We start from the raw sequence: 57,671 nt of genomic DNA, 5'->3' as shown, positions 1-57,671 counted from the left end.
GCAAAAAGGTAATCAACCTAGAGGATATGAGTACGTTATCGACTAATTTCAGTAATATTTATTCATTTAGCGATGTACCAAATGCACAACGATTAGACCCCTACCTATCTTTTAATGAAAAAATAATTGCAGAAGATGCAAATTCAAAAGCTTGGGGTATTTATAATTTAATTTCTAAAAATTGGGAAGTACCGGCCATTTATCAAAAATTAATGCCTGTTAATACATTTAGACAAGTTGGTGACAAAATGCGACACATTCTATTCACTGATGCTTTTATAGCCGTTAAAGACAACCAATGGGGACTTGTAGATAACATCAACAACACTATTATACCATTTGAATATGAAAAGGTAGAATACAATTACAAATATTTTAAAGTTTTCAATAAAGATGGCAAATTGAATTATTTTGATACAGCATCAAAATCTTTGCTGTTTAATTCATTCTATGATGACATTCATTACAACAATGATGAGCCTAGCTTGGCTGTATTAACTTTAAACAAACAAGTCGGTCTTTATGATTTTGATAATAAAGAATTTTTCGTAGATCCATCTGAAGGATTTACAGGTTACGAATATGTGAACAAGTCTCGACTTGTATTATTGAAACGTAAAAATGCAGAAGGTAGAAGTGATAGAGCACTTTTTTCAATTGACCACAAAAAAATTATATGTAAAGATTTTAATGATTTTTACTATGCTGACGGAAATGGTAAATTTTCTAAAATCCAACATTTTGACGGTACTAGTTCAATTATAGATAATAGTGGTAAGGTTATAGTACCGCCCGGAAACTATTATGGTAGACCACAATATCAACAAGGTGTATTTTTCTCTTATGATAGTTCAAGTAAACGCGCAAAAGCAGTGCATTGCTATAAAAATAATGGTGAACCTATTGATGCTTCTACTTGTGCAGAAAGGTTTAGTAAAAAGAAAAAGAAATAATCAAAATCTTAAAAGATACAAGAGCAACTATTTTTAATAGTTGCTCTTTTTTATTCCGATAATTTTGAATTAAAATAAAAACAATAATGCCTCATTATTTATAATAAAATTTTATAACCCGTATAAATTATGAGCGATTAAATTTAGAAGTGAGTATAGAAGACAGTTGGCAACAATAAATTTTAAAACCCAACATGTACTCAGCTATTGTTTTGAGACTTTAAAGGAATTGTAAAAAAGAAACTTGTTCCTTCATTTAATTTACTTTCAACCCAAATCTCACCGCCATTACTCTCTACCATTTCTTTACTTAGAGATAAACCTAAGCCGGTACCTTTTTCATTATTAGTACCATAAGTGCTTTTCGTATTATTTTTATCGAAGAGCGTTGCTTGAGTATCTACGCTCATACCAACCCCGTTGTCTTTTATTTCAACCTGATATTGATCGGTCAATTTCTTAATATTAATATTCACTTGACCTTTTGTATTCGTGAACTTTATAGCATTACCAATTAAATTTCTAAGTATAATATCTAAATGATCATGATCACTATAACTTATTATATTATCTGGAATATTATTTATGATAGTAATTGATTTGTTCTGAGCTAACGGATTCATTAATTGAACATTCTCATTTACCAACATCGATAAATCTAAATTACTTGGTTTAATTTTAGTTCCGCTCATTTGAGTTTTCGCCCATACTAAAAGATTATTGAGCATATCTGAAATACCATTGATATCGCGAAGTGCTTTTGGTAAAATCTGATCCATTTCATCTTTTGACAAAGTATTTTCTACATATAGCTTTATCAAAGAATGAAACGAATTTATAGGTCCTCTTAAATCATGTGCAATAACCGAAAAAAGCTTGTCTTTGGTATCGTTTGCCTCTTGCAATTCAGATTCTCGTTGAACTAAAGCTACTTGCTTCTCTTGTAATTGAGTATTAAATTTTTTCTGTAGTTTTTGATTTCTATAAAACAATATTAAAAAAAGTCCTAAAACTAAAGAGGCCGCAAAGCCTGCAAAAATATAACGCTTTTGCTTTGCAATGGCTGCTTCATTTTCACCTATCAGTTGCTTTTTCTGTTCCTCAAATTCAATCTTACTTTTAAGTACCCCGAGTCCTTGTTGATATTCTTCTGAAGCCGACTTTTCAAAAAGCTTTAAATATTCTGATTGATATTTGTATGCTTTCAATAAATCTCCTTTTTCATAATATATTTTGGATAAAACAGCATTCGAGCTTTTTACGTTTTCAAAAAAAATTACCTCTTCAGAAACTTTTAGCGCTTTTAGACCATAGAATTCTGCCATTTCTAAATTCGACAAGCCTAAATAAGCTTCTGCCATTCCGCCATACGTTTCGGTATAGCCTATGGTTAAATCAATTTCGTCACAAATCTTCTCCGCTTTTTTAAACCACTCTAGACCTTCTTTGTACTTAAACTGATTTAAAGCAATACTTCCTTTATTATTATAAGAATAAGAAAGCCAATCAATGATATTTTCATTTTTAAAAATGATGATGCATTCATCGACCGATTTATTGGCTAAAGCATATTTTTTTTGCTTCCTGTAAATCACAGACATATTCAATAATGTCTCCGCCGCAGAAACGTCTAAATTATTTGCTATACTAATTTTCCGCGATTTTTCATTAAAAGACAATGCTGTTTCATAATCTTTATAATCGTCATATAATAGCGCTATGTTGTCATTAAGTATACCCATCATTAATACATCGTTCATTTCATTAGCGATAGATAATGCCGCTAGAAAGTTAGTCAGTGCCAATCCGTTTTTACCTTCTTGCCATTTTGCTAGACCTATAAAATTTATAGCATCGATTTTTTCTCGTTGTAAACTATACTCGTTTGCGATTAACAGAGATTCTTGAAGTAACTCATAAGCTTTTTCAAGGTTTCCACTAATTGTATAATAATTCCCTAGACTATTTAATGTTTTAGACCGTCCTAATTTATAGTTAGATTTCCTACTTAATTCATATGCTTCATCAAGCATTATAAATGTACTATCGGGCTTGTAGGTATAATATTCATTTGCTAATATTACTAGTAAGTCTATATAAGGTTCACTTTCAGGATTAAAATTTTCGGAAGCTTTTAATTCCTTGAGTTTATTCAAATCTTCATCTCGAGTTTGACCTAATACTATAGAAGAAGTCGATGCAAAAAATGCAAGAATGATCAGTATTACGTTACAAAGTTTTTTGTGAAAAGAAATAGTTATTAGCATATGGTAATGGCAGTATTGAGCTATTATAAAATTTTGAAAAATTATCCCTGTGATATCATAACCCGTATAATTCAACTAATGTTATTGAAAAATAGTTAAAATTTAAACCGAATAATAACATAACCTCTTAATTTGTAAGAACTTTCTATAATTGAAGTAAAGAATGAATGATTAAATTTAAGAACTCCGATACAGGTAGTTCCCGCGACACTTTTAATTGCATTAAAATTTCAATTAAAGACAAATCAACTATTAGCTTTTAAAAATGTACAAAATTCTTTCTTTAGATGGCGGCGGAAGCTGGGCTATTATTCAACTACTTACCCTAAAAGATAGATATGGTAATATTGAAGGTCGAGAGATATTAAAAAAGTTTGACCTCGTTATAGCCAATTCGGGCGGAAGTATTGTGTTAGCGGCTCTTGCCGAAAACTATACTTTAGATAAGGCTATATCCTTATTTAAGGAACAGAAGAATAGAGAACTCATTTTTCATAAAAACACGTTTAAGGATCGTTATTTCCCGGTGGATTATTTAGGACTTTTCAATGCCGGATTCGGACCAAAGTATAGTGCTACCAAAAAGAAGGAAGCTTTTGAAAATCTATTCCCTGAGATTGATAAAATTCAGATGAATGAGCTACCAACTCTTATCGGTAAAGAATCACTGAAAATAGTGGTTGCTACTTATGATGCCTTAAATAACCGAGCTAAATTCTTTAAATCGTTCGCAACAAATCCCGATTCGTATGATTCTGTTAGATTAACTCAGGCTATCAACGGATCATCTAATGCGCCTGTGCAATATTTCGATTTTCCGGCACGGTTTAAAGCGAAACAAAGTGAAATATATTATGAGTTATGGGATGGCGCCCTGGGCGGATTCAACAACCCCATTTTAGCAGGAATCATTGAAGCTTATAAGCTCGGTGTAGATTTAAAAACGATTCAGATTATATCTCTTGGCACTAGTAATTCTTTAATGTCGTCTGATGCGAAACAAAACTTTTGGGATTGGAAACAGATTGCCTTAATCTTTAGAAGAAAGAAATTTGCTTTCTCTAAATGGAAACCGCAATTCAATTTCTTTAAAGAAACCGTACTTCACCAAGCTAAAACTATTTTATACCAACCACCCGATACTGCCAACTATATTGCTATGATGTTTTTACAGGTGGCTACCGGTAAATTACTTTACGAGCAAATTATACGCTTATCGCCATTAATTCATTACGACGAAGAAACCGACGCATCAATAACTCCCTTAGTTCAAGAGTTGTACAAGTTAGATATGGACTTAACTAAAGATGAAGAAATTGATACATTGATTAAATGTTTTAATGCTTGGAAAGGCGGACAATTGTACAATCAGCCTATAGAGTTTAAAGTGGAGCGTAATAATGATTTATCGCTTATTAAAGGGGATAAATGGTACCAAGATGGTATGGACAGGTGGAGGAGTTGGGATGCTACTGAATAAACTTACAACTTAAAATTCCCCAGTTCGAACCGTGATTCTTTATAAAATATTCAGCTTTACTATTGTACTAAAGTTTATCAATGCTTTTGCCTATTTTTGAGAAACTAGATAACTCAGCATCATGACACTAAAACAGCAACTTTACATTATAACTTTTTTATTTGCATTACCACTTATAGCTCAAGAAACTAGCCCTTCTGAAGTATTTTGGAACACCTTACAATCTCATTGTGGCAAGGCTTACGAAGGCACTTTGGCATTACCCGAAGAAGATGAAAGTTTTGGTGGTAAAAAACTAGTAATGCATGTTAGAGCCTGTAGCGATAACGAAATTAAGATTCCGTTTTATCTGGGTGACGATAAATCTAGAACATGGGTAATAACTAAAGATAATAACATTCTTACTTTAAAGCATGACCATAGACATGAAGATGGTACGGAAGATGATGTGAATTTTTATGGTGGTACTGCTAGTAATGCAGGTAAAGAAGATATTCAGTTTTTTCCAGCAGATGTCGCAACTCAAAAAATGATACCTGGTGCTGCTACCAATGTTTGGTGGATTACCATTGACGATACCACTTTTACATATAACCTAAGAAGACTAGGCAGTGACCGAGTTTTTAAAGTAGTTATGGATATTACTAAGCCAATTAAAGAACCAGATGCTCCGTGGGGTTGGATTGATTAAATATTTGATTTAAAACCTAATCTTTCAAAAGGGTAAATGCATCAAAATTAATGTGTTCTCTACTTCAGATAATTTATATCACTAATAGATAGATTGATGTTACTGCTAACTCTATTGCTATCATGTTTTTGATGGTAGCTACTAGGAAATTACTTAACGAGCAAATTATGTGCTTATCTCCATTAATTCATTACGACGAACAAACTGCTACATCAATAATTTCATTAGTTCAAGATTTACACAAGTTAGATATGTACCTCACTAAAGATGAAGAAATTGATATACTGATTAAATGTTTTGAAGCCTAGAAGGGAGGACAAATATATATTTAGCCTATAGAGTTAAAGTAGAGCGCCATAATAATCCATCTCTCCAATTAAAGGTGAGATATAGCACCTAGATGGAAAGAATAGGTAGAGGAGTAGTGAGAAAGAACAAAATCAATTTATATATTATTCTACACATTGTTATTGTGCTTTTTTTATGTTAAATTTAACAAAATAACTATGTTATCTTTAAACTACAACATAAATAATTAACTAGTTAACAATAAACACTATACTTATATGAAAAACACGATTAAAAAAACAGGTAAATTTTTAGCGTTAGGTTGCACATTTGGTGCACTACTTTTTACATCATGTACAGATGACAATGTAGTATCTGATGTAGAAGAAAATCAAGAAGTTAAAACATTAGAAATTGCATTAAAAGCACCGACCGGTACACCAATTATAATTGATGATCTTGGAGTTACCACATTGCAAACTGAAAAATCTAGTAATGCAACAAAAGGGCGGTATAACATTACATTAAAATATTTATTACCGCCAACACCAAGACAAGCTGAAGTTTTTGAAGCTGCTGCTGCACGATGGGAGCGTATTATTATTAAAGATGTTCCAGATGTGGGAGGTCCTATACCATCGGCTTTTGAAGGTTTCCCAGATATTGATTCAGTAGATGATTTAGTGATTGAGGTTGCTTTAGCACCAATAGATGGTCCAGGTGGTATTTTAGGTCAGGCAGGGCCTCAATTTGTTAGAACCGAAGATTTCTTATCATTAACAGGTGTGATGTTCTTTGATGTTGAAGATTTAGATTTTCTTGAAGAAATTGATTTGTTCGAAGAGGTAATCGTTCATGAAATGGGGCACGTTTTGGGTATAGGTACACTTTGGAACACGGCACCTTTCGGTTTTGATAGAACCCTAAGAGCTGGACCTGATAGCAACCCATACTTTACAGGTAAAAAAGCGAATGTATTTTGGAATGCTGAAGGTGGAACTAATGAATTACCTATTGAGAATATGGGTGGTCCTGGTACGGCTTTAGGTCATTGGAGAGAAGCTACTTTAAATAATGAACTAATGACAGGATTCTTAAATCTTGGAGAAAACCCATTAAGTAGAATAACTGCTGGATCTATGAGAGATCTTGGATACGGTTCTGCTTCTGTTGGTGAGTCTTATGATTTACCACGTGGTACAGAAGGTGTAGATATTAATGATCTTGGTGATTTTGGAACTGCTGAAAATCAAGGTTTAAATATTGCTAAAATGGAGGTTCTTCTTGGAGTGAGAGGTTTTGTTAATGCCAAAAAATAATACTTCAGTATTTTACAATAAGATACTTAAATCAATTACTACTGTAAAGCTTGCATCAATTATGTTTGATGCAAGCTTTTTTTTATTTAATCCTGATGAAAACTTATCACTCCATAATTTTCCAAATCACATTAATTGCAACCTTTAGTCTTTAATACCGTCGCCTAGTAAAACTGTCGCTATCTTTGCAAAAAATATTTTTATGTCAAGGCAGTTTTCAGATTTAGGTGTTAGTAAAGAAATTCAACAGAGTTTAGAGGAGTTACAAATTACTGTTCCTACAGATATACAGAAAAAATGCATTCCTGTTGTCCTAAAGAAAAAAGATGACCTTGTTGCCTTAGCAAAAACCGGAACGGGTAAAACCGCTGCCTTTGGTTTACCATTATTACAATTAATAAAAACAGAGAATACTGCCGTGCAAGCGGTTATTTTAGCGCCAACAAGAGAATTGGCACAACAAATACATGCCAACCTAATTTCGTATGCAAAACATAGTCCTGCTATATCAATCGCTGCAGTATGTGGTGGAATACCTATAAAACCTCAAATAGAACGTTTAAAAGAAGCTACACATATTGTAGTGGCTACACCTGGTCGATTGGTTGATTTGGTAAAACGCGAGGCTATAGACATTAAAAACTTGAAGTACCTGGTTTTAGATGAAGCCGATGAAATGGTAACTGCTTTGAAAGAAGATTTAGATACCATTATCGAAGGCATTCCAAAATCGCGCCGTACATTATTATTTACTGCTACCATGTCTGGAGCTATAAAACAACTGGTACAAAATTACATGTCTAAACATGTAGTTCATGTTGAGGCAGATATGTCAACATTTGGTCACCAAGGTATCGATCACCAATATGTAGTTGTAGAGCCTATTGAAAAGTTAGATGTTCTTATGCACTTCTTAAATACAAAAGAAGGGCAGCGTGGCATCATATTCTGTAAAACCAAAGCGGCAGTCAATAAGCTGGCGAAAAATTTAGCTATAAATAAATTTTCATCGGGAGCCTTGCACGGCAGTTTATCTCAAGGTATTCGTGATCGTATAATGGGTCAGTTTAGAGAGGGTCATATCGATATATTGGTGGCTACGGATTTAGCTGCACGTGGTATCGATGTAAAAGAATTGGGTTACGTAGTTAATTATCATTTACCTGATACTTACGATGCTTATGTTCATCGAAGTGGAAGAACTGCTAGGGCAGGGGAGAAGGGACTTTCATTAACCATTCTACAAAAAGAAGAAGTTGCCGAAGTATTTGATTTTGAAAAAGAATTAGGTATTTCTTTCTCTAAATATCAAAAAGCAGATGCACAGAGTATCGAAGAGAACAACACATTGCTTTGGGCTAAAAAAATCTTTAAAACCAAGCCTAATCGTGAAGTATCAGAAGAATTCAAAACTAAAGTAAGAACGATATTTCATCACTTAACCAAAGAAGAATTAGTGGAGAAAATATTAGCGAACCATATAGCACAAACTGCTAGTTTACATATGAAGCCAGAGGAACCGAAAAAGAAGAAATAATTGTAACGATAACTAGTAATCGTCATTATTTACAATACCTTATTGCATAAAAAAGCCGACTACATAAGTCGGCTTTTTTAATATATAAAGATTTGTGATCTATAAATATGCTTTCAACATTTCGTTTTGAGACTTGTTACGCAATTTACGTACAGCCTTTTCTCTTAATTGTCTCACACGCTCTCTTGTTAGGTCAAAAAGCTCTCCGATTTCACTTAAACTTTTAGGGTGACTCTCACCAATACCATAATAAAGCTTAATTATTTCGCTTTCTCTACTTGGCAGTGTATTTAATGCTTGATTAAGATCAGTTTTAAGTGAATCCATCATCATACCTGCATCTGGTCTGTTTGCATCTTTAGAGCTTACTACATCATATAAATTTGATGTTTCTCCTTCTTGAAAAGGTGCATCCATTGATAAATGTTTGCCCGAATTTTTTAAAGCAAGCTTTACTTGCGTGCTACTCATGTCAAGTTCTCTCGCAATTTCTATGGTACTTGGTGGTCTTTGTAATGATTGTTCTAAAGTAGAATACACCTTTTTTATTTTACTGATTTCACCAATTTTATTCAGTGGAATACGTACCATACGAGATTGTTCAGAAATCGATGATAATATAGATTGTCTTATCCACCAAACAGCATACGATATAAATTTGAAACCTCTGGTTTCGTCAAAACGTTTTGCCGCTTTTACCAAACCAATATTTCCTTCGTTAATTAAATCTGAAAGTCGTAATCCGCTACCTTGATATTGTTTTGCTGTAGAAACTACAAAACGTAGGTTGGCGTTTACTAATGTATTTAGGGCATTTTGATCTCCTTCACGTATTTTTCTAGTCAGCTCCACTTCTTCATCTGCGGTAATCAAATCAATTTTTGATATTTCTTGAAAGTACTTTTCTAATGATTTAGTGTCTCTGTTTGTAATTTGCTTAGTGATCTTCAGTTGCCTCATATATTGTCTTTGTTTTTATCGTTATTATAATGTAAGCATTTTTTTGATGAAATCCTAATGAATTTGAATATTTGTTGCTATTATTTTAATGAATTCTAAATATTCATAAATAAAAGTTAATATTATTTCAAAAAAAGAGATTATTTTATTAAATCATCAACTTATAGACTAGGGCTCTCTATCCTGCTAGTCTTTGTAAATTAATACTATAATACTTAATGTAGCTACCTGTAGATAAAGTAATCTGTTAAATAAGTCTACTAAGTGGTCTTTTTATACCTCCAAACTGCCAACCCGTTCATAACAAAGGCATAGAGCAGTGTTTTTAAAAGGTGAGGAAGAATATCCATAAAACCCGAGCCCTTTAGCATTACCATACGCATAACTTCTACAAAATACCTAATGGGGTTGAATTCCGTTACGATTTGAGCCCATTTGGGCATGCTTTCAATGGGTGTAAATAAACCGCTCATTAAGATAAAAATCACGGTAAAAAACCATGCAATAAACATAGCTTGTTGCTGCGTATCCGTAAAGTTGGATATGAACAATCCTATACCTAAAATCACTAAAATATAAATGGACGTATACAAATACAAAAGTGCCAGACTACCCACCATTGGAACTTGAAATATCACCTTAGCGAGCAGTAGCCCAATAGTTAACAATGCCATCCCAATGACCCAAAAAGGAAATAGTTTTCCAATAATAAACTGACTCTTTTTTATGGGTGTCACGTTTATTTGCTCTAAAGTACCTATCTCTTTTTCGCGAACAATATTCATTCCAGAAAGGAATAATGTAATCATGGTTACGAGCAAGACCAATATCCCAGGCACCATAAATGTTTTGTAATTCAAGGTTTCATTGTACCAGAATAGGGGTATCGTATTAATATTTACGGGTTGTATCTGTTGGTCTGAAACTTGTTGTAAATCAACTTTTAAGTTTTGATTAAAACGTTGTATTACTTGCGTAACATATACATTTTCAACACCCGCTGCTGCGCCATCTATAGCATTAATAGTAACCCCTAGGTTCATATATTTTTCCTTCTGCAAATCGCGTTCAAAATATTGCGGAATGTCTAGAACCACATCTACATTACCAAGTAACATTTCTGCACTAGCCTTTGATTCGGACGGAAAATCTGTCAATACATTAAAATATTCAGAAGCATTAAATTTCTCTACCAATGCTCTAGAAGTAGAAGTATGGTCATTATCAATATACCCAAATTTGATGTTTTGCACTTCAAAAGTAGCCGCATTGGATAAAATTATGAGCTGCAGAACCGGTAACACAAAAATGATGGGTAGCATACCTTTATTTCTAAAGATCTGCTTAAACTCCTTTTGTATGATGTATAGAATTGTTTTCATAAAACTTCCTGCAATAACAGGAATCTCTTTTTAGTGCTACTCTTTTCTTTTTTTTGATTGAATACTGCAACTGCATACTCACTTCATTCCAATCTTATTTTATATTTCTTCACACTCAAGGCGATGAAAAATACGGTCATCCCAATTAATATCAGGGTTTCTTTCCATATATATTGTAAGCCTACACCTTTAAGCATAATGCCTTTAATGATAATAATAAACCATTTGGCAGGAATGATATTACTAATTACCTGAAGCGGTACCGGCATACTTGAAATAGGAAAAATAAAACCCGACAATAGAATAACCGGTAGCATGAGCCCCATTAATGAAATCATCATAGCCGTTTGCTGTGTTTTTGAAATGGTAGAAATTAAAATACCCAATGCCAAAGCGCTTACTATGAACAATACACTTTCAAAACCTAACAGGAATAAGCTGCCTTGCACTGGCATATGAAATATAAAAATACTCAGTAGCACTATGACAATGGCGTTAATAACAGATAGAAAAATATAAGGAACTACTTTTCCTATAATCACCTGAAAGGGGTTAATTGGTGATACCAAAAGTATCTCCATAGTACCCATTTCTTTTTCTTTTGTGATGGAAATAGAAGTCATCATTGCCGATACCAGCATAAGAATAATGGTCATTACTCCTGGAACAAACATATAGACACTTTTCAACTCTGGATTGTACACCATACGCGTTTGAGAAACAATCTGATAAGGTGTAGTGATACCTTTGTTCAATTCTAATTGATATTGCTGCAGAATCGCGTTTATGTAATTACTTATGGTATTTGCTGTATTTGGATCTGTGGCATCTGTAACAATTTGTAAGGTTGCCTTGTGGTCGTTAATTAAGTTCTTACTAAAGTCATTTTCAAAATTTAAAACTGCTTTAACCTGTCCTTTTTCAAAAACGGAAGTAATGTCCGCTTCATGCGTAATCATTTGTTTTATGCTGAAATATTTTGAAGCGGCTATTTTATTGATGATTTCTTTTGTTGTAGCATCTTTTGAATGGTCTAGCACAGCAATATCTACATTATTAATCTCGTTGGTAATCGCAAAACCAAAGAGCAAAATTTGGGCAATGGGCATCCCAAAAAGGATAAACAAGGAGCGCCTATCTCTAAAGATGTGGTAGAATTCTTTTTTTACGAAGCCTATAAACCGTTTCATCCTCTAGCTAGTTTTAGAAATACGTCATTCATAGTAGTAACGTTGAACTGTTCTTTGAGTTTCTTTGGGGTATCTAAAGCTTCTATTTTGCCATTCACCATTATAGATACGCGATCACAATATTCCGCTTCATCCATATAGTGCGTGGTTACAAAAACAGTGGTTCCATCATTTGCCGCTTTATAAATCATTTCCCAAAACTGGCGCCTGGTAATAGGGTCAACACCACCAGTAGGTTCATCTAAAAACACAATTTTTGGGTCGTGTATCAAAGCCACAGAAAAAGACAACTTTTGTTTCCACCCTAAAGGCAAAGAACCTACGAGTTGGTTGGCTACTTTTTCAAGTTCTAGTTCAGAAATTAATACATCCGATTTTTCTTGTATTGCTTTTCGTGACAAACCATAAATACCACCAAAAAAAGTGATGTTCTCTTTGACCGTTAAATCATCGTACAATGCAAACTTTTGGCTCATGTAACCAATGTTATTCTTAATGCTTTCTGGTTGGGTAAACACATCAAAGCCTGCTACATTGGCTGCACCAGATGTAGGAATAGATATTCCAATTAGCATTTTCATTGCGGTGGTTTTCCCTGCGCCATTAGCACCTAAAAAACCGAATATCTCTCCTTTTTTCACATCAAAAGTAATGGCATCTACAGCCGTAAAATCTTCGAACATTTTAGTTAAACCCTCTACATGTATGACGTTGTCGTTGCTCATTATTTTGCCAGTTCCATAAAGGTGTCCTCAATAGTAGCCTTGGTTTTTTCAATTACAATATCAGATAGTTTTTTAGATGCTAAATAACGTTGTAATTCAATGGGATTGAAATCTGCTCTTTGATCCGTGTAATGAATAAATTCACCGAAAGGATAAACACTGTGGTTGTATTCATATGCTTTTAAAGCGTTTATGAGCTGATATGTTTTATTTGCCCTAACATTGTAAATCTGTTTTGGATAATGTTTTACAATTGCCTGTGGCGTATCAATTTGAAGAATTTTGCCGTCTTGTATTAATGCTATTCTGTCACACAAAGCAGCCTCGTCCATATAAGGGGTAGAAACCAAAATAGTAATACCTTTTTGCTGCAATCGTTTTAGCATTTCCCAAAATTCTTTTCTAGATACAGGATCTACACCTGTTGTTGGCTCATCTAAGAACAAAACTTTTGGTTTGTGAATAAGCGCGCAGCATAAAGCCAACTTCTGTTTCATTCCGCCAGAAAGTTTGCCTGCTCTACGGTTTTTAAACGGTTCTATCTGAACGTATATCTCTTGTATTAAATCGTAATTTTTCTGAAGAGTGGTTCCAAAAATAGTGGCGAAGAAAATGAGGTTTTCCTCTACGGTCAAATCTTGATAGAGCGAAAATTTTCCGGGCATGTAACCTACGTTTCTCCTAATCTGCTTATAATCTGATACCACATCAAAACCAGCAACCGTTGCCGTGCCTTCATTTGCCAACAATAATGTAGTTAACACTCTAAATAGGCTTGTTTTACCAGCACCATCAGGACCAATTAGACCAAAGAGTTCACCTTCATTCACCTCAAATGAGATGTCTTGTAAAGCCTTTACAGTTTTATATGATTTGCTAATATGGCTAATAGATATACTCACTCCGTTTTAATTTTGAACAATAATTTTAGTTTCCATAGTAATTTTTGAAGTGATTGAATTTGAGATTAAACATGCTTTTTCTGATTTTTCTAAAATACGTTCTGCTCGTTCTCTTTTAGACTCATCTGTAATCACAACTTCTGGGAATAATAGTATTTCACTTATAACAAATTTGCCATCTACTTTTTCTAAAATTCCTTTAGATTCACATTTAAAACTCACGAATTCTAACTTTGAATACTCAGAAATTGCCAAAAAAGTGGTCATTAAACAACTACTTACAGCAGCTGTAAACAAATGTTCTGGAGACCAAATATTAGGCATCCCTCCGGGGAATTCTGGTGGTGTTGCAACTTCTATACAATTAGTTTCGTTAGTTGCACTGTTGTTTAATTCTGGTGAACACATAGTTCCTTTTCTATCTTGTGTCCAGTTTACATTAACGTTATAGCTGTGCTTATCCATTATTATATCTTTTTTATATTTTGTTCTTCAGTAATATTTTATTCTTCATTATCCTTTGTTCTATCAATCCAAAGTTCTGCCGGCATACCAATTTTAAGACTCCCATCATTTACTACGTCTATTTTTAAGGCATAGACCAACGCAACACGCTCTTCTTTTGTTTGAATTATTTTAGGTGTGAATTCGGCTTCAGAGGCTATCCAGCTGATGGTTCCTTTATAAGATTTCATAGTAGTGTCATCATCAATTTTAACGGTGACTTCCTGTCCTATTTTTAGGTTTGCCAATTGCGTTTCACTTATATAAACACGTAACTGCATGGTTTTTAAATCTGCAATTTTATAGAGCGGTTTACCAAAAGTTGTAATCTCATTAGGTTCTGCATATTTGGTAAGCACCGTTCCCGCTATTGGATTAACAATTTTACTTTTTTGGATTTGATCATCAATTTGTCTAAGCTGAACATCAATAGATTTAAGTTCGTTTACCACAGGTGCATTCTGTATTTCTACACTTCTAATTTGGCTTTTGAACACCTCTATTTCTCCTTCGATATCATCTAATTGTTTTTGTGTACCGGCATTATCCTTGATTAGATTCTCAATTCTATTCTTGTTTATATTGCCATTTTTTAATTTGGCATTCAACACATTAATTTGAGACAGCACACCTTTAGATTTTGAACTCACTACGGCTTTAGAAACTTCTAACTGTTCCCGTTTTAAGGCTAGCGGAATGGTATCTATATATCCTATAAATTGCTCGTTATTAAGCACATCACCTTCATTAACATCAAACTGTAGTAGCTTTCCATTATTTTCAGCTGAAATAGTGATTTCAGTAGCTTCAAAATTGCCATAACCATCTGCTTTTCCATTAGAATCACCACAGGAAAATAGGGTAGTGGCTATGCCTATAAATCCGAGTATATAGTTGTATTTTTTCATCTTTAAGTCTGTATTACCCTTTAATAACATTGTAATTTGCTTTTGCAAGTTGTAACTGAATTTCATGTTGTATTAAAGTATTTTCATCTTCATACAAATTGGTAAGTTCTGTGATATATGCCGAAGAGGTAATTACCCCGTTTTTAAGTTGAGAATCTGCCATTTGCAACACTTCTTTTCTAAGGTTGATTATAGCCTGGTCAGAAGTTATGATAGCTTCTATTTTCTCTATTTCTCGTTGCTGTTGGTTGAGTTCTATAGCCGTATTGAGTTTGAAAACTTCTGTCTCATTATCCACAATATCTTTATTAATAGTTAAAGACTCCCGTTGTTTTTTATTCGCATTCCAATCAAAAACATTCCAATGTACTTTTACGCCTGCCGTGTAAAAAGGTTGAAATGAGTTATCTAGCATATTCAAACCTGGGTTACCATAACCACCAGTGGCAAAGCCCATTAATGTGGGAGCGTTTTGTTTGGAAATCAAATGTTCTGAATGTGCTATTTCATCTTTTTTCAATTGAAACAATTCTAATTCAGGTCTAATTAATTCATTCTCCGGATGCGTTTCTATAAGCGGGTTCTTAAATTCCGTAGCAATATTTAAAGGCTGCTTTATTAATCTAGATAGCGTTTCTATCAAGGTTATTTTATTGCTTTCTAATTCTTGAAATTGTTGATTAATTTTTAATAATTCAGCCTCCAACACCTTGTCGGAAGAGGGTAGAAGCATGCCATTTTTTACACCAGAACGAACCTCTTTTAACTTAGCCTGTAATTGTATTTTTTTAGATTCTAGTAATAGATTGCTTTCTTGTGCCAACAGAATAGAAAAGTAGAGTTGATTAATTTGCTGTCTTAATTGATACAAACTGACTTCCACCTGTTTTTGTTTCGATTTTAACTCTGCAGATTTCACAGCCAACGATGCAACCGTTGTTCCGCCATTATAAATAAGTTGATTTACTGAAAACGTAGCGCGGTATTGGTCCTTATTTAAAGGTTCAATATTGGCGTTGGCAATAGGTATTTCAATTACATCAGATTGATAAGTGGCTTGCGCATCTAAACTTAATTGTGGCAATTTAGTAGTTGATATAACATCAGCTTCTAAACTATTTTGAGTTTCTAACAGTTGAGACTGTTTTGCCAAAGGATAGTTTTTAGTCACAGAATTATAACATTCTTCTAACGTAATGCTTTGCTGAGCAACAGCCGGAAACATGTTTAGTAGTATAATAATGAATAGTATACGTTTCATACTAAGTGTTCTTTATAGAATTGATAATGAAATTAGCAACTTCAGTTTTACGCTCTTCCATAAGTTGTTCATATGCGGTATTATCTACATTTGAAAACGCCATTATCAAAGGTTTGGCTACAAACGGAAATACATTTAAAGCGAAAATATTAATGAACAACTGCTCGGCACTTATAGGCTTTATAATACCTTTTTCCACTTCTTTTTCTACTTGCTTTTTAAATTTAACGAGGTTAGGAAATCCTGGATTATCCTTCATTTTAAGAATAAACTCCGGATTCCTATTCAATTCTTGAATAATAAAATTTGGTAGATAAGGATGCTCGCTTATAAAAGAGATGTAGTTAAAAGTGAAGTTTTTAATTATATCTTCAATACTAGAATCACCATTCAAAATAGCATTTAACTGAGGCGCCAGTAAGGAAAACATATTTTTAAAAACAGCCTCAAAAAGTAATTGCTTACTTCTAAAATAATAATGAAGCATAGCTTTATTTATACCTGCTTTATCTGCTATTTCTTGCATTCTAGCTCCATCCATTCCTTTAGCTTGAAACACACTCTTTGCAGCCTCTAAAATTTGTTCTTCGGTATTTTCGTCTTTACCCTTTTTCATTACTAACTATATGGTTTAACCATTTGGTTAACAAAATTACAAAAAAATTCTTATCTACCTAATTTCAGCTTTTAAAATATATCATAAAGTACTAATATTCAGAAATTAAGATTATGCACCTACAAACTTTTAAATCTGAATAATTAACTTCTTTTAGTACAACCCAAGCCATATACTATTCTCAAATTTTAAAATCATTGATTATTAATAAAGAAAATTCTTTTAAGTTTTAAAAAAGCTCGAAATTCGGACTAACCGTAACAAACCAACATGAAAACAATCATTACATTCTTTATCCTGCTTTTCTCAGCTACCTTTCTTTTTGCCCAAACTCCCGTGCAATCTTATTTTGAATGGACAAACTTGCCATTCACAAAAGAAGAGTTAAGTGAACGGCGAGATAACCTAATGAACATTTTAGCAGAACAAGGCAAATCAGGAGTAATAGTTATACCTGCTAATGACGGATTTTCATTCGGAGAAACATTTAGACAGGCAGATGATTTTTATTATTTCACCGGTTTAGAATTACCAAATGCCATTTTAGTAATGAATGTTGACAACCAATCGGTAACTATATACTCTCCTGAACGAGACTTACGTTTTGAAAATGGCTCTAGGGTAAATGATTTTCCTGGGAGACCTTTATTGGACGATAAGAAAATTACTGAAAAAACCGGAGTAACTATTGCATCTATTGATGACTTTAAATCTTTAATGGATACTGAAAGTAAAAAGGAAAACACCGTTTTAATTAATAGTGGGCGACAAGGCGACATTATCTATGCATCTGACGCCTATATTGCTACCTATTCTCCTGTTCAGGTTTTGTTACAAGCCCTTAGCAATAAACAGCCTAGTTTAAAACATGAAAATATATACGAAGCAGTTGCCAATGTACGTATGATCAAATCTGAAACTGAAATTGAAATCATTCGAAAGGCTGCTACCATAACGGTAAATGGCATAAAACAATCTGCCAAAAAGATTAAACCTGGTGTAGATGAGCGTTATTTAGAAGGTATTCTTGAAGGTGATTTTAAAATAAACGGATCTCAACGCTTAGCTTTTGGTTCCATCATAAAATCGGGACCTAATTCGCACTGGCCATGGCGTATATTAGCAACCCACTATAACCGTAGAAATAGAGTTATGGAAAATGGCGACTTGGTTATTTTTGATGTCGGTTGTGAATATGAGCAGTATGTTAGTGATATTGGCAGAACCTTTCCCGTATCCGGTAAGTTTACCGAAAGGCAGAAAGAGATTCTTGTTATGGAAACTAAAATAGCCGATGAAATAATTAAGTTTCTAAAACCCGGTATTACATTTAAAGAGGTACAAACACTTACTAATAGCATTATTCCTGCTGATGCAAAAAAATATATGCAAGTAGGCTTGTTTTTTGGGCATCATTTAGGTCTCTCTACCGGTGATCCAAATATATCTACCGCAGCATTAAAACCAGGTATGGTGTTTACAGTTGAGCCATGGTATTATAATCATGATGAAAATATATCAGTTTTTACTGAAGACATGATTCTTATCACTGAAGATGGTTGTGAGGTATTAAGTGACGATTTACCTAGAACTCCAGAAGATTTAGAGGAATTAATGAAGGGCTAGATTTCTTTTTATTAACGTTTAGTATGTTATTAACGGATGTAATAACTAGCTATACAAGGTATTCTCATGCGAGATAACATGCTCTTTTACCTTATTCTGAAACTCTTGCGGAGTTTGTTCTGCGTGCTGTTTAAAGAAACGACTAAAATAAGAATGATCTTTAAAATCTAGGTTATAGGCAATTTCCTTTATCGTACTCTCACTATGTATAATCTGTCTTTTAGCCTCTAGAATTAATCGGTCATGAATTAATTGTACTCCGGTTTTATCTAGCTTTTCTTTTAAAATCTGATTCAATCGTTTTGCACTAATACCCAATTGCTCTGCATAGAACTTGGCATTACGTTCTTCCTTATAGTTATTTTCAAGTAAAAGCATGAACTCATAAACGCGCTTTTCATTAATATCTTGAAGTGTAAAATGTTGTTCTTTTAAATGAATCAACTTTAATAGAAAGACTTTCAAAAGTGCTTTGACCATAATTAAGTTTACAGTCTCTTTATTGTAATCATCCTTCAATAATTGTAAAACGGTCGCCAGTCCTTTACTAGTTTCTTCATTTACTTGTAAACAAGAAAACTCGCCTTGTATATTGAACATTCTAAAAACATCTAACAAAAACTCCTTTAAATCGCCTTCAAGCAATTCTTGTTTAAAGGAAATAAGTACTCCGTTTTTACCTGCTTTATTCAATTGATGAACTCTGTGTGGCGGAATCAAATAGATCCAATCTCCTTTTAAGGTTTGAAAATCATGCTGTGGCTCATGAAGTGCATCCTCATTAACCAACCATACAATTTCATAGAAATCTCTTCTAGCAGGGTCATTTAAATAGGATGGGGGACAGTTACCCAAATCTTTAATGTATAAAACCTTATCACTCAGCATAATTCTATTTTTTTAGCACTTTAATAGTTGATTCTAGAAAGCTCAAATTACAAGCTACAATTGCATCATTTCCAAAATGTACCACAAAAATAGAAAATAATACCAATGATATTTGTGTTATGGGCAGATTGTACCACACATCTATCAAATTGTATAAGTATTAGGGTAAGTCCAGCTATAACTTTGTACTCGAATTAATGAAGCAGTAAAAAACTACACAGTAATTATGGAAAATTTACTTAAAAATAAAGATACCCAATTGGTTGAAAGTGCAATGAATATCATTATAAATGAGCATATAAAACTAATACACACCATAAATTATGATGAAGTAGCTGCATTGATTCCTATTATAACCAATGCCAAGCATATTTTTATAATGGGGGCGGGTAGAACAGGATTAATGATGAAAGCTGCTGCCATGCGTTTAATGCATTTAGGTTACAGCGTTCATGTAGTAGGAGAAACGACTTCACCGGCAATTGCAGAAGGAGACTTATTAATTGCAGGTTCTGGATCTGGTACAACTGGCGGAATTGTAAATGCTGCTAATACTGCAAAAAAAGTTGGTGCAGATGTCGTCTGTATTACAACCAATAGTAGTTCTCCATTGGCTGATTTATCAATACAAACAGTGCTGATACCTGCTGCACAAAAACAAGAACGTGACGAAAATGTATCTAAACAATATGCTGGTAGTCTTTTTGAACAATCGCTGCTTTTGGTTTTCGATGCTTTAATACAGACGCTTTGGGATATTGACGGTAGTTCTGCTTCTGAATTATGGAAACGTCACGCGAATATGGAATAATTACGAATAGAAAAATAGATACAAATTAATAACATTTTAAATAGAATATTATGGCAAAATTACAAGTAGCAATAGATTTATTAAACATTGATGACGCTATTGCATTAGCAACAAAAGTTGCTCCGTATATAGATATAATTGAGTTAGGTACACCGCTTATTAAAAGTGAAGGTTTAGCAGGTATTAGAAAGATGAAAGATGCTTTTCCTGATAAATTGGTACTGGCTGATTTTAAAACTGCAGATGCAGGTGAACTAGAAGCTAACATGGCTTTCGGTGCTGGTGCAGATTATATTACGGTTTTAGGTGCAACGGGCGATTCAACAATTGCAGGTGCAGTAAAAGCAGCAAAAGCACATGGTAAAGGTGTAGTTGTAGATACTATTGGAGTAAAAGATAGAGTAAAACGTGCAAAAGAAGCTATTGCTTTAGGTGCTGAGTTTGTTGAATTGCATGCTGGTTTAGATGAGCAAGCTGAAGACGGATACTCTATTCAAGTATTAATTGATGAAGCAACAAGAGCAGGGGTGGCAGTTTCGATTGCCGGTGGTGTTAATTTAAGCAGTATTACCGCGGTTAAAAACTCTGGCGTAACAGTTGCAGTAGCTGGTGCAGCTATCTATGGTGCAGAAGATCCGGCTAAAGCAGCCAAAGAATTACAAGAATTGGCAATGGCTTAAGCAAGTAGAAGGCGATAGCTACACTTTTACAGCAACACAAATCCTCATTGGTTTAATGGGGATTTGTTGTTTTATACAACTAATTATATTTCGACATCCTAATAGATTCATCTCAAAATAAATCTAAATTATAGATAATCAAATATTTACACCTTTAATTAACGTAACTTCTTAGAAATTACGTAATTTCAAAACATTCCCCTTAAATAGAATTGGTACATACAAAATAGCAAGAACGACATATATCATTCTTGTTAGTTGAACTATGTAGTATTACACTAAAACAAAGAGGATGCCTTTATTTCTAGATTTACACGACCTACCTGACGGAGTTACCGCTGCACATGTTGCCGAAATGCATAAAGCAGATTTAGATATTGAACATGAATATGGTTGCCGCGGACTTACCTATTGGTGCGATGAGATAAGAAAAACTGCTTTTTGTTTAATTGAAGCTCCAAGTAAAGAAGCGCTTATCAAACTACATGAAAATGCGCATGGTGCCGTACCCACCCGAATTATTGAGGTTAACGATACTATTGTAGAATCGTTTCTTGGTCGAATTGAAGATCCTGAAAAATCTAAAGACGATAGTCTTAACATCGTAAACGACCCTGCTTTTAGAACTTTAATGATTCTTAAAATAAAAAACAAAAGCTTACGAACTAAAGATATTACCACACTTCAAGCAGCAATTAGAGGATATACTACTGCGATAAAAACATTAATAACTAAATACAATGGTGGCTTGGTTCGCCATGAATCTAATTCGTTTCTAGTGTCTTTTGCCTCAGTTAGTGACGGTATTCATTGCGCCACCGAAATTATTCAAAGCTACAATGCTATTGTAACCCCTGATCTTGAGTTTAAAATTGGTATGAGCGCTGGCATACCGGTAACCAATAAAGACGAAATCTTCGAAGACACTATTAAGACCTCAGATTATTTGAGTGATATCTCTAAAGGTAATTTCTCGATAACCACAGCTGTAAATGACCTCTATGAAAGTGAAAATCAAAATAAACCCATACAAAGCGATTCCATAATTGTTGTAAAAACTAAGGATGAGGAATTTCTAATGTCCCTCATGAATATTACAGAGAAAGTTTGGTCTCATTCTGCTACTACGGTAAATGATTTTGAAGAAAATTTAGGTTACAGTAAATCAAAACTATATAGAACGATGATGGATTTAGTCGGAAAATCTCCCAACACTTATTTACGAGATTATCGATTAGATAGAGCTTTAGCTTTATTACGAAAACAAGATGCCAACATTTCTGAAATTGCCTATTCTACAGGATTTAATAGTCCCGCTTATTTTTCTAAATGTTTCTTTAAGAAATACGGAATTCAGCCATCTAGTTTTATTTTGTAATTACAAAATACTGTAATACAGATTATTACACATAATTACTTAATGGTCTAAAAGTGCTTTTATTTGGTCTAAATATAGAATTTGAAGATATTCTTCTGCGCTAGTTTTGTTGAGAACCAAATAAACATTTTTAATTATGAAGACAAAATTAACATTAGTAGTATTGATGATTTCAGGAATTTTATTAACAGGATTTTCGGCGGAAACAGAATCGCACGATGTAAAAATTGATTTAATCAATGAAGAATTCCCTGAGGCAAAGCAAGAAGTTTTAGAAACTTTTGGAGCTATTGCTCAAAGTATAAAAGATGGCGATATGGATAAGTTGATATCCTTTCATGCTTATGGTAAAAAGTTTACAGAATTCAAGAACGGTGAACCACGAAATGGAGGTGTCGCAAACGAAACTCATGAACGTACAGTTTTCGGTTCTGTAACCGAAGTGGTAAAATTCGATGCTAAAGATTTACAGATAGCGGTGTATGGTGATGTTGCTAACCTAACATTCCATTCAGACTTTGAGTTGAAGTTTGGTGAAGATTTAGTAGTAGTAAATGACCAAATAACTTTATTGTTTGTAAGAACAACAGATGGTTGGAAAATGGTTCATGAACATCATTCTCCATTAAACTAACAACAATAGGTAAGATATCAATCTATATGCTAATTTCTTAAAATCAATAATTTAAATATACTTAATTAAAGTTTACATTTAAATATCTATAAAATGAAAAATACAGTTGCTGAAATACCATCAAATCACATCAATGAATTTAAAAAGCTTTTAAAAGGAAGCATTGTATTGCCTTCAAGCGCTAATTATGATGATACCCGAAAAGTGTATAATGCAATGATTGATAAACACCCCGGACTATTCGCTCTCTGCAAAAATGCTGATGATGTAGTCGCTGCCGTTAACTTTGGGCGAGATAACAATTTGTTAGTTGCTGTAAGAGGTGGTGGTCATAATGGAGCTGGGTTGGGTCTTTGTAATGACGGTTTAGTAATTGACCTTTCGGGTATTAAGTTTGTTGATGTTAATGCTTCTAATAATACAGTAAAAGTGGGTGGTGGTAACCTATGGAGCGAAGTTGATAGTGCTACACATGAATTTGGTCTGGCAATACCTTCAGGTATGGTTTCAAGCACCGGTGTTGGCGGATTAACGCTTGGTGGTGGCGTAGGGTACTTATCTCGAAAATACGGACTTACCATAGACAACCTAATCGAAGCTGAAATGGTTTTAGCAGATGGATCTTTCGTAACTGTAAATGCTTCTAAGCATACAAATTTGTTTTGGGCCATACGTGGCGGTGGCGGTAATTTTGGTGTGGTTACTTCTTTTACCTTTCAAGCGCATCCTGTAAAAATGATTACTGGAGGGCCCACTTTATGGCCTATAGAAAGAGTAGAAGAAATCATGGAGTGGTACGACACTTTCATACATGAGGGGTCTGAAGACCTCAACGGCTTCATAGCAACTATGATCATACCCGAATCTCCTTTTCCTGCGGAATTACACAATAAGAAATTCTGTGCTATAGTTTGGTGTTATACAGGTGATCCAGATAAGTTTGCTGATATCTTTAAACCGGTATTAGATTTGAATCCTGTTTTTGCCCATGTTGGCGAAATGCCTTACCCAAGCTTACAAGGCATGTTTGACGGATTATTACCCCCAGGGTTACAGTGGTATTGGCGTGCAGATTTTTTCAATGACTTAACTCCTGAAATTCGTGCTGAACATTTAAAATACGGTTCTAAAATTCCGACACCTTTATCACAAATGCATTTGTACCCAATTACAGGGGCAGCGAGTAGAGTAGGTGCTGAAGATACGCCGTGGGCATATAGAGATGCGAAATATGCCGGGGTTTTCATTGGTGTATCTCCTGACCCAAATAAAGCTACAGAAATAACAGAATGGTGCAAAGCATACCAAGAAGCCTTACATCCTTTTTCTGCCGGTGGTGCATATTCTAATTTTATGATGGATGAAGGTCAAGATCGAATTAAAGCCAGTTACAAACACAATTATAAGAGGCTGGTTAAAATCAAAAATAGTTATGACCCGCAGAATTTATTCCAAGTGAATCAGAATATAAAACCGTCTACCTAATTCAACAATCTACTTATTAATGGTGCACAAAAAAATCCTATCTAAACTATTATTAGATAGTATTTAAAATATCTTTACTTAAAGTATTACTCATAGAACTTAGAAACCTCATCTAATGGTTTTCTTTCAATGTCTGGTACATACGTTGGTGTCTTTGGGTAGCCAACTGGTAACAATAAAAATGCGCGTTCATTACTCGGTCGACCTAATAGCTTTGCGAGAAAGTTCATCGGACTCGGAGTATGTGTTAATGTAACCAAACCTGCATTGTGTATCGCTGTAATTAACATGCCAGCAGCAATACCTACAGATTCATTTACATAGTAATTTTTCACTTTTTCACCATCAGTATCTAAATCATGTACTTTTTTGAAAATGATTATAAGCCAAGGTGCATCTTCTAAAAAAGGCTTGTACATATTTGTACCCATCGGTTCTAAATCTTTCAACCAACGGTCGCTCATTCGACTTTCATAGCTTTCTTTCTCTTCTGCTTCGGCGGCTTCTCTAATCTTTGTTTTTAGTACAGGGTTAGATACCGCGCAAAAGGTCCAAGGTTGTTTATGTGCACCTGATGGTGCTGTAGATGCCGTTTTAATTAAAGTTTCAATCACTTCTTTTGGCACAGGGGTATCTGCATACTCTCTTACCGATCTTCGTTCATCTAAAAGCTTATAAAATGCCTCGCTCTGTTTTATAAGTTCTTCTTGAGACAAGGCATTTTCTTTATATAGTACATGCGTATGTCCGTTTACAGATATATGAGATTCGGTCGCCATTTTTTAAGTGTTGTTTAAATTTAAATTTCTATTCTCAAAGATATTGCTTTTTTAAAGTATCAATTAGCACAGTTGTTTGAATCATTGAAACAGTAGTTATAGGCTAGTTTAAGTGATTATCTAATTCATCTTACCGCCAAATATGATATGTTCACTGAGAGCTACCCTAGAGCCACTTAAACTTCGCTACTTGCTTTTGCATTAGTGTTAAGTTTGAAATTATAATAAACAATAGCAATTAAGTATGAGGTTATATTTTCAAGTAATAATAGTTTTATTGGCAACAACGATTCAAGCCCAAAACTCACAAGACAACATCAATTATAATAGTTTTATTAAGGACGGAAATATTCACGTACAGCTAAGCACTGTTGACCAAGCCACAATGCTTACCATGTTACATAAAGGCTTTTATGTTTATTTTGATGTTAAGGGTAAAAGAAAAAAGAATGTGTCTGTACAATACCCTATAAACATCGTACCTCATGAAAGACCGAATAGAAACGATAGAAATAAGGGGAACAGAGAAGAACAAAAAGAGGAGCAAAGCGGTCCGGATATTGCCACACTGTTAGCCGAGATGCCAAAAATTGGGGAATATACCAATCTAGATTATGAACAAGAATTCCACTTAGATTTAAACCAATTAGGGGTTTCAATTACCTACGTTTATAATGAAGAAAATAAAGAGTTACAGTATGAACTAGTTATTCCTAAACATAAAATCGCCGATGCTAACTTATCTAAATTATCCATTGGTATCGTTACACCTAAAAGGGAAAAGGAATCTCAAGATAAAAACTCAAATATCAGCTTTGGCGGTGGTGGTCAAGGTGGTGGATCTGGAGGTGGAAGAGGAGGTCAAGGCAGACCTGGTGGAGGTCAAGGTGACGGAGGTCGCGGTGGATCAAAAGGTGGACCGCCACAACAAGAAGACAGACCAGAAGAAACGACTATAGATATTTGGTTTAAAGTAAACCAGAGCTAGTGAGTTATACATGAATATTTAAAATTCTAATAAATATTTCATCTATCTAAATAGCGAGTATGTAGCTACAAAAGTACTATTCGTATATCATCTTTATCAAAACTTATAGTTTAAGAGTACTTTTGCACTTAATTATAAAACACATAACCATGAAAAAAGTAATTGCAACATTCATTTTAGTAGCTACATTAACCAGCTGTAATAGCGTTAAAAATATGGACACCTCTAAGGTTTCAGATGCTGCTCAACTATTAGGTTCTTTAAGCTCTAACTCTACAGTACAACAAGTAACAAGTCTATTTAGTCTTTTGGACACAAATAACGACGCAGCTATTAGCTCTACAGAAGCTATTGGCTCTGTAGCTGAAAATTTTGATGTATTAGATACAGATAACAGCTCAAACTTAAACGTTACTGAATTACAAGGTATACTTGCTTTATTGAAGTAAACATAAATTATAATAGAAAAGGCATATTCTGATGAATATGCCTTTTTAAAATTATAACGATATCTTAAGTTGAATAAAATTTTACATTATACGAGTTTGTATTGAAACGGATGCATTTCCTGAGCCATCTTTACTATGTACCTCAACAGTGTATTCACTACCTATTACTGTATCTATAGGTCCATATGTGGTTTCTAAAGTATTTGTAATGTTTACCAATTCAACTTCGCCTTCCTTAATGATTAAATCATAACTAAGATTATCACCGTCTTGATCATTACCTTGCCAATTCACCGTAAGATTATTTGAATTATAGTCAAAAGTCATTGTAATCTCTGCTGCATAAGGCACATAGTTACTGGTGACATCACCTGGTGTGGTAAACGAAAATGTATCACTTGTACTTTCTATATTTGCATTAGTTGCTTCAATTTGCCAAGTATAACTTTTTCCTTTACCAATAGCTACTTCTGTTTCTGTTGACGTTATAGTCGTCGTGTAAACTTCGGTTGTTGACTCAAAAATTGTCAAAACATATGCAGTTGCGCTTGGAACTGCTGACCACTTGAAAATTACTTTAATATTTTCCTGATCATTAATAATTTCAGAAAAATCAGTGCAAACATCTCCATTTTCAGGTAATAGGGCAGATGATTTGGTTAATGTAGGTGTATTATCAGTTTGATTTCCATTTGGACTATCATCACCTCCCTTACCACATGAGATAAGCATACCAAGAACGATGAAACATAGAAATTTATAAATTAGGTTCATTTAATTAAGTTTATTGTTTTATAATTTTATAAGTAGTTGTCTTGCCATTCGTAAACAAATGCAGTACATAAGTTCCCGAATTCAAATGCTCAATTGAAATTTGTCGTTGATTTATTAAATTTTCTTCGAATACTTTTTTACCTGTTAGGCTATACAGTGTTATTCTGCTCTCATTTTCTAGATTTTCAAAGTTTATTACACCATTGGTAACGGTTGGATACATGATTAAGTCTTCTGCAAAGAAAAAATGATCTTCTAATTGTCCTTGGCAATCGCTTTCGCCTTTTATCATAACATTGCTTTCAACGTCTGATATTTCAAGTTGAATTTGATTTGTATTAGTGTCATTAAACTGAAATGTTCTTATTATATCGTTTATTTGAACAGTATATGACTTACTTCCACTTACGTCATAGGTTACCGTTTTACCACTAGTATCAATATTCCTTTTTCCAGAACTAACATTTTCTGGGGTATTTATTTTTGAAATATAGGTGTTATTAAAATCTGTATTAAGAACTCTAGCATTTACATAATAAGTACCAACAGATAAATACTGAATTGTTAAAGGACTAGTTTCACTTGTTAGAGAATAGTTTCTCTGATCATTATTCTCATCTGTAACTGATACATAGAAATAAACATCAGTAAAATTGGTTGAGATTTCTATAATTCCATTTTGCTCATCAGGACATGTGGTTGTTTGCGTACGAACCGAAATGCTGTTTACAGGAATCATTTCACAACCTACTTCATTTATAACACTTCCTGGTGTTGTGTTATATGGACATTGATCAAGGTCATTAGATACACCGTCTTCATCTGAATCTAATTCTGCATCTGCACAGCCATTACTATTTACTTCAAGACCAGCAGGTGTATTTTCACAAGAATCCCTATTATTGAATACTCCATCACCATCGTCATCTAATTCGGCAGAAGAACATCCAAAACTATCTACATTATTCCCTTCAGGTGTATCTAAACAATTGTCATCACTATCAGCTACACCATCATTATCTCCATCTGCAGGCACTTGAATTGGCTCATGCTTCCAAAAACCATAACCTAAGGTACTTACATATAATTCTCCATTAACCTTGAGAAGATTATTAATATAAATACCTTCCATATTTTCTGAAATATCATAAAAACGATTTCCTTCATAACTAGCTATAGAAATTCCAGTATCACCATACATATAAATAGCATTGTCATCACATAACAAATTATAATGACGGCTTTTGGTATATCCAAAGAGTCGCCAGGTTATACCAAAATCTGAAGACTCATATAGCCTTTGATTACCAAACGCATATAATTTGCTATTATGAAAATTCATACGATATACATAGCTTTCTTCGAGCGGAAAATCTCTTTCACTCCAATTCAACCCTAAATCATTTGACACTAGTAACTTATCATCTGTATTTTTAAGTGCTATATTCTGACCGTCAAAGGCGAGTAATGCAAAAGGGGCTATTTCATAAGGTGCAACATCTATAGTTGTCCAAGAAACACCTTCATCATCAGAAATGATTAACTGGTTGTTTTTAGATTCAATTAAAATTACACCATCATGAAATACAGCATCTATAGCTTGTACATAGTTATCAAATTGGTAATTCAACGTATAATTTTGACCATTATTTACAGACTTCCATATTTGATAACCGGTAAACACTAGAATTACATTACCAAACGATTTCACTTCAATACGACTCTTAATTACATCCTCAGGAAGGTCTCCATTTAAAAGTTGCCATGTAATACCTTGATCAGATGTTTTCACAACTCCTCTTTTACTAAAACCAGAAGCAATATTTTCACCATCATAATTAAGACCGGTTAAGGTACTTGCCAAGAATCCCATATTATTATGAGACCAAGTAGATCCTGCATCTTCAGATTCAAAAATACCCTCAAAACCAATGGTTAATATTTTATCATTGTTTACATATATGTCTGATAAGTAATTTTTTGCAAGTGGGTTATTAACGGCAGTATAAGTTGCTCCATTATCGTTAGAATATTGATAGGTATCTCCGTTATGGGTAATTGCATAAATTACATCATCGTATATTCTAACATTACCAATAGAAGAGGACGGATTAAATATCTGAGTAAAGGTCTCAAAAGAAGCATCGGTATATCTTAATTTATTGCTGTTTAATATATAAACTATACCATTGTGTTTAAACATTTTATTAATGCCGTTGGGTCCAATATTTGGAAAATCTACATCTTCCCATGTTTCACCATAATCTTCGGATACCTGAATAGTATTATCTCCTTTATATAATTTTCCTTCAATAAATAATAAGGAATAAATAGAATTTCCATTTGTTTCAATTGGCTTAAAGGTCCAATTAAACCCATTATCCAAGGAAATATAGATCCCACCTCTAATAGAAGCAAAAATTGTATCTCCATCATGATCCATATCACTTATTATACTAGTTAAAGCAATGGAACTCATTGTAAACGTTTCACCATTATCATCTGATCTGTAAAGAGCGTTTGCTGAACTACCTATTTGCACATAGAGTACGTCATTTATCAATTTTAGGCGATAAGAACTAGCTCCCGTTGGTAAACCATTAGAAACCAAATACCAACTATCAGCATTATTATCTGATCGGTAAAGTCCTCCTTCAGAAGATGATACAAACAAACTTGAACCAACTTCTACTATATCTTTTGCAAAGCCCCCTTCAGGTTGTGGCAATTGCTGCCATTGACCATAAGAGAGAGAAGTTAAAAAAAATAGAATTAATAATTTGTAGTACTTTTTTAAATATGACATTAAATTTTGGTTGTGTTTAGTTGTAATGTATTAAAAATTAAATTCAATTGTAATACAATTCTGATACTAAACTGACTTTAATTTTAATTCTAACGATTATTTTAGTCTGTAAATTGCTGTATAGAAGTTTAATATCAAAAATGATACATTAATTGAAGTCACAATTCTCATTGTCCTGAACTTATAAAATAATTGAAATATCATACATATGCCCATGAAATTATCCAACAGAAAAATTAATTAAAACCTAAAACGAAGGCAACTCTACCACATAAGACTCTACAGAAGTACCATCTTCACTACCGCTCCAATCAGAACCAAAAAGTACTCTTGTCCCTGTAGGACTTATAACGGCGTGCGGCTCTCCCCAATAGTCAAATTCATCTTCATCTGCTCTATGATGTCCAATTCTGTATACTTCTACATTACCAGGTTCAACACGAGCTAGAATCAACTCTTGGTCTAATAATGCTTGTCCATCTTCCTCAAACCCTATCATGGAGGCTGCAATCCATCCCGGATTCTTATGTGCTACTGCAGATATATGTGTGCCTGATTTCGGATAGGCATATCCTAAATCTTCTGATATGACAGGTAAACAATCACCTGTATTTAAATCATAAGCAATGATATTACCTTGGCATCCGCCGTTTGGTCCGGCATCAAAACTTACAGAGAAACTTGTATCAGTACCATCTGTCATCTTTCCTAAGCAAGAATGTTCTGCTTTACTCATATTTAATCTAGCCTTAAAGTTACCATTAGCATCATAAGAAGATACGTTATGATAGAATAAATTTCCGCTTGGTGCTGGCATTGCTGCTGTATAATTGACATCATCTAAATTAAAGGTCACTAATTCTTGTGTAGATATTCTATAAGAATACCCCTGACTGTTATCGCATCTAAATCCTATAACATCAGAATCCCAAGACATCATTTGCACATCATTACCCATACTAATGCTTCCTGAGCAGTTAGCTATTTCTTTAAGATTCACAAGTATATCTTTTGTACTTGATGATACGGTATACTTTACAAACTCATCGGTAACGGCATCTAAATAATACAAAACATCAGGATTATTAAAATCCCAAAAGAGCTGTTCTAAATCGTCTGGTCGAACATCATCAAGATTCCGTATAAACTCATACGTCATACCATTCAGTAATTGATGCACTCCGTTAGTTTGATCATACAAAATCATTCTAGTTTCATCTGCATTCCATGCCTGTATGGTACTATACATGGGTTTTATTACTCCGCCAGTACCAGCATTCGAAATTCTACGAATAATTGTCCCGAAAGACGGATCTACAATTGTTTCCAAATATCCTGGTTTTGCAACATCTTGCATGGGGTGTGGCTCAAGGTCGTTTGCAATGAGTGTTGTTGCTACATCTACCGATGTTACATTTTCATCAATTGCTGGCTCCGTTTCTTCCGCCTCTTCAACTGTTTCTTCTGCTGTTTCAGTTTCAGCGTCACTACTGTCATTTACTGGTAAAATAGCTTCTTCATTAGTACAACCAATTAAGGCACAACTAAGACTAAATAACCATAGGTAAGTCTTCAATTTTCGCATAGCGTTTTAATTTTGGGGTTATGTTATGTACGTTTAGAAATATCGATATAGTTGTTAAAACAATGATTTTACGTAATTTGACTACAGATTCCCAAATCTGCCGAATATTAAAAATTGATTTATGAACAAGCTTATTTTAAGATTAGTGGCGGTATCTATCCTATTTATTTGCCAAGGGTGCAGTAGTGATAAAAATGAGGCTGTCATTGAAGAAATTGATTCTTCTGAGGTTGATACTACTGAACCTTCTATCATACTAGAAGAAATCTCAAATGATACTATCGTAAACCAAACAAAGTTGTTTTGGTTATACCTACATCACGAAGAAATACCTGATGCCTTAATACAAAGCGAAGCACCAAGACGAGATTTAATTGTAATGAATGCTTGGTTTCATGATTATGTGCAGAAGTTTAAATCTGTTAATCCTGATATTAAAACATTGGTATACAAAGATCTTTCTTCTACCAGAAGCTATGCCGTTGAAAATGGGGCGGACAATGAATATTTGCCAACAGGAGTAGGTTTTCAATATGCCGATAGCAATTACCCTGAATGGTTTTTATTAGATGGGTATGATAATCGATTGGAGTATACCGGCTATACGGATCATTGGCAGATGGATATTGGCAATACAGAATACCAACAGCTGTGGGCAGACAAAGTGGTTGACGAGCTGGTTGCTAATAATTGGGACGGAGTATTAATGGACAATGCTATTTACACGCTAGATACTTATCATGAAAATATCTTCCCCAAGAACTATGAATCTGATGAGGCTTTTCTATTGGCATACAAGTCAATGTTGACGACCATAAATACCAGACTTAAGGCTGATGATAAAATTGGAATTGCCAATATCACCAATACTAGATTACACCCTGGCGTTTGGGAAAGTTATATGCAGCATTTAGATGGTGCTTTAGATGAATGGTGGCTTGTTTTCGGCAACGGAAATTACCTTTCTGATTATACTGAAGGATTTTTACCTCAAATCAACGAAGTGGTCGTAAATGAGTTAGAAGACAAAATAACCTTGATACAACCACATACCTCTACAAATGATAACCAAGGGTTTTATTATGCCTTTGCCAGTTATTGGTTGGTTAACGATGGTAACACCTATTTTTCTGAACAAGAGGTTACCGATGCCTATAACGACCCTTCTCCTTGGCGAGATGAATACATATGGAATTTTGGGGAAGCCACTGGCAACTATACACAACTAGAAAACGGACTCTACCAAAGAGAATTTTCTCGTGCCTTAGTATTGGTAAACGCTAGTGAAACCAGTAGTGTACAATTAAATTTGGACACGCCTTATTTAAATGAAGTAGGGGAAGAGGTAAGTTCTATTGTACTGAGTGCATTAAGCGGAACTGTGTTAAGAAAGATAAGTGAGCAATAGTGTTTATTTGTATAATAGATTACCCGTCTATTCTGAAATATATAGAATTTTAAATGACAGTTGTCATATTTTAAAAAAGTAGTCTTCAATACCTTGCCCGCAAAGACAATCCTTTTACAAAAGCACCTATGAATATCAATCATAAAAAGATAAATAGCCTAATCAAAGAAGTGGAAGCTGTATTGCGAAAAATAAAGAAAGAAGAGAAAAAGACAGCTCATACTTTGAAAAAGATACATCCTCTTCATAAAATGAGTGCGGTAAATCTTGTGCATTATAAAAGGTTTAGAAAATCAGATTTTAGGGTAAGTCAAAGAAAATTAGGTGATTTAGGTATGACGCGCTTTGCGAATGCTCAAGGTCATGTTGAAGATAGTTTGGTAAAAGTATTATATCTGTTATACCGTTTAAAAGATGGTAAACCAGCAGATTTTAAGAAAATAGAATTATCTACTAAAAAGAGTAAAGCTCTTTTAAAGTCAAATACAGAAGCACTTTTAGGTTCTCCTTCAAAGGGTCGTAGAGTTCGTATTATGGTTACCATGCCTTCTCATGCCGCTTACGATAAAGAATTTGTAAGTACAATGGTTCAAAATGGTATGAACTGTGCAAGAATTAATTGTGCGCATGATACACCTGAGGTTTGGCTCGCAATTATTAAAAATATAAAAGAAGCTTCTGAGGAATTTAAGACATCAGTTAAAATTGCGATGGATTTAGCCGGACCTAAAATTAGAACGGGTAATGTTAAACCAGGTGGTAGAATCGTAAAATTTAAACCTGAGAAAGATGATGAGGGTTATGTTATAAAACCTGTTGCTATTGAATTGGTTTCTAGTACTGCTAAAATCATACCAGAGAATGCCATACCTATTGAAGCAGATTGGTTAGACCAACTTGCTGTAGATGATAAACTTAGCTTAATTGATGCTAAGAATAAATCTAGAAAATTAAAGGTAATTAGCGCTTCTGAAAACGGAATTATTGTAAGGTCTAAAAAGCGGATTATTTTTAAAAGCGGTATGCTTTTAGAGTGTAAGAAATTAAATAAAGAAGGAACCATAGGTACTTTACCTGAAATTCAAAAGGCGGTACTACTCCATAAAGGTGATGTTTTAGTCGTAACAGAAGAGAATATTTTAGGGAGTTCTGCTATCGTAAATGAGACCGGAGAGGTTATTGAAAAAGCTCATATTCCATGTCAATTTGCCGATATATTCGAAAAAGTGAACCAAGGTGATTTAGTGTTATTTGATGATGGTAAAATTGAAGGAACAATACAATCTGTATCCAAAGAAAATTTTGAAGTCCTAATCACTAGAGCTATAGAGAAGGGTGCTAAATTAAAGGCGGAAAAAGGAATGAATTTCCCCAATACTAATTTAGGAACTGGCGGACTCACCCTTAAAGATATAGAAGACCTTGAGTTTGTTGCTAAGCATGCAGATATTGTCAATTTCTCTTTTGTAAACTCTAAAAAAGATGTGAGCGAGCTGCTATCTGAATTTAGAAGACTGGGTGTATTTGATACTATCGGAGTCATCTTAAAAATAGAAACAAAATTTGCTTTCGATAATCTTGAGGAAATTCTGCAAGAAGCCATGCAAATAAGAGATGTTGGGGTAATGATTGCACGCGGTGATCTAGCTGTAGAAACAGGTTGGCAAGATATTGGGCAAGTGCAACATGAAGTTTTATCTATATGCGGATCAGCTCACGTGCCTGTAATTTGGGCGACACAAGTTTTGGAGAACCTCGCGAAAAACGGGCTACCATCACGATCAGAGATTACCGATGTGGTTACGGCCCTAAATTCGGAATGTGTAATGGTAAATAAAGGTCCGTACATGGAAGATGTGCTCGTACTTTTGAATACAATTCTTTCTAATATGGAAGACTACCAGGAAAAGAACGAAACTATGCTGCCAAAGATTAGAAAACTTTAAAGACTATTAAATTTGATAATAATCTTGACACTAGGTAATAATAAACAACCCTTTTAAAAACTTGTTTTTAAAAGGGTTGCAAGTCGTTAATTAACAGTTCTCACCAATGTGCTAATTTTTGCTTAATATAGTAGCACATTTAGCCCTTCTGAAGAAATGAACAAATCTATTTTTATACTCAGCTTTTTTATATTAATAGGATGTAGTACTACCACACATTCTCAACAAATGGTTGATACCGCTTCTATAGATAATCATTTGACATCTATATATAAAAAGTTTAGTGATAATAGACATGACTACGGTGGTAAATATGGGGAAGCTAGAGATACCATTTTAATACGATTTCAAAACACATTGGCTGAAACACTTAGAAAGGAATCTTTTTTAAATGTCAAATACGATTCGTTATCAGAATACATTAGGATCATATCTTCAGAAGATGATAAACTAAAGATATTTTCTTGGGATGAATTTAATGGTGGTACCTGGCACGTCTATAACTCTATGTATCAATACAAAGTAAATAATGAATTGGCTGTTGGCTTTTTAACAACTAAAACCGAGGATCATTATATTACAGATAATACAGAAGTTTACCACTATCAAATACATCTTATCGATAACAACAAATACCTAGCAAAAGCTTATAGTACACACGGTAGCGGTAAAGAGTTTTATATGTTCAGATTACTGAGTTATACCGACGGTGTGTTAAAAGATTGTTCTGGATGCTTTAATGGTGATGATAAATTTTTCTATGAAATAAGTAGGGGTCACGATGAGTTGATACCTCAATACAACCCCGAAACAAAAGAAATAGCATACCATGAGCTAGTTGAGAATTATATTGACGGAGACTTAGATTCCCCTTCGGGATTCATGGATTCTACCGGTAAAATTCTAAAACTGAGGTATGAAAACGGTGCGTTTATACCTCTTGAAGATTAATTCATTTTAAGATAACCACTTTATATGTTTTTATAATATTAAATTTCGGCGGCTAATCTACACGCCTGATTTATAGCTCGTTTAGCATCTAATTCGGCAGCAACATCTGCACCACCTATTACATGTACTTTTATACCTTTTGCTTGCAATGGTTCTAACAGTTCTTTAAATGGTACTTGTCCTGCACAGATAACAACATTATCTACTTCAAGTACTTTTTGCTCGTCATTTTTGGTATAATGTAAACCTTCATCATCTATCTTAGTATACTGCACTTCATTAATAAATTGTACATTTTTCTTTTTCAACGTAGAACGATGGATCCAACCAGTGGTTTTACCAAGATTGCCTCCAAATTTACCTTTGCTTCGCTTGAACATAAAAATCTCTCTCGGCGAAGGGTGTATTTCCGCCTGCATATTCTCAATACCACTACGAGCTTCTAAAGTCTTATCTATTCCCCATTCTTTAAGCCAAGCATCAATATTTAAAGCGGTGCTTTCCCCTTCATGGGCTAAATATTCTGAGACATCGAAACCGATCCCGCCAGCGCCGATAACTGCAACGCGTTTACCCACAGGTTTTTTCAACTTTAATACATCAATATAATTCAGGACTTTTGGATGGTCAACACCCTCAATTTTCGGAGTTCTTGGTTGTATTCCCGTAGCTACAATAACTTCATCAAAATTACCATTTTGCAAGTCTTCTGCAGTTACTCTTGTATTCAACTTTACAGTTACATTATGCAGTTCTAATTGTTTATTAAAATAGCGAATGGTTTCATAGAACTCTTCTTTACCAGGTATTTGCTTTGCTAGGTTAAATTGTCCGCCTGTTTCTTTTTCACCATCAAAAAGTGTAACATCATGCCCACGTTGTGCTGCTACCGTTGATGCTGCCAAACCTGCCGGACCAGCACCTACAACGGCTATTCTTTTCTTTGTTTCTGTTGGGTTATAATTCAGTTCTGTTTCATGACATGCCCGCGGATTCACCAAACAACTAGCAACCTTACGTTGAAAAACATGATCTAAACAGGCTTGATTACAACCAATACACGTATTTATCTCATCTGCCTTGTCAGCTTCAGCCTTATTGACCCACTCTGGATCTGCCAAAAATGGGCGAGCCATAGAAATCATATCGGCATGACCTTCTGCTAAAACTTGCTCAGCAGTTTCGGGCATATTTATTCTGTTAGAGGTAACTAACGGAATCGTTAATTCTTCTTTCATCTTTTTGGTCACCCAAGTAAATGCAGCTCTAGGTACCGACGTTGCAATTGTTGGTATGCGTGCTTCATGCCAGCCAATTCCTGTATTTATAATGGTGGCACCAGCTTTTTCTATTTCTTTACCTAAGGCAACCACTTCTTGCCAAGTGCTTCCTTTTTCTACCAAATCTAACATTGATAAGCGATAGATAATAATAAACTCCTCACCAACCGCTTCACGCGTTTGCTTTACTAATTCTATAGGTAAACGCATTCTATTCTCATAGCTACCGCCATAATTATCGGTACGTTTATTTGTTCTTTCTGCAATGAATTGATTTATTAAATAACCTTCAGAACCCATGATTTCTACGCCATCATAACCCGCTAATTTTGAAAGATTAGCAGAATTTACAAAATCACGAATGGTACGATTAATTCCAGATTGATTGAGCTTAAATGGTTTGAAAGGGGAGATGGGAGATTTTATAGCAGATGGCGCAACTGCAAAAGGATGATACCCATACCGACCGGCATGTAGTATTTGCATACAAATTTTACCACCTTCTTTATGCACGGCATCAGTAATGACCTTATGATGTTCCGCATGTTTTTTAGTACTCATACGTGCAGAGAAAGGACCTGTCCAACCTTGTACGTTGGGCGCTATTCCGCCAGTTACTATTAATCCGACTCCGCCTTTTGCTCTTTCGGCATAATAAGCGGCTATTTTATCTATACCATTTTTTTCCTCTTCTAATCCGGTATGCATCGAACCCATTAAAATTCGATTCTTAAGGGTGGTAAATCCTAAATCTAAAGGCTCAAAAATATGCTTGTACTTGGTCATTACACGTTACTTTTTAGTTGATTTTTTATTATGCATGCATAATAATTAACAAGATACGTTTTTATTTTTTGAAAACTAACTAAACATTTTCTGAGCGTAGGTCGCTCATTTTCAATCTTACAGTTAGGTTTTAAATACCTTCAATTCTTTAGCAGCTTGTTTAAAACCTTTACTTCTAGAGTTAAAAAATCCCTATAAAACCAAAAGTTTCATAGGGATTTTTCTTTACTAGTAAAAGGACTAAACCTTTACATTTATTCTTTTATAGAACGTGCAAATTTGTACGTAATACCAAAGTTAATACCGAAAGAAGAATAAGGTACTTTTTGAGATAACTCTCTAGAAGTATCTGTATTTGTATTCGATAATTCATCTACATAGGTTGTAGTCTTGTTTATACCCTCTGGTAAATTATCAATAGTATATAATCCGCTAACCGCAACTGTACCATCAGGTAGTTTAACATCTGTATTAAACTCAGCTATTTCAGAATCTTTACGCTTTAAACTGATTCCGTAATATTCTACTTCAGCAAAAAGACTGAAATTAGAATCTAAGTCATACTTATACCCAAATGCACCTACGAAACCTAAAGGAAAATGTCCGTGAAAATCTTCCTTATAATTTGTTTCAGAATACGAACCGTTCGGTAAGCCCAAGCCTTGTGCCTCAGCTTCAGAGAAAACAGATTTCTGATAGATAACTCCCTCAGTTTTTCCGCCTAATTTCAATAACGCCCCAAAACGACCGTAGATATTATTAGTAAACTTATATACTACAGATGCTGAAGCACCAAAAGCACGTGCTCTTGCTACGGCATTAACTTCTGTACTTGGTAAATTAACTATCGACACATCTTGATCTGTTCCTTTTAAATATCCTATACTTAAATCTGCACCAAAAGAATCGTCAAAGAAGTAAGTACCTCTAATTTGAAAATTGATACCTTCTCCATAACTACCATATGAGTTCTCGGTGTTAGAAGCATTAACGCGTTCTCCTAATTTCATGGTTGCACTACCAATTGCCAATCCTGAACTTGCAGAAACCTGCAATTGTCCGTAAGATATCGTGCTAAATAAAACAGCTGCACATACAGCGATTAAGTGTTTCATAATAAATAATTTAAAATTTGATAATTGATTAAAAAATACTATTTGCTAAAGTAAAACTCAAAATTCTTAAGCCTTGACTACCAAAACTTTGCATGATAATTACATGAATTATAATAAGATTTTGAGTGTGCTTCTTTAATTAGTCTATCAAAGTTACTTTTTTAAGGAAAATTCTTATATCTATGGGTATTCTTTAACACTCTGTTTGAAATTTATGCTTGATTTTGCCCTGTGTATTGTTAATTAAGCAATACAAGACCCATAAAGCAAACTTAATTGCAATTTATTGGGAATTATAAATTCGTTTTTTGTTTAACATCAATCATTTTTTTGGGACTTTAGCCCAATAAACAGTAAAGTATAAATAAACAAAAGCAGTAAATACCACGTATTACTCACCAAATCTAGATAATCGATTTTACCTCTTGAAAAGCTTAAAATCATTAAAACTTGTGCTCCGTAAGGGAGTAAGCCTTGAAAAATGCAGGCAAAAATATCTAAGATCGACGCTGTCTTTTTATTATCTAAATGATACTCGTCATTGATTGTTTTAGCAATTGGTCCGGCAATAATAATGGACACCGTATTATTTGCTATGGCCATATTAATAGTACTTACCAATGTGGCAATACCAAACTGTGCAGACTTCTTATTTTTAATGAGTTTTTTAATATTGACCAATATAAATTCGATGCCTCCATTTCTCTCAACCAAAGCAGCTAAACCACCTGTCAATAGTGACAACAGAAATATTTCGGTCATATTGGTGAAACCGGTATAAGCGATTTTAGTAGATTCTATTAATGTGAAATCTCCGTAAGCAATTCCTAATATACCTGCCGCAATTGTACCTAACAACAAGGTTACAAACACATTAACTCCCACTATCGAAAGAATAATAACCAATACATATGGCATTATTTTTATAATGGAATAATTGTAAACTGTGGTTTCAGCAACGTCGGACTCCAATCCTAATCCCTGAAATACTAAAATAGCTATGGTGAATAAAGCTGCGGGAACCGCTATTTTGATGTTCTGTTTAAATTTATCGCTCATTTTACATCCCAAAGACTGAGTTGCAGCAATTGTAGTATCTGAGATAACAGATAAATTATCGCCAAACATACTACCACCCAACAAGGCACCACATAAAATTGCAAGGTCTGCACTGCTTTCATCTGCAAAGCCTATTACAATAGGCGCTAATGCAACAATAGCACCAACTGAAGTGCCAGTAGATACCGATAAAAACCCTGCAATAATAAAGATGCCAACGTATATATATTGAATTGCTATAACATCTAAACCAAGGTTTACAATAGCATTGACACTGCCCGTTTCGTTTGTAATAGCAGCAAAAGCACCTGCTAACAAATAAATAAGGCACATGGTCAATATCTTATCATCGCCACAACCTCTTAACAGCGTATCGATTTTAGCTGAAATAGTTTGTCTAAATAAAATAAATGCCACAATTATACCCACAATTACTGCTATAGGAGCGGGCAGTGCATAGAAATCGTTTTGATATATACCTACGCCTAAAAACGTAAATACAAATACGAACAAGGGTATTAAAGCTGAAAATTTTGGGATAATCTTTTTAGTACTTTCCATTTCTCTTTCTTCATTTTCAAAAAAAGGAAATAGCTATAAATTAGAAGAATCATGTGTTAACATTTGTTCCAATTAATGGCTTATCTATTTAGCACCTTGCTTGTTATTGCAGGTTGCTATCTCCTTTTTTGAGATTCTTGATAATAATTTTTAAGGCGGCAAATGTAGTCTATAAATCTTTCTGCTAAATCTTAAAAAAAGTTAATTTCTGTAAATAAACTTTTAAAGATTTACCCTCTAATTACGCATAAATAATTAATACGTATTTGAAGATTTAGGAGCAATTGTTGCTCGCTATCAATTAATGACATATTTACTATTAGAAACCAAATGATATTGTTATTGGTGCTTTGAGTATTTATTCTAATTTAGATTATGATTTGCCTTAAAATAGACGAGATAACCTAACGTTTTTTAACCCAAGAATCAATACCGAATGCTTCGTTTAATTCTAGTATAAGTTGCTTTCTTTTGGCTTCATTACCACAGTCAACAGGAACCCCAACATAGATTAGACCTTTTGGATATGCGCCTTCATCATGGGTATAGCCCAATGTTTTAAGCTTTTCTATTATTGTATTTTTATTATTAGGGTCTTTAAAAACACCTACCATCGCAATACAATTTAAAGAAGAATTCGTAGTAGCTACTGGTGCCGTTTTGGTAGTTTCCGGTAGCTGCTCGACTTTCTTGGCTACTGGAGTTTTAGTTTCCTTTTTTTCAATAACAGGATTTTCTATGTCTGCTATAATTTCTTCGGATGTGCTTTCGTCGGATGCACCTTTAGATATACTTTGAACTTCAGTTGTGATCTCTTCCTCTAAGTCAACATTTATTTCTTCTTCAAAATCAGAAACAGTAAGTGTAGTATCAGAAATTACAACTGCTGTACTTTTATTATGGTCGTATGCATCTTTTACCGGTATAGTTATAGGTTCATAAACATCTGAATTAGAGTATACGTATTCGCGACCTTCAGAATGATAAGAATCGGGTAGTGGTGCTTCATCTACAGTATCAACATCTGTGGTAGATACTGAACTATCTTCCTCTTTATTAAACATATACATGTAAATGAATGCAGAGAATATTGCGATTACGACTATTGCGATTACAAAATCCCATCTGCCTTCTCGGCTACTAAAAATATCTTTATCGGGGGTCATGGTTATGTGTTTGTTATGAAGTACAATTATTTACCTAAAAAGTAAATATAACCAATCTGATGTTTATGTATATAATTTACCCATATCTTAAGATGTTTGGGGTTAAGTTTCTTTTAAATTATTACTGAGTTATAATGTAGTATTATGCACTTACTTTCTTTCCATAAATCTTATAATAAACTAAATCTAAAGCCCTATGCAGTTCACTTTTTGTAAATGGCTTACTTACAAAATCAACACAGCCAAGTTCTCTGGCAACAACTTCAAATTCTTGTTTGGTAGAACTTGATATAAATGGCAAACGATCTGCAAACATTTCTAGAAAAGAGAGTCCGTTCATACCTGGCATTTCAATATCTGACATTACAACTTGTGGTTTCGCAATTTGTATATGTACCCAAGCATCATAAGAATCTTCAAAGGTGAGTACACTACGTACTAATGGATGAGTTTTGGCAAGCTTTTCTGCTAGTGACAACCAAAGATGGGAGTCATCTACAATTACTAATTCGAGTTTCATTAATCTGAGTTTGAGGTTTGAGAGGCGAAATGTACCCCATTGTCTCATTATGAGAAATTAATTCAGATGAACGGCTTGAAAGTATCTTTATATGTTAATATTACACTTTAAAAAACAGTAATAATCGTAAATTTAAGCCGAATTAGATATTAAGAACTTTGATAAATTCCCTTAAAAATATATTGCTTTTTTATAAGGCTAGAATAAAGTTAGATTATTTTTCAGAGGTATGCTTAAATCTTTACTCCTTTCCATATTAAATTAGTTCTGTACTGACAATAGTATTACTACATTTAGTGTCCATTAAAAATCTTACCCTTTAAAACGAAAATTAAAATCAGCCGGCCAACCACCATATCAGAAGTACTAGATCAATTAGACAGCATTATTGATAATGCTATAATTAATAATGACCGTATAGGGTATTTTGCCTTTTTATATAGAAGGGTTACAGCTGAAATATTAAAAGAGGTTCAATTAGAGAATTTTGAAGACAACCCTCGCATGGAAACCTTCGATGTTGCTTTCGCCAATTACTACCTAGATGCATATAACGGTTATATCAACAATCAACCCATTAGTGCATCATGGCAATTTGCCTTTGATACCAAAAATGACACCCTAACCATTTTACAGCATATCATGTTGGGTATAAATACTCATATTAATCTTGATTTAGGATTAGCTGCTAGTACTGCTATGAACGGGTTAGAAATACCTGATATTGAGAAAGATTTCAATACCGTAAATACAATACTTGGTAATATCGTTAATGAAATGCAAGACCGACTTAGTAGCGTTTCACCTTTACTATTTCTTTTAGACCTTGCTGGTAAAAATACAGATGAAGAAATCATCAACTTCAGTTTACGCAAAGCAAGAGAACTCTCGTGGTATAATGCCAATCTGCTTTGGGGCTTAGGTATCGAACAGCAAAATGCAGCTATACAGCAAATGGACATAACTGTTTTAAGACTTGGAGAATTTATAAAAGCGCCTAAATCTAAAATTGTGATGTACGCTCTAAAGTTTATGGGCAAGTTTGAAGAAAAAAATGTGGGTAGAGTAATTTCTAAGTTAAGAGAGGAGTAAACTACTATTTTTTCTGCGCCAGTAATTCATTATCACATAACTACCTGTAAAACAAAATACTACTACATTCAACTAAACCTTTTCCGCTTCAAAAAAAGCATAATTATCATTTTCACCACCATCAAACTTTACCAGAAGTTTATGAAAATAAGATTGCATTTACTTCAACCGTTATTTTTATTTGTAAACCTAAACACTTAAAGTAGTAAGAAAAATACGCTTAATTAATCTGATTTATTTATAATGCTTTTAGTGCGGTCAATGGCACTTTGTACATGAATAAAAGATGTATTGCTTGTAAAACTTACTACGATTCAATTAAAAAAAATGATAGCCAACCTTTACAGAAACTTTCTTCTTATTGTATTTCTATTTATAACTATTACATCTTTTTCGCAAACAACCGTAATGGGTACCGTTGTAGATAAAAAAGATGCTACTGCGCTACCATATGCCTATTTAAAAATTGATGATATTGCTTTAGGTACCGTGACTGATGGAGACGGCAGATTCAGAATAATTATTCCTGAGAAGTATACTAATTACAATATCACTTTGGGTTATGTTGGTTATAAAGATTTGCACCTTACTATCAAAGATTTTATAGCTAAAGACGGAGGTGTTTTTGCTATGGAATCTACTAACCTTGAGTTAATGGAAGTTGTTGTAACTCCGAAAAAAATGCCTAGTGCCAAGGCATTATTGCGAAAGGTAATTAAGAACATACCTGCCAATTATGCAGAATCTACTACTAAAATAACTGGTTATTATCGAGAAACATTGAAAGAAAACGGAGTGTACATTAAATATTCAGATGCCGTTTGCGATTATTATGCAGAGCCGTATAGTAACAAAAATTATAAATGGAAAGAGTACCAAAACCCTAGTGATTATTCATTCAGTAACGGTTCTTTTAATTTTTATTCCAATTCATTACATCGTGTTCATTTTCATCATAGAACCTTAAAAAATGAACAAGTAGCTATTATTAATTCGCGCTCAAGCAGTAATTTAAGTAACAGAGATTTTGAAGCTAATATTGAAGGCGGACCATTAGGACTTTTCGCAAGAAATAGAGTTAAGTACCAGCAGAGCTTTTTAGGAAACAAAGCTAATCGCGATTTCACATTTAAAGTATCTGAAGAAGAAGATGCAGATGGCACATGGTTATATGTGCTTGACTTTGAAACTAAAACTACAAAAGAAGCATTAGACGCTGTAGCAAACCCTTCCAATAACCGTCAATGGCGCTTAGCCAATAAGAACAAGTTACTAAAAGGACGCATTTATATTGACCAAGATGATTTTGCAGTCGTTCGCTACGAATGTGCGGTACCCAACTTATTAAAACAATACTTCTGTAGTTATGAAGAAATGGCAGTCAAACATTTTGACTACAAATTAGATGTTAGCTACAAGAAAAAAGGAAATCAATATTATCTAGATAAAATGCGTCATGAAGATGAGTTTATCTATAAAGACACCACAGATATTACCACAACGTATTACTCTGCGATTTCTGAATTTAATGTATCTAACATCAATGAAAAGAACACTACAAAAATATCGAAAGAAGATAATTTTGCGAATACCGTAGCGAATCAATTATATGAGTTTCCACTAGAATACGATTCCATTTTCTGGCAAGAATACACAGCTAAAAACCCTATATCTACTATAAAATCAACGATTAGAGAAGATATGGAATTAGATAAAAGTCTTGAAAGGCAATTTCATGACAAGCATGTAAGAAACGATTCTATGCCTGAGCCAATTGCTAAAATTGAGCCCTCTATTTTCAAGATACACGGCGAAAATTATACCGACAATTATGCCTGGTTAAAAGATACTAAAGCTCCTATAAGCAATAAACCAGTTATGGATTATTTGCGTAAAGAGAACAAATACACCGAAAATTATAACATTCCGCTTAAAAAAACGCAACGTAGTATTTACCTAGATTTAGTAAAAAGTATTGAAGAAAATAGTACTTCTCTAAGAACTAAAAAAAATGGTTATTTCTATTACAGTAAGTATAGCGAAGATGATGAGTACCCTGTATACTACAGAAAGTCAGTTGAAAATGATCCGATAGAAGAAGAATTATTAAATTTAAACGAATTAGCAAAAGATAAAGGGTATTACAATGCAGGCGTTGGTTCTGCGAGCCCGAACAACCAACTAATTGCGGTGTATGAGAACACCACTGGTAAAGATGAATATGTACTGAAGGTGAAAGATTTAACTCATCAAACTTTTTTAGCAGATTCTATTAACCGAGTAGGTACTATGGTTTGGTTAGATAATGCCAGTTTTTTATATGCAAATGTTGAAGATGGTACCTATCGTTCATCAAAAATACTTCGTCATGTTTTAGGTACTGATTCAACAAACGATTTAATCGTTTACGAAGAAAGTGACCCTAGCTTTAACGTTAGTATTGAAAAATCTAGGTCTAAAGACTATATTTTCTTAAATACAGGTAGTAGTACTTCATCTGAAAATTGGTATCTAAAAACTGATAATCCAAATGGTCAATTTAAGGTCATTCATCCACGTGAAAAGAATCATGTTTACCACACTACAGATTATAATAACAAGTTCTATATTCTTACTAATGAGAATGCCTTGAATTACAAAATTGTTACAGCAGAAGTAAATGATGCCTCAAAAAGTAAATGGAAAGTTCTAATTCCTCATCAAGCTGGCGTTCTTATTGAGTATTTTCAACTGTTTGATGATTATATGGTTATCACTGAAAAAGAAAATGCACAATCACGTATTAAAATTATCAATCGGGCCACTCAAGAAAATCACTTCATGAAATTTGATGAAGAGTTTTACAACATTGGTATTGGTTATAATCCTAATGTCAAGACCGATAGCTTGCAATTCAGTTACAGTTCTTTTGAAACGCCTTATACTACCTATAATTATAATATGAAGACCAAAGAGAAAAGTTTGGTCAAGCAACATAGTAAACCCATAAAACATCCATTCTATAAATATAAAATTGAACGAAAATGGGTAACTGCTAAAGACGGTAAAAAAATTCCCTTAACGCTAATCAGTAATAACTGGCGCGCTAGACGTAATAATGCTAAACATAAAGTCTATTTAACCTCGTACGGGGCTTACGGCATGGGACAAGAACTCGTTGGTGGCCCAACGGCACATCATATGGTCAATAATGATTATCTATATGCCATAGCACACGTTAGAGGCGGAGATGACTTAGGTCGAGAATGGTATGAAGATGGTAAACTTTTTAATAAAAAGAATTCATTTTCAGATTTTATAGCTTGTGCAGAATACTTAATTGAGGAAGACTATGCTCAAGAAGGTCATATTGTAGCTGATGGTGCTAGCGCAGGCGGCTTATTAATGGGTGGCGTAGTCAATGAGCGACCAGAATTATTTAACACCGTTATTTTGAATGTGCCTTTCGTAGATGTTATCAATACGATGTTAGATGAGAATTTGCCATTAACCGTTGGGGAGTTTGATGAATGGGGCAATCCTAAAAATAAGAAGGAGTATGAATACATTAAATCTTACAGTCCTTATGATAATGTCAAAGCTCAAAATTATCCGAATATGTTGTTCTTTACAGGATTAAATGATACAAGAGTCGGGTATTGGGAACCCGCTAAAATGGTTGCAAAACTAAGGGCTACCAAAACCGATGACAATGTACTGTTATTAAAAACAGATTTTTCTAACGGACACAGTGGTGGGTCTGGTCGCTTTGCCGGTTTTAGAGATAGTGCCTATAAATTAGCTTTGATTTATGATTTAAATACCATACCAAAAGATACTCCTTAAAGATTTTCATCAATGAGGATTAGTTGGTAACAAACGACTTTAAATCTTACTCAAACGTATACCGCTGTTCTGCAGTAGAAGACGCTTTCAGTAATTGGTTGAATACTTTTATAGCATCAAAATTTTGGGTGATTTCATCTGAAACCGCAACACCTGAAACTCCCGATGCCAGCAGTTCGGTAACATCTTCTGTAGTAATACTTCCGTATGCGATAATTGGGGTTTCAGTCTGTAAAGATTCTGTAATAAGCGTGAAACCGTTTAAACCTAATTCCGGATTCAAACCTTCTTTATTTGTGCTTTGTTTAAAAGGACCTAAACCGATATAATCAACTTCTTTTATCAGCAATGCTTCACAATCTTGAACCGTATTCGCTATTGCTCCGATTATTTGCCAAGTGAACAGTTGTTTTCGAACTTCAGTAGGGGAGATGCTCTTATTTGATAATAAGACACCATCTGCCTTTATATCTTTTGCAATCTTAAACTGATTTTCAATGAGAAGCCTCGTTTGATAATGCCCGGTAATTTCTCTTGCTTCAGTAGCTATTTTTAAAAACTTCTTTTCTGAAATGTCTGCTACACCTAATTGCACCAATTCGATACCAGAGGTACATGCCTTTTGAATATGCTCTAGTAGCTCTTTCCCTGAATTTCCTTGTGCTATATAATGTAATTTAGGTATCATCATGTATCCTATCTTTTGGCTATGTATTCTGTATCAAACGTACAAAGCTAGGTAATTTCTTCAAAACTAATAATCGTGGCAAGATATGCTCCTAATTAGCAGTTACCTTCCCGAGTTTATGTTACACCCTTTATCTCTGTAATAAGTAGTAATTATTAAATTCATTGTTGTTTTGTGCGATAATATCTAGCAAAGAGATACTAAAAACATAAACAGTCATTTACAGCATTGTAAGTAATTTTACTTATTTTCTCTTGTCATTATTCCACTTGAAATAAGCCCGCAATTATCTTACCTTTATAGTAGTGCTTGCTTTTAAAAGCACGACAGTAAATAGCTAACTAATTTTGCTAGTCAATTTTATAAAACGTGATTACAAACTTGTAATATGAGGCACATCCAATTAAAAATGTTGCTAAAGAAATCTAGTAGATATATCGTTTTTATCTTTTTGGGTTGTACATCTTCCAAAATAAAAAATAAGAACCCAAACATTTCTAGTGCCGATTCAAAAATTATACAAACACATAACACTACTCCTTTACTAAAACCTATCGTTGAAAATTATGGTTTTGATGATCATTCATATATCAGTCTAAAACCATCCGAAATAAGTACAACAACGAGCCTTAAAGATTCGTTGACTTTAAAAAAAACCGATACCGAAGAAGACAAAAATGCGATAGCGACCAATTTGCCCAATAATAGTCCCGTAGCCAATAAAATTGTTCAAAATTATCTTAACAGTGAAATTAAAGAACCTGGTGGACATTGTTTAGCCGTAAGTAAAGGTCGTTTTGAAAAGGCCTATAAAGAGGTACATGGTCATTTACCGTACGAAGATTTACCAGATAGTATGGCTACTAACATATATACCCCTAAACAAGTGTTCAATCTGCTTTATGTTACCGCTTCAAAACCAGATGAAAGTTGGCAAAGTCTACCTGAAAGGTATAGGGGTAAAGGTAATGCTGGTGCTATTGCATATGCCGGTATGGGTACTTTGGTTGACTCTACAGAAATCTGGTCCGGCAAATTAAAACCCGGCGCTCTTATGCAAGTATGGAGATATAAAGAAGATTACAATGAGGTTACTCTAGGTGCTGACGTTAAAAAACTAGATCCATACGGACATTCGTTCATTTTCATCAGCTATGTGCGTGATGACAAAGGAAAAATTCACGGACTTAAAATAGCAGACCAAGGATTTCAAAGTTACAGACCTCTTGTTCCAAGAGATTATGACGTATGGTGGGCGGTCAACTTAAGTATTTAACCGATACCAAAACCTTCGTAAAACTTTAACTTTTTATATGTAATTTACTCATAACTAACCCGTTCTAATAATAGCGCCCAATCCCAAAATCTATTTTAGCCTATGCTTCTTTTTTCCCTTCTACTTTCTTTAGGATTTTCGAACGATATATCACCTAAAAATGACAAGGTGAAAGAAACTAACATTACTAGTCAAAGATTTTCAAGTGTAGCAAAAGCTAAAAGTTTTAGTGAAGAAACACTTTTGCTTAATACTTCATCAGATTCCATCGTCGACTCATATGCCAGTACTAAAGAAAATGCCGGACAACTGCGTCTCCGATTAAAAGAAGATCTTAGATTAGGTACCATTTCTTTAGACCATGTTAAAACGGAATTTGCTAATCTGTTAGTTGATAAAATCATACCACATTGGTATGGTACTCCTTGGAGTTTTGGCGGACATACAGCTACGCCTAATGAAGGTAAAATTGCATGTGGCTATTTTATTTCGACCACACTACGAGATATGGGTGTAAATATCAACCGATATAAATTGGCTCAAAAATCACCAATTGATGAGGCTAAAATGATTAGTTGTGGCTCGGTAATCAACCAGATAGAACACGACACACATCAAAAAGCTTTTGACGAAATTGATACGCTAACCCAAGAAGGTCTTTACTTTATAGGATTTGACGAGGGACATGTTGGCTATCTTTTAAAACGCGAAGGCGAGTTATTCTTAATTCATTCCAATTATCTTAATCCGGTTTCGGTATGCATGGAAACCCTTAAAGAATCGCGCGTTTTTAAACGTTTCACTAAATTTCATCTTGTAGCAATTTCTCATAATGATGGGTTGTTACAACGCTGGTTAGACAATGGTACGGTTATTTAAAATAACTCTTTCAATAATCATTATTCGTATAATTTATACTAGAATAATATTGAGAACTCAAAATATGCTAACATCTAAACGCTATTATATCGCGCTTTTATCATTCTTATCATTTTCATTTTCAATGCCTTTAGATGATTATCAAGAAGCTCATTTTAAAAAAATAGCATCAAATAATTTTCATAACTTTTATAAACTAAATGATAATTTGTATCGATCTGAACAACCTACAAAAAAGGGAATGAGAGAGCTACAAGCGATGGGGATACAATCTATCGTAAATCTCAGACGCCAAGAAACAGATGCAAAAAAAATAAAAGATCTTAATTTAGAATTGGACCGTATTCCATTAAAAGCGTCAACTATAGATTTTGATGATGTTTTTAATGCTTTAAATAGTATACAACAGGCAGAAAAACCAGTTCTTATTCATTGCTGGCATGGTTCTGATAGAACAGGAGCCATTGTCGCTGCATCGAGAATGGTATTTGAAAACTGGAGTAGAGAGAAAGCTATTTCTGAATTTACAGATAAACGCTTTGGTTATCACAGATCACGATTTCCAAACCTAATAACCTTATTAGAAAATATTGATATTAAATTACTTAAAACAAAATTAGCAGCCGTAAGATTGTCAAAATCCAATTAAGTATTTTCGATTTTTATGTTTTAAGTTCATATGTGCTATAGTTCTTCAAAGTAGATTAACGGCTATCCCAATTTTAATAGATATTTCAAATACATAGTTTTTTGTTTAATTATATATAAAAATAGTTAAACATTATGTATCTTTATATTCTAGGAAATTACTAGATACATACTTCAAAAATAATAAAATTATGTTCGGATTATTTAAAAAGAAATCAGAGAAAGACAAATTACGTTCTCAATATGAAAAGCTATTAAAAGAAGCGCACACGCTTTCAACAACTAATAGAAAAATGAGTGATCAAAAAGCTTTTGAAGCCGATGAAGTGATGAAGAAGATAGAACAGTTATCTTAATTCATTTCACCTTCATACAAACATTCTGGTATAAAATAAAATGAAGATGCTACACATAGCTATATTCTTATCAAGCAGTGCGTTTTTGTACTATGGCATGGAATGCCTGTTATCACAAAAAATGAAAGATGAGTTCGCTAGATTTGGTTTGAAAAATCAAAGAGTACTCACTGCATACTTGCAACTCGCAGGAGGTTTAGGATTAATTATAGGATATTTCTTTTCACCTGTTCTACTTTTCATAGCTGCAGCAGGACTAACGATTCTAATGCTTTTAGGATTTGCCGTTAGAATAAAAATTAAAGACAGTGCAGCAGAATCTATACCATCATTAGTTTTGGCTCTTATAAATTTATTCATAGCAGTAAGCTATTACCAACAACTTACTGCATTATAATTTTTATAGAAAAGCAATACATAAACACAGCACTAAAAACAAAGCTGCCGGAAAAGATTTAAATAAAGGGTCTTTTATTTTAAAGTGCATTGCTATTGAACCTAATAAGAACGCTGCTAAACCTAAAGCTGCCGGTTGTTTTACCACAGGAAACCAAATAGCAACAAGTAATAAAATAGCCAATGTTACTTTAAAAAATCCGACGATATAGCATAGCTGCTTCGATAGACCATACGCCTCAAACTCTTCTATTATAGTTTTTGCCTTACCACCACGCCATTTGGTTGGTTTCTTATTTTGGATAAGCCAAACATTTAAAATGCTTAAACCGACAATAATTTGAAATGTTATTATTAAATAATTCATGATTAAGATATATTTTTATACCAATTACTTACATTAGTCAATATCAAAAATACTAATTTTGTTTATATTTAAATAAAATTAATTAAACAAAATTTTAAAATGAATAAACAGGATTATAAAATACATATCATAGGTGCCGGAATTAGTGGTTTAGTAGCCGCAACAGTACTAGAACAACATGGATTTTCTCCTGTATTAATCGAAGCTAGCGATAGGGTAGGCGGTAGAGTCAAAACAGATACTATAAACGGGTATCAATTAGATCACGGATTTCAAGTATTGTTAACCGCATACCCGGCAGCTCAAAAATACCTGGATTACAAATCATTAGAACTGCAAGCGTTCCTACCAGGAGCTTCCATTTTTAAAAATGGAAAACAAGAAGTAATCGGTGATCCGCTTAGAGATGCATCGTTATTATTTTCAACGCTGTTTGCCAGTGTTGGTACTGTTGCCGATAAGTTGAAAATTCTAAAATTAAATACTAGACTGAAGAAAAAATCAATCGATGAAATATTCTCAGACAAAGAACAATCGACACTTTCGTATTTGACAGAATTAGATTTTTCATCTAATATGATAAACGATTTCTTTACCCCTTTTTTTAGCGGAATTTTTCTTGAAAACAAACTAGATACTTCCAGCAGAATGTTCGAATTTGTCTATAAAATGTTCGGAGAAGGCAATGCTGCATTACCTAAGGGCGGAATTGAAGAAATTCCGAAACAACTACTACATCAGTTAAAAGGCACCACTATAAAATATAATACCGCTGTATCTTCTATTAGCGATAACAAAATTCTTCTTGCTGACGGACAAGAACTAGAGAGTGATTTTACTATTATAGCTACCGAGGCGAGCAACTTAATTCCAAATCTAAAAAATCAAGCTATTGAATGGCAAAGCTGTGATACCTTGTATTTCGAGGCGGAAAACAGAACGATTAAAAAACCCCTTATCGGATTAATTCCTGAACAAGATGCTGTCATCAATAACATCTTCTACCACACAAGCCTCAAAACAGCTATAAACGCAGGTAAAGAATTGCTTTCTGTTACTGTTGTAGACAATCAAGGTTTATCTGGTAATGCCCTTTTAGACCAAGTTCAAAAGGAATTAAGAGAACTTTGCGGAATTACTTCTACTTCATTTATAAAACACTACAGCATACCAAAGTCACTACCAAAGTTGAGTGAAATACACTACGAAATATCGCCATCAGAAACACGATTGACCGAAACAATTTATTTAGCTGGAGACATTCAACTAAACGGTTCTTTAAATGCTGCTATGATTGCGGGTGAAAAAGCTGCGCTGGGTGTGTTAGAAAATTTGCAGGGTATTTTTAAATAATTCGGTTTTGAATATGACCATTGCAGGTTTACCTTTAATGGTGTTCTGCTAGAGTAGTGCTATAAACAAAGAATAGCTGTGCATTTAAGTGGTAGGATATAATGAATAAATAATAGCTACATAGGTATAGTTATTCCAACCCCAGCAGATAAACCACCCCATCCGGTTGTTAATTTATCTCCATTATCATTTAGTAAAAAACCACCATCAGGATTATCTTCCTTTAGTTTCATTTTTCCTCCATAATACACATCCAAATCAACATACGCTCTAAGAATAATAAAACTTAAAGGATATTCATATAGAATTCCAGCACCTAAACCTAAATCCGTTGATTTAAACTCTAAGCTTTCAAAAACAGATACACCTACGATATCTGAATCAGAAATTACATCAAAACTCGAAAATGTTACAAGGCCTTTAAATTGTGCAATAAAGTTTCCTTTGGGAGTTTCTTTCAATGGTAAAAAATACTTGTATCCGATAGTATGGCCATTAAGTTCATTAGTCAATCTTAAATATCCAGAATAATCAGCTACTGAAGTTTTTGCACCAGAAACAAGATTAGCGTAAAATATACTTGATTTGATTTTCTTTATAGTTACGCCTACAGTGAAACCATAATTGTAAGAAAAATTATCCGTCGTATCAAAGTTCTCAAAATTCACCTGATTTTTCAAACTCTTATGAAACTCTCTTAAAGGGGAGGTAGGGTTTGTACCCAAATTGAAATCTATATTGATTCCAGATTCTTGAGCAATTAAATCGATAGGATTTAAGCACATTACCGTAGTAACACATGTTATTATGACCCCTAGAAATCTATTCAATATCGGCATAAATTCCTTTTGAATGAATTAATCTATTATTTGTTAACCACATAGTATAAGTATTTCCATAACCTTCATTACCCTTTGTTATATCAAATCGAAATTTTGAAATTTTTCCAGAATTTCGATCTACAATAAAGCAATCCTCATATTGTAATAGAATTATTTTATTTGACAAAGGATCAAAAGAAATTCTCCTGTTATTATCACCAGATTCATAACTAATACTAGAAACTTCTTGGTTATTCAAAAGATCAACGACCCGAATTGTATTTCCAACAGCCCCGTAATACAGAATATTATCATAAATATCAACACTGTAGCCATATATTCGATTTTCAAGCACCGTATTTACAGTAACAATGTTGTTTGTAATTTGATAAACTATATCCTCCGAATCTTGCTTAATAATCATGTAACTACCATTATCAGATAAGTAGATGTTATCAGTCTTTCTATTTTCGCCCAATACTACTTCGTATATCACTTGATTAGTAATAACATTGGTCAATGTTAATAGTTGAGATTGGTAATCCCATGTTTTTAAAATATCTCCTCTCAATTGAAATGTATTCGCCCCCGACAGACCTTCAGTTGTAAATTCACGTAGATTTAATAAACTAAATTTATCTAGTTCCATAGTTTGACGTAAATACGTTAAAGCACTAGTTCTATACCCAAAATCTAAATAAAAATTATGACTTTCTGGGTCCATAACAAATTCTAAATCTGATATATCGGAGAAAGCATCTATTTCGAACAAATTGATTTTTCTAATCATTTGCATATCGGAGGAGAATTCTGTGATGGCTATTATTTTCGAATTATTATCCCCATTTTTCACAGCAAGAAAATAATAATTCCCTGTATCGGGGTTAAATATTAATTCTTTTCCAAAATCTTGTACCATGTTAGGAATAGACACTAGTGTATTCTCATCCAAAATTGGACTATATCTATAGGCAGGTATATATGGACTGTAGTTTGTTTCAGGAAATAAATTCCCAAAGTAATCTCCCCCAAAATTATAAGGTTGATTTATTATTTCTGTACCACCCATTGTACTGGCTGAAAAGACTACTGGGTCATAAGAATAGCTATACAACAGCGAAATTTGATAAGATTCAAGATTGTTATATAATGGGTGCTGCGGCCAAGTTACCGAAAAGCTTTCAAAATCAATAAAGGAAATTTTCACCTCTAGCCAGGCAGGATCACTTGCCAACGTAGCTCCAGCACCAAAAATTTCTTCAAATTCACTACTTAATAAAATAGAATACTCAACACTGCCACTATTTTCGTCTTCAGGTCGATTACCATCCAACGGGAATAAAATAGTTTTTGTATCAATATAAACCCCTTCTAACAACATTTCTGGCGTTAAAGCTATCAGTTCTTCGTATGCAGGAAATTTTAGATGTAAAAAAGCCTCTTTATAATCTAAATCAATTTCATTATCCCATCGAACAACTATACTACCGTTTTCAATTACTGCACTAGTAATTGATGGAGGAGTTGAAGGATTTCTATTAATATAAAAAGAAAAGGTTTCGGTTATAATTATGGTTTCCTGACCTTGCTGTTCTGAAATACTGCCAGTTCCAGAACTAAATTCATGTACTATTATAATGTTATGCTCCCCATCTTCATAAAGATTCGGTCTAATTGAAAATTGTCCTGAACTGCTTCTTTTGTTGTTCTCAACCCGATTAGTACCTACAAAAATATCAGTCGAAATTCCAAACTGATTTTCTTCTGTAGCAATTTCATAGTAAATGGTTTTATCTGAATTAATTGTATCACCAACACTAAAATTCTGAAAATCGATTGAGACACCTTCACCCGAAGGAAGTTTTAACTCAATAAAGTTGTCTTCTGAAAAATTGTATGAACAAGCAGATAAAGCTATCGTCAAAAACAAAAGCAATACTCTTGAGAATAAGAAAAACCTAATTTGAATTAGAGATGAAATAGTTTGGTATTTTTAAAGGTTGAATTTTCTAAAGATAGAAATTTTGATTCCCTAACCAAACTAAATTCATTGCAAGCTTTTTGTTTGTAACAAAAAAACAAAAATTAACTATATAACAAATTGATAATTATTGTTTTACGTAAAATTCGCATTCAGGATGACTAAAAAATTTAATAGAAAACTGTATAATTTAGCATAATAAACTAAAGTTTTCAGAACATAAATAGTAGTACTGATTGCATAAAAAATGTAAAAGCTGAATAGTACCTAAAGATTTACATGATATGACTTCAATCATCAATATTTACAATGTTTGCTAAATAGTACCTCATGTAGCTTCAAGATTAATCATTTAAATATTCCATATATTAGCGTAAAATATACGCATAGTATGCAACAATCTATTAAGCTTTCTGTAGATGCTGTCGTTTTTGGTTATGAATCTGAAACGATATCGGTTTTACTCATCAAAAGAAAATATGAGCCTTTTAAGGGTAAATGGGCTATACCTGGCGGATTCGTTTTGGACTCAGAATCATTAGAAGAAGCAGTAGAGCGTGAGCTGAAGGAGGAAACGGGAATCAAAATTAATTACCTAGAGCAATTATACACTTTTGGTTCTCCTGAAAGAGATCCTAGAAGTAGAGTAGTATCCGTTGCATATTTCGGATTAATTAAACCTAGCGCATTTAAACTTTCAGCTTCAACCGATGCGGAAGAGGCACAGTGGTTTACCATTAATAATTTGCCTGAACTTTCTTTTGATCATGCTGAGATTCTAAAACTTGCGATTACAAGACTTCAAGCTAAAATTACATATGAACCCATAGGGTTTGAACTGCTAGATACGAAGTTCCCTTTTTCTGACCTTGAAAAACTGTATAGCTCCGTTTTAGGTAGGGATATAGACAGGCGTAATTTCCGTAAGAAAATGATTGGCTTAAATGTTTTAGACGAATTAGACGAAAAAGTTTCTAAAGGATCTGGCAGACCAGCAAATCTCTTTATGTTCAATAAAAACAGGTACTTCAAGCTTAAAAAAGAAGGTATCATCTTCGAAATATAAACTCCGAATTTATAGTTTGCGTAAAATAAACACAAATAATACTTTGTAGACTTAAATTATATTCTATATTTGCGTTATAATTACGCAAATTAATTTTTATGATATTGACATCTAACGACATACTACCAATAAATAAACGGAACCAACGTTCTATTTTTCTAGCAGGTAGCATGGATCATAAGCAGGAGGGTAGTTGGAGAGATGAAATAAGTACCGAATTCGGTATGTATTCCATTTTTGACCCAACAAATAATAATCATGACCA

50 protein-coding genes and 1 riboswitch (2 of these 51 running past the window's edge) are annotated in these 57,671 nt (G+C 33.7%); of the genes, 26 read left to right on the top strand and 24 right to left on the bottom strand.

The features are described 5' to 3' along the window. Window positions 1–953 carry the 3' portion of a WG repeat-containing protein gene (locus QSV08_RS05170; RefSeq protein ID WP_324027193.1) on the top strand. 619 nt of this gene lie to the left of the window's left edge, so 953 of the gene's 1,572 nt are visible here — the last part of the coding sequence; its start codon lies off the left edge, out of view; the stop codon is at window positions 951–953. Between the two features lie 200 nt (window positions 954–1,153). Here QSV08_RS05170 and QSV08_RS05165 read toward each other — a convergent pair whose 3' ends face one another. Beyond that, window positions 1,154–3,109 (bottom strand): tetratricopeptide repeat-containing sensor histidine kinase, encoded by a 1,956-nt coding sequence (locus QSV08_RS05165; protein WP_324027191.1) that lies wholly within the window; start codon window positions 3,107–3,109, stop codon window positions 1,154–1,156. 376 nt (window positions 3,110–3,485) lie between these two features. Between QSV08_RS05165 and QSV08_RS05160 the strand changes: the two genes are divergently transcribed. The 4 genes from QSV08_RS05160 to QSV08_RS05145 all read left to right on the top strand — a co-directional run bounded on the left by QSV08_RS05160 (window position 3,486) and on the right by QSV08_RS05145 (window position 8,535). Next, window positions 3,486–4,700 carry a patatin-like phospholipase family protein gene (locus tag QSV08_RS05160; RefSeq protein WP_324027189.1) on the top strand — a complete coding sequence of 405 codons (1,215 nt, stop codon included), beginning with the start codon at window positions 3,486–3,488 and terminating at the stop codon, window positions 4,698–4,700. Between the two features lie 121 nt (window positions 4,701–4,821). Continuing rightward, the gene (locus QSV08_RS05155; protein WP_324027187.1) at window positions 4,822–5,391 is read left to right on the top strand and encodes a hypothetical protein; all 570 of its coding nucleotides are present in this window, start codon (window positions 4,822–4,824) and stop codon (window positions 5,389–5,391) included. Between the two features lie 566 nt (window positions 5,392–5,957). Then, window positions 5,958–6,998 carry a leishmanolysin-related zinc metalloendopeptidase gene (locus QSV08_RS05150; RefSeq protein WP_324027185.1) on the top strand — a complete coding sequence of 347 codons (1,041 nt, stop codon included), beginning with the start codon at window positions 5,958–5,960 and terminating at the stop codon, window positions 6,996–6,998. Window positions 6,999–7,200: 202 nt separating this feature from the next. Then, window positions 7,201–8,535 (top strand): DEAD/DEAH box helicase, encoded by a 1,335-nt coding sequence (locus QSV08_RS05145; RefSeq protein ID WP_324027183.1) that lies wholly within the window; start codon window positions 7,201–7,203, stop codon window positions 8,533–8,535. Window positions 8,536–8,634: 99 nt separating this feature from the next. On the opposite strand, the gene QSV08_RS05140 is transcribed toward QSV08_RS05145, so the two are convergent. From QSV08_RS05140 to QSV08_RS05100, 9 genes are all read right to left on the bottom strand, one after another. Continuing rightward, entirely contained in the window at window positions 8,635–9,495 is an 861-nt protein-coding gene (locus tag QSV08_RS05140) for a sigma-70 family RNA polymerase sigma factor (protein WP_324027182.1), read from the bottom strand. 260 nt (window positions 9,496–9,755) lie between these two features. Then, the gene (locus QSV08_RS05135) at window positions 9,756–10,877 is read right to left on the bottom strand and encodes an ABC transporter permease (RefSeq protein ID WP_324027180.1); all 1,122 of its coding nucleotides are present in this window, start codon (window positions 10,875–10,877) and stop codon (window positions 9,756–9,758) included. A gap of 83 nt (window positions 10,878–10,960) precedes the next feature. Then, window positions 10,961–12,067 (bottom strand): ABC transporter permease, encoded by a 1,107-nt coding sequence (locus QSV08_RS05130; protein ID WP_324027178.1) that lies wholly within the window; start codon window positions 12,065–12,067, stop codon window positions 10,961–10,963. Then, window positions 12,064–12,792 (bottom strand): ABC transporter ATP-binding protein, encoded by a 729-nt coding sequence (locus QSV08_RS05125; protein ID WP_324027176.1) that lies wholly within the window; start codon window positions 12,790–12,792, stop codon window positions 12,064–12,066. Before QSV08_RS05125 ends, QSV08_RS05130 begins: the two co-directional genes overlap by 4 nt. Then, window positions 12,792–13,694 carry an ABC transporter ATP-binding protein gene (locus QSV08_RS05120; protein ID WP_324027174.1) on the bottom strand — a complete coding sequence of 301 codons (903 nt, stop codon included), beginning with the start codon at window positions 13,692–13,694 and terminating at the stop codon, window positions 12,792–12,794. Before QSV08_RS05120 ends, QSV08_RS05125 begins: the two co-directional genes overlap by 1 nt. A gap of 6 nt (window positions 13,695–13,700) precedes the next feature. Then, entirely contained in the window at window positions 13,701–14,159 is a 459-nt protein-coding gene (locus QSV08_RS05115; RefSeq protein WP_324027172.1) for an OsmC family protein, read from the bottom strand. 38 nt (window positions 14,160–14,197) lie between these two features. Then, window positions 14,198–15,106: an HlyD family secretion protein gene (locus QSV08_RS05110; RefSeq protein WP_324027170.1), complete on the bottom strand. Its 909-nt coding sequence runs from the start codon at window positions 15,104–15,106 to the stop codon at window positions 14,198–14,200. A gap of 13 nt (window positions 15,107–15,119) precedes the next feature. After that, entirely contained in the window at window positions 15,120–16,367 is a 1,248-nt protein-coding gene (locus QSV08_RS05105; protein ID WP_324027169.1) for a TolC family protein, read from the bottom strand. 1 nt (window position 16,368) lies between these two features. Next, window positions 16,369–16,983 (bottom strand): TetR/AcrR family transcriptional regulator, encoded by a 615-nt coding sequence (locus QSV08_RS05100; protein WP_324027167.1) that lies wholly within the window; start codon window positions 16,981–16,983, stop codon window positions 16,369–16,371. A gap of 270 nt (window positions 16,984–17,253) precedes the next feature. Between QSV08_RS05100 and QSV08_RS05095 the strand changes: the two genes are divergently transcribed. Then, window positions 17,254–18,609 carry a Xaa-Pro peptidase family protein gene (locus tag QSV08_RS05095; protein WP_324027165.1) on the top strand — a complete coding sequence of 452 codons (1,356 nt, stop codon included), beginning with the start codon at window positions 17,254–17,256 and terminating at the stop codon, window positions 18,607–18,609. Window positions 18,610–18,654: 45 nt separating this feature from the next. On the opposite strand, the gene QSV08_RS05090 is transcribed toward QSV08_RS05095, so the two are convergent. Then, complete coding sequence (locus QSV08_RS05090; protein WP_324027163.1) at window positions 18,655–19,497, bottom strand: helix-turn-helix domain-containing protein; 843 nt, start codon at window positions 19,495–19,497, stop codon at window positions 18,655–18,657. A 226-nt stretch (window positions 19,498–19,723) separates the two neighbouring features. On the opposite strand from QSV08_RS05090, the gene hxlB reads away from it, so the two are divergent. From hxlB to QSV08_RS05065, 5 genes are all read left to right on the top strand, one after another. Then, the gene (gene hxlB / locus QSV08_RS05085; protein WP_324027161.1) at window positions 19,724–20,308 is read left to right on the top strand and encodes a 6-phospho-3-hexuloisomerase; all 585 of its coding nucleotides are present in this window, start codon (window positions 19,724–19,726) and stop codon (window positions 20,306–20,308) included. A gap of 50 nt (window positions 20,309–20,358) precedes the next feature. Continuing rightward, window positions 20,359–20,988: a 3-hexulose-6-phosphate synthase gene (gene hxlA, locus QSV08_RS05080; protein ID WP_324027159.1), complete on the top strand. Its 630-nt coding sequence runs from the start codon at window positions 20,359–20,361 to the stop codon at window positions 20,986–20,988. Between the two features lie 292 nt (window positions 20,989–21,280). After that, window positions 21,281–22,366 (top strand): nickel-binding protein, encoded by a 1,086-nt coding sequence (locus QSV08_RS05075; protein ID WP_324027157.1) that lies wholly within the window; start codon window positions 21,281–21,283, stop codon window positions 22,364–22,366. Window positions 22,367–22,502: 136 nt separating this feature from the next. Then, the gene (locus QSV08_RS05070; RefSeq protein WP_324027155.1) at window positions 22,503–23,000 is read left to right on the top strand and encodes a YybH family protein; all 498 of its coding nucleotides are present in this window, start codon (window positions 22,503–22,505) and stop codon (window positions 22,998–23,000) included. Window positions 23,001–23,093: 93 nt separating this feature from the next. Next, on the top strand, window positions 23,094–24,485 hold the full coding sequence (locus tag QSV08_RS05065) for an FAD-binding oxidoreductase (RefSeq protein ID WP_324027153.1): 1,392 nt from the start codon (window positions 23,094–23,096) through the stop codon (window positions 24,483–24,485). An 86-nt stretch (window positions 24,486–24,571) separates the two neighbouring features. Here QSV08_RS05065 and QSV08_RS05060 read toward each other — a convergent pair whose 3' ends face one another. Further along, window positions 24,572–25,264, bottom strand: a complete 693-nt coding sequence (locus QSV08_RS05060) for a nitroreductase family protein (protein ID WP_324027151.1) — start codon at window positions 25,262–25,264, stop codon at window positions 24,572–24,574. Between the two features lie 244 nt (window positions 25,265–25,508). Between QSV08_RS05060 and QSV08_RS05055 the strand changes: the two genes are divergently transcribed. Together QSV08_RS05055 and QSV08_RS05050 are read left to right on the top strand one after the other, a co-directional pair. Beyond that, window positions 25,509–26,252, top strand: coding sequence for a hypothetical protein (locus QSV08_RS05055; protein ID WP_324027149.1), 744 nt, complete (start codon window positions 25,509–25,511; stop codon window positions 26,250–26,252). A gap of 149 nt (window positions 26,253–26,401) precedes the next feature. Next, complete coding sequence (locus tag QSV08_RS05050; protein ID WP_324027147.1) at window positions 26,402–26,701, top strand: hypothetical protein; 300 nt, start codon at window positions 26,402–26,404, stop codon at window positions 26,699–26,701. Window positions 26,702–26,782: 81 nt separating this feature from the next. Here QSV08_RS05050 and QSV08_RS05045 read toward each other — a convergent pair whose 3' ends face one another. The 3 genes from QSV08_RS05045 to QSV08_RS05035 all read right to left on the bottom strand — a co-directional run bounded on the left by QSV08_RS05045 (window position 26,783) and on the right by QSV08_RS05035 (window position 31,866). Next, on the bottom strand, window positions 26,783–27,475 hold the full coding sequence (locus QSV08_RS05045) for a hypothetical protein (protein ID WP_324027145.1): 693 nt from the start codon (window positions 27,473–27,475) through the stop codon (window positions 26,783–26,785). Window positions 27,476–27,485: 10 nt separating this feature from the next. Further along, window positions 27,486–30,281 (bottom strand): T9SS type A sorting domain-containing protein, encoded by a 2,796-nt coding sequence (locus QSV08_RS05040; RefSeq protein WP_324027143.1) that lies wholly within the window; start codon window positions 30,279–30,281, stop codon window positions 27,486–27,488. Between the two features lie 247 nt (window positions 30,282–30,528). Continuing rightward, a complete protein-coding gene (locus QSV08_RS05035) occupies window positions 30,529–31,866 on the bottom strand; it encodes a hypothetical protein (RefSeq protein ID WP_324027141.1) in 1,338 nt (445 codons plus the stop codon). A 121-nt stretch (window positions 31,867–31,987) separates the two neighbouring features. On the opposite strand from QSV08_RS05035, the gene QSV08_RS05030 reads away from it, so the two are divergent. The 3 genes from QSV08_RS05030 to QSV08_RS05020 all read left to right on the top strand — a co-directional run bounded on the left by QSV08_RS05030 (window position 31,988) and on the right by QSV08_RS05020 (window position 36,171). Continuing rightward, entirely contained in the window at window positions 31,988–33,274 is a 1,287-nt protein-coding gene (locus tag QSV08_RS05030; protein ID WP_324027139.1) for a putative glycoside hydrolase, read from the top strand. Window positions 33,275–33,402: 128 nt separating this feature from the next. Continuing rightward, window positions 33,403–35,220 carry a pyruvate kinase gene (locus tag QSV08_RS05025; protein ID WP_324027137.1) on the top strand — a complete coding sequence of 606 codons (1,818 nt, stop codon included), beginning with the start codon at window positions 33,403–33,405 and terminating at the stop codon, window positions 35,218–35,220. Between the two features lie 156 nt (window positions 35,221–35,376). After that, window positions 35,377–36,171, top strand: coding sequence for a hypothetical protein (locus tag QSV08_RS05020; protein WP_324027135.1), 795 nt, complete (start codon window positions 35,377–35,379; stop codon window positions 36,169–36,171). A gap of 38 nt (window positions 36,172–36,209) precedes the next feature. Here QSV08_RS05020 and QSV08_RS05015 read toward each other — a convergent pair whose 3' ends face one another. The 5 genes from QSV08_RS05015 to QSV08_RS04995 form a co-directional block, all read right to left on the bottom strand. Continuing rightward, complete coding sequence (locus QSV08_RS05015) at window positions 36,210–38,237, bottom strand: NADPH-dependent 2,4-dienoyl-CoA reductase (RefSeq protein ID WP_324027133.1); 2,028 nt, start codon at window positions 38,235–38,237, stop codon at window positions 36,210–36,212. Between the two features lie 254 nt (window positions 38,238–38,491). Next, entirely contained in the window at window positions 38,492–39,352 is an 861-nt protein-coding gene (locus QSV08_RS05010) for a hypothetical protein (protein WP_324027131.1), read from the bottom strand. A 318-nt stretch (window positions 39,353–39,670) separates the two neighbouring features. Then, a complete protein-coding gene (locus tag QSV08_RS05005; protein ID WP_324027129.1) occupies window positions 39,671–40,972 on the bottom strand; it encodes a Na+/H+ antiporter NhaC family protein in 1,302 nt (433 codons plus the stop codon). A gap of 52 nt (window positions 40,973–41,024) precedes the next feature. Beyond that, window positions 41,025–41,121, bottom strand: a riboswitch (SAM-I-IV-variant riboswitch). 255 nt (window positions 41,122–41,376) lie between these two features. Continuing rightward, complete coding sequence (locus tag QSV08_RS05000; protein WP_324027127.1) at window positions 41,377–42,138, bottom strand: SPOR domain-containing protein; 762 nt, start codon at window positions 42,136–42,138, stop codon at window positions 41,377–41,379. A gap of 142 nt (window positions 42,139–42,280) precedes the next feature. Beyond that, entirely contained in the window at window positions 42,281–42,658 is a 378-nt protein-coding gene (locus QSV08_RS04995) for a response regulator (protein ID WP_073244466.1), read from the bottom strand. Window positions 42,659–42,967: 309 nt separating this feature from the next. On the opposite strand from QSV08_RS04995, the gene QSV08_RS04990 reads away from it, so the two are divergent. Together QSV08_RS04990 and QSV08_RS04985 are read left to right on the top strand one after the other, a co-directional pair. Beyond that, window positions 42,968–43,750, top strand: coding sequence for a DUF5995 family protein (locus QSV08_RS04990; protein WP_324028352.1), 783 nt, complete (start codon window positions 42,968–42,970; stop codon window positions 43,748–43,750). Window positions 43,751–44,077: 327 nt separating this feature from the next. Next, window positions 44,078–47,575: a prolyl oligopeptidase family serine peptidase gene (locus tag QSV08_RS04985; RefSeq protein ID WP_324027124.1), complete on the top strand. Its 3,498-nt coding sequence runs from the start codon at window positions 44,078–44,080 to the stop codon at window positions 47,573–47,575. Between the two features lie 46 nt (window positions 47,576–47,621). Here the strand turns inward: QSV08_RS04985 and QSV08_RS04980 are convergent, their stop codons facing one another. After that, entirely contained in the window at window positions 47,622–48,266 is a 645-nt protein-coding gene (locus QSV08_RS04980; protein ID WP_324027123.1) for a thiamine phosphate synthase, read from the bottom strand. Window positions 48,267–48,672: 406 nt separating this feature from the next. Here QSV08_RS04980 and QSV08_RS04975 point away from each other — a divergent pair, with 406 nt between their 5' ends. The 5 genes from QSV08_RS04975 (at window position 48,673) to QSV08_RS04955 (ending at window position 51,819) form a co-directional block, all read left to right on the top strand. Next, window positions 48,673–49,539 (top strand): hypothetical protein, encoded by an 867-nt coding sequence (locus tag QSV08_RS04975; RefSeq protein WP_324027122.1) that lies wholly within the window; start codon window positions 48,673–48,675, stop codon window positions 49,537–49,539. A gap of 102 nt (window positions 49,540–49,641) precedes the next feature. Next, window positions 49,642–50,418: a hypothetical protein gene (locus QSV08_RS04970; protein ID WP_324027120.1), complete on the top strand. Its 777-nt coding sequence runs from the start codon at window positions 49,642–49,644 to the stop codon at window positions 50,416–50,418. 64 nt (window positions 50,419–50,482) lie between these two features. Then, window positions 50,483–51,067, top strand: coding sequence for a dual specificity protein phosphatase family protein (locus tag QSV08_RS04965; RefSeq protein WP_324027118.1), 585 nt, complete (start codon window positions 50,483–50,485; stop codon window positions 51,065–51,067). A gap of 190 nt (window positions 51,068–51,257) precedes the next feature. After that, window positions 51,258–51,422, top strand: coding sequence for a Lacal_2735 family protein (locus tag QSV08_RS04960; RefSeq protein ID WP_324027116.1), 165 nt, complete (start codon window positions 51,258–51,260; stop codon window positions 51,420–51,422). Between the two features lie 40 nt (window positions 51,423–51,462). Continuing rightward, complete coding sequence (locus QSV08_RS04955; protein ID WP_324027114.1) at window positions 51,463–51,819, top strand: DoxX family protein; 357 nt, start codon at window positions 51,463–51,465, stop codon at window positions 51,817–51,819. A gap of 3 nt (window positions 51,820–51,822) precedes the next feature. Here QSV08_RS04955 and QSV08_RS04950 read toward each other — a convergent pair whose 3' ends face one another. Beyond that, window positions 51,823–52,185 (bottom strand): DoxX family protein, encoded by a 363-nt coding sequence (locus QSV08_RS04950; RefSeq protein ID WP_324027112.1) that lies wholly within the window; start codon window positions 52,183–52,185, stop codon window positions 51,823–51,825. Window positions 52,186–52,284: 99 nt separating this feature from the next. Between QSV08_RS04950 and QSV08_RS04945 the strand changes: the two genes are divergently transcribed. After that, a complete protein-coding gene (locus tag QSV08_RS04945; RefSeq protein ID WP_324027111.1) occupies window positions 52,285–53,538 on the top strand; it encodes an NAD(P)/FAD-dependent oxidoreductase in 1,254 nt (417 codons plus the stop codon). Between the two features lie 116 nt (window positions 53,539–53,654). Here the strand turns inward: QSV08_RS04945 and QSV08_RS04940 are convergent, their stop codons facing one another. Beyond that, window positions 53,655–54,377 (bottom strand): hypothetical protein, encoded by a 723-nt coding sequence (locus tag QSV08_RS04940; RefSeq protein WP_324027109.1) that lies wholly within the window; start codon window positions 54,375–54,377, stop codon window positions 53,655–53,657. Further along, a complete protein-coding gene (locus tag QSV08_RS04935; RefSeq protein WP_324027107.1) occupies window positions 54,361–56,289 on the bottom strand; it encodes a hypothetical protein in 1,929 nt (642 codons plus the stop codon). Before QSV08_RS04935 ends, QSV08_RS04940 begins: the two co-directional genes overlap by 17 nt. A 442-nt stretch (window positions 56,290–56,731) precedes the next feature. Between QSV08_RS04935 and QSV08_RS04930 the strand changes: the two genes are divergently transcribed. Further along, window positions 56,732–57,406: an NUDIX hydrolase gene (locus tag QSV08_RS04930; RefSeq protein ID WP_324027105.1), complete on the top strand. Its 675-nt coding sequence runs from the start codon at window positions 56,732–56,734 to the stop codon at window positions 57,404–57,406. Window positions 57,407–57,504: 98 nt separating this feature from the next. Next, window positions 57,505–57,671 carry the 5' end (the start) of a nucleoside 2-deoxyribosyltransferase domain-containing protein gene (locus tag QSV08_RS04925; RefSeq protein ID WP_324027103.1) on the top strand. 271 nt of this gene lie beyond the right edge of the window, so only the first 167 of its 438 coding nucleotides appear in the window; its start codon is at window positions 57,505–57,507; its stop codon lies beyond the right edge, outside the window.

The sequence above is a fragment of the Maribacter sp. BPC-D8 genome (assembly GCF_035207705.1).
Taxonomy (GTDB): domain Bacteria; phylum Bacteroidota; class Bacteroidia; order Flavobacteriales; family Flavobacteriaceae; genus Maribacter.
This window is presented reverse-complemented; position numbering and strand designations above follow the sequence as displayed.

Bases quoted from the DNA above. Each gene is read 5' to 3' on its own strand.
- QSV08_RS05160 (WP_324027189.1), top strand. From the start codon at position 3,486: ATGTACAAAATTCTTTCTTTAGATGGCGGCGGAAGCTGGGCTATTATT.
- QSV08_RS05155 (WP_324027187.1), top strand. From the start codon at position 4,822: ATGACACTAAAACAGCAACTTTACATTATAACTTTTTTATTTGCATTA.
- QSV08_RS05150 (WP_324027185.1), top strand. From the start codon at position 5,958: ATGAAAAACACGATTAAAAAAACAGGTAAATTTTTAGCGTTAGGTTGC.
- QSV08_RS05145 (WP_324027183.1), top strand. From the start codon at position 7,201: ATGTCAAGGCAGTTTTCAGATTTAGGTGTTAGTAAAGAAATTCAACAG.
- QSV08_RS05140 (WP_324027182.1), bottom strand. From the start codon at position 9,495: ATGAGGCAACTGAAGATCACTAAGCAAATTACAAACAGAGACACTAAA.
- QSV08_RS05135 (WP_324027180.1), bottom strand. From the start codon at position 10,877: ATGAAAACAATTCTATACATCATACAAAAGGAGTTTAAGCAGATCTTT.
- QSV08_RS05130 (WP_324027178.1), bottom strand. From the start codon at position 12,067: ATGAAACGGTTTATAGGCTTCGTAAAAAAAGAATTCTACCACATCTTT.
- QSV08_RS05125 (WP_324027176.1), bottom strand. From the start codon at position 12,792: ATGAGCAACGACAACGTCATACATGTAGAGGGTTTAACTAAAATGTTC.
- QSV08_RS05115 (WP_324027172.1), bottom strand. From the start codon at position 14,159: ATGGATAAGCACAGCTATAACGTTAATGTAAACTGGACACAAGATAGA.
- QSV08_RS05110 (WP_324027170.1), bottom strand. From the start codon at position 15,106: ATGAAAAAATACAACTATATACTCGGATTTATAGGCATAGCCACTACC.
- QSV08_RS05105 (WP_324027169.1), bottom strand. From the start codon at position 16,367: ATGAAACGTATACTATTCATTATTATACTACTAAACATGTTTCCGGCT.
- QSV08_RS05100 (WP_324027167.1), bottom strand. From the start codon at position 16,983: ATGAAAAAGGGTAAAGACGAAAATACCGAAGAACAAATTTTAGAGGCT.
- QSV08_RS05095 (WP_324027165.1), top strand. From the start codon at position 17,254: ATGAAAACAATCATTACATTCTTTATCCTGCTTTTCTCAGCTACCTTT.
- QSV08_RS05090 (WP_324027163.1), bottom strand. From the start codon at position 19,497: ATGCTGAGTGATAAGGTTTTATACATTAAAGATTTGGGTAACTGTCCC.
- hxlB (WP_324027161.1), top strand. From the start codon at position 19,724: ATGGAAAATTTACTTAAAAATAAAGATACCCAATTGGTTGAAAGTGCA.
- hxlA (WP_324027159.1), top strand. From the start codon at position 20,359: ATGGCAAAATTACAAGTAGCAATAGATTTATTAAACATTGATGACGCT.
- QSV08_RS05075 (WP_324027157.1), top strand. From the start codon at position 21,281: ATGCCTTTATTTCTAGATTTACACGACCTACCTGACGGAGTTACCGCT.
- QSV08_RS05070 (WP_324027155.1), top strand. From the start codon at position 22,503: ATGAAGACAAAATTAACATTAGTAGTATTGATGATTTCAGGAATTTTA.
- QSV08_RS05065 (WP_324027153.1), top strand. From the start codon at position 23,094: ATGAAAAATACAGTTGCTGAAATACCATCAAATCACATCAATGAATTT.
- QSV08_RS05060 (WP_324027151.1), bottom strand. From the start codon at position 25,264: ATGGCGACCGAATCTCATATATCTGTAAACGGACATACGCATGTACTA.
- QSV08_RS05055 (WP_324027149.1), top strand. From the start codon at position 25,509: ATGAGGTTATATTTTCAAGTAATAATAGTTTTATTGGCAACAACGATT.
- QSV08_RS05050 (WP_324027147.1), top strand. From the start codon at position 26,402: ATGAAAAAAGTAATTGCAACATTCATTTTAGTAGCTACATTAACCAGC.
- QSV08_RS05045 (WP_324027145.1), bottom strand. From the start codon at position 27,475: ATGAACCTAATTTATAAATTTCTATGTTTCATCGTTCTTGGTATGCTT.
- QSV08_RS05040 (WP_324027143.1), bottom strand. From the start codon at position 30,281: ATGTCATATTTAAAAAAGTACTACAAATTATTAATTCTATTTTTTTTA.
- QSV08_RS05035 (WP_324027141.1), bottom strand. From the start codon at position 31,866: ATGCGAAAATTGAAGACTTACCTATGGTTATTTAGTCTTAGTTGTGCC.
- QSV08_RS05030 (WP_324027139.1), top strand. From the start codon at position 31,988: ATGAACAAGCTTATTTTAAGATTAGTGGCGGTATCTATCCTATTTATT.
- QSV08_RS05025 (WP_324027137.1), top strand. From the start codon at position 33,403: ATGAATATCAATCATAAAAAGATAAATAGCCTAATCAAAGAAGTGGAA.
- QSV08_RS05020 (WP_324027135.1), top strand. From the start codon at position 35,377: ATGAACAAATCTATTTTTATACTCAGCTTTTTTATATTAATAGGATGT.
- QSV08_RS05015 (WP_324027133.1), bottom strand. From the start codon at position 38,237: ATGACCAAGTACAAGCATATTTTTGAGCCTTTAGATTTAGGATTTACC.
- QSV08_RS05010 (WP_324027131.1), bottom strand. From the start codon at position 39,352: ATGAAACACTTAATCGCTGTATGTGCAGCTGTTTTATTTAGCACGATA.
- QSV08_RS05005 (WP_324027129.1), bottom strand. From the start codon at position 40,972: ATGGAAAGTACTAAAAAGATTATCCCAAAATTTTCAGCTTTAATACCC.
- QSV08_RS05000 (WP_324027127.1), bottom strand. From the start codon at position 42,138: ATGACCCCCGATAAAGATATTTTTAGTAGCCGAGAAGGCAGATGGGAT.
- QSV08_RS04995 (WP_073244466.1), bottom strand. From the start codon at position 42,658: ATGAAACTCGAATTAGTAATTGTAGATGACTCCCATCTTTGGTTGTCA.
- QSV08_RS04985 (WP_324027124.1), top strand. From the start codon at position 44,078: ATGATAGCCAACCTTTACAGAAACTTTCTTCTTATTGTATTTCTATTT.
- QSV08_RS04980 (WP_324027123.1), bottom strand. From the start codon at position 48,266: ATGATGATACCTAAATTACATTATATAGCACAAGGAAATTCAGGGAAA.
- QSV08_RS04975 (WP_324027122.1), top strand. From the start codon at position 48,673: ATGTTGCTAAAGAAATCTAGTAGATATATCGTTTTTATCTTTTTGGGT.
- QSV08_RS04970 (WP_324027120.1), top strand. From the start codon at position 49,642: ATGCTTCTTTTTTCCCTTCTACTTTCTTTAGGATTTTCGAACGATATA.
- QSV08_RS04965 (WP_324027118.1), top strand. From the start codon at position 50,483: ATGCTAACATCTAAACGCTATTATATCGCGCTTTTATCATTCTTATCA.
- QSV08_RS04960 (WP_324027116.1), top strand. From the start codon at position 51,258: ATGTTCGGATTATTTAAAAAGAAATCAGAGAAAGACAAATTACGTTCT.
- QSV08_RS04955 (WP_324027114.1), top strand. From the start codon at position 51,463: ATGAAGATGCTACACATAGCTATATTCTTATCAAGCAGTGCGTTTTTG.
- QSV08_RS04950 (WP_324027112.1), bottom strand. From the start codon at position 52,185: ATGAATTATTTAATAATAACATTTCAAATTATTGTCGGTTTAAGCATT.
- QSV08_RS04945 (WP_324027111.1), top strand. From the start codon at position 52,285: ATGAATAAACAGGATTATAAAATACATATCATAGGTGCCGGAATTAGT.
- QSV08_RS04940 (WP_324027109.1), bottom strand. From the start codon at position 54,377: ATGCCGATATTGAATAGATTTCTAGGGGTCATAATAACATGTGTTACT.
- QSV08_RS04930 (WP_324027105.1), top strand. From the start codon at position 56,732: ATGCAACAATCTATTAAGCTTTCTGTAGATGCTGTCGTTTTTGGTTAT.